Source organism: Burkholderia sp. AU30280, assembly GCF_020420125.1.
Lineage (GTDB): Bacteria > Pseudomonadota > Gammaproteobacteria > Burkholderiales > Burkholderiaceae > Burkholderia.
Map to the genome: position 1 here is coordinate 113,493 of NZ_JAIZRY010000007.1, position 57,671 is coordinate 171,163.

The following is a 57,671-nucleotide window of genomic DNA, read 5'->3' on the forward strand; positions in this document are numbered from 1 at the left end:
CGGAAGATGCTGATCCGCGTGCGCCGCAAGCAGTCGATGGCCGCGATCGCCGGCCGCTACGGCGTGTCGGTCGGCCAGCTCAAGGCGTGGAACCGCACGCACCGCGATCTCGTGATGCCGGGCCAGGCGCTCGTGCTGCACGTGCCGGTCGGCCGTTCGGTGCCGGCGGAACCCGGTCCGGAGCGGATCGCGACGTCGGCCGGCGGTGCGCACATCGAGCGCGCGAGCCTGGCGGTGGGCGGCAAGTCGCACGGCGCGAAGCGCGGCGCGGCAAAGCCGGCAGCCAGGCCGGCGAAGGCGGCGCCTGCGAAAGCGGCGCCGGCCAAGGCGGCAGCGCACAAGGGCAAGAAGAAGTAACGCACTCGCGAGCGCATCGTGCGGCCGGCCCGGTTCGCGCGATTGCGCTATCATCCGACGAAATGCGACGAAACGCCGTCACCGAGGTGACGGCGTTTTTGTTTGTGCGCGGCGCGGGGGCGCCGCCGTGAATGTCTACGTATAACAAGGGGAAGTGATGTCGTCGGTGCAGGTGAGGGTGCTCGCGCTGTTTTCGGTCGGGTATTTCGTGTCGTATGTGTTTCGCGGCGTCAATCTGGGCTTCGCGCCGTTCGTCACGCACGAGCTCGGGTTGTCGGCCGCCGATCTCGGTCTGCTCACCAGTCTTTATTTCCTCGGCTTCGCAGGCGCGCAGATCCCGGCCGGCGTGATGCTCGACCACTTCGGCCCGCGGCGTGTGACGGCCGGCATGCTGCTGTTTGCGGCCGCCGGTGCGGCCGTGTTCGGCGCCGCGCACAGTCTCGGCACCATGATGGTCGGCCGGCTGCTGATCGGTGTCGGCGTATCGGTGTGTCTCGGCGCGGCGTTCAAGGCGCTCGCGCAGCATTTCCCGGTCGGCCGGCTGCCGCTCGTCAACGGCCTCGTGATGGCCGTGGGCGGCCTCGGCGGCGTGATGGTCGGCTCGCCGCTGACCTGGCTGCTCGGCTGGACGAGCTGGCGCGCGATCTGTTTCGGCCTCGCGGTGCTGACGGTGAGCGTCGCGGCGTCGATCGGGCTGGGCGCGCCGGAAGCGAAGCAGGTGCGGCACCAGGGTGGGATCGTCAGCCAGTTCAAGGGCACGTGGCATATCCTGAGCAGCCCCGCCTTCTGGAAGATCTCGTCGTTCTCCGTCGTCACGCAGGGCGTGTTCTACGCGATGCAGTCGCTATGGGTCGGGCCGTACCTGCGCGACGTCGCGGGGTTCGATGCGCCGCATGCCGCGCGCCTCGTGTCGGTGCTCGGCTTCGCGATGATGGCCGGCTGCGTCGGCTTCGGCGCCGCCGCGCGCGTGCTCGAGCGGCGCGGCGTGTCCGTATACGCGTTCTGCGGGGTCGGCATGGCGCTGTTCGTCGCGACGCAGGCCGCGATCGTCGCGCGCGTGCCGTTGCCGCCCGCCGTGCTGTGGGCCGCATACGGGATGTTCGGCGGCGTCGGCATCCTGACCTACGCGGTGATGGCCGGGCATTTTCCCGCTCACCTGATCGGTCGCGCGAACACGACGCTCACGCTCGTGATCTTCCTGCTGATCTTTGCGTTCCAGATCGGTGTCGGCGCGGTGCTGTCGCGCTGGCCCGCGATCGACGGCCACTATCCGGCCGCCGCACACTTCACCGCATGGGGCGTGCTGCTCGCGCTGCAGCTCGCGAGTGCAGTCTGGTACGTCTGGCCTGCGCGCGGCGCTGGTCAAGCACACTGATCCGGCGGTACGCTGGGGGCAGGGCGGCCGCGTAAATGGGGCCGCAGCGCATGCGTCGCGTCGCCGGGCGCGGCATGCGCACGATCGGACGGCCATATCAATTGAAGATAGGGCCATTTTCAGGCTATAATTTGAAAGTTTGTGCTGATCAACCTCGCACCCTAGCGCCTACCTCATTCATCCCGTTCATCCGCCGCACGCCGCCTGCCGGGCGATGCCGCGAAGCCTCGTGCGCCACGCGCCGGGTTCGCGTCTCGACAGCGCAGGCCGCGTCCAGCAAGCGACCACGCGCGCTCACGCAGCGCGGCGCTCGCGCGGCAGGGTAAACAGGTCGGCAGCAGGGTGTTCCCCAAGGAGCCTCCCGTGTTGCCGTCTTTTACTCCCGCCTTGCTTGCACTCGCCGACGGCACGGTCTTTCGTGGTTATTCGATCGGGGCCGAAGGCCACACGATCGGCGAAGTCGTGTTTAATACCGCGATCACCGGCTATCAGGAAATCCTGACTGATCCGAGCTACTCGCGCCAGATCGTCACGCTCACCTATCCGCATATCGGCAACGTCGGCGTCAATGCCGAAGACGTCGAAGCCACGAAAGTCCATGCCGCCGGCCTGATCATCCGTGATCTGCCCTCGCTCGCATCGAACTTCCGCATGGACCGCACGCTCGGCGATTACCTGCGCGACGAAGGCGTCGTCGCGATCGCCGGTATCGACACCCGCAAGCTGACCCGCATCCTGCGCGACAAGGGCGCGCAGAACGGCTGCATCCTGACGGGCTCGGACGACGAAGCGAAGGCAATCGAGCTCGCGCGTTCGTTCCCGGGTCTCGCGGGCATGGATCTCGCGAAGGTCGTGTCGACCACGAAGCCGTTTGAGTGGAAGCAGACCGAATGGCGCCTCGAAGGCGGCTACGGCATGCAGGAAGCGCCGAAGTACCGCGTCGTCGCCTACGATTTCGGCGTCAAGTACAACATCCTGCGCATGCTCGCCGAGCGCGGCTGTCACGTCACGGTGCTGCCGGCCCAGGCGAGCGCGGAAGATGCGCTCGCGCTGAATCCGGATGGTGTCTTCCTGTCGAACGGCCCCGGCGATCCGGAACCGTGCGACTACGCGATCGCGGCCACGAAGCAATTCATCGAGCGCGGCGTGCCGACCTTCGGCATCTGCCTGGGTCACCAGATCATGGGCCTCGCGGTCGGCGCGAAGACGCTGAAGATGAAGACGGGCCACCACGGCGCGAACCACCCGGTGAAGGATCTCGGCGACGGCCGTGTCGTGATCACGTCGCAGAACCACGGCTTCGCGGTCGATGCGGATTCGCTGCCGGCGAATGCGCGTGTGACGCACGTGTCGCTGTTCGACGGCACGCTGCAGGGTTTCGAGCTGACCGACAAGCCGGCATTCTGCTTCCAGGGCCACCCGGAAGCGTCGCCCGGCCCGCACGACATCGGCTATCTGTTCGACCGTTTCACCGCGCTGATGGACGCGGCGAAGCAGCGCAACGCCTAACGTCAACGACGCAACTGAAGCTCGGGAGATTCGCATCATGTTCGGCCACGCACTCGGCATCACGGATATCTGGACCTACGTGTTCGGCGTGATCTTCATCATCCTGCTGCCGGGGCCGAACTCGATGTACGTGCTGTCGCTCGCGGCGCAGCGCGGCGTGAAGGCCGGCTATCGGGCGGCGTGCGGCGTGTTCGTCGGCGATACGGTGCTGATGGTGCTGTCCGCCGCCGGCGTCGCGTCGCTGCTGAAGGCGAATCCGCTGCTGTTCTCCGTCGTCAAGTACGGCGGCGCCGCGTATCTGCTGTACATCGGCACCGGGATGCTGCGCAGCGCGTGGAGCAAGCTACGCGCGCGTGGCGATGTGCCGGTCGATGCACCGCCGGCCGTCGACGGCGAGCGGCCTTTCCGCAAGGCGCTGATCGTGAGCCTGCTGAATCCGAAGGCGATCCTGTTCTTCATCTCGTTCTTCATCCAGTTCGTCGACCCGGCATTCCCGCATCCCGCGCTGTCGTTCGGCGTGCTCGGGGCGATCGCGCAATGCGCGAGCTTCCTGTACCTGAGCACGCTGATCTTCGCGGGTGCGCGGCTCGCCGAGCACTTCCGCCGCCGCCGCAAGCTTGCAGCAGGCGCGGCGAGCAGCGTGGGCGGCCTGTTCATCGGATTCTCGGTGAAGCTCGCGCTCGCCACGATGAGCTGAGCGCAGCCGGCCGACCCACGACAACGATTACTTATTGAATTCACAAGCCATGCCAAAACGCACAGACATCAAGAGCATCCTCATCATCGGCGCCGGCCCGATCATCATCGGCCAGGCGTGCGAGTTCGACTATTCGGGCGCGCAGGCTTGCAAGGCGTTGCGTGAGGAGGGCTACAAGGTCGTTCTCGTCAACAGCAACCCGGCGACGATCATGACCGACCCGAACACGGCCGACGTGACCTACATCGAGCCGATCACGTGGGAAGTCGTCGCGCGCATCATCGAGAAGGAGCGCCCGGACGCGATCCTGCCGACGATGGGCGGCCAGACCGCGCTGAACTGCGCGCTCGACCTGCACCACCACGGCGTGCTCGAGAAGTTCGGCGTCGAGCTGATCGGCGCGTCGCCAGAAGCGATCGACAAGGCGGAAGACCGCCAGAAGTTCAAAGAAGCGATGACCAAGATCGGTCTCGGTTCCGCGAAGTCGGGCATCGCGCACTCGATGGAAGAGGCGACCAAGGTGCACGCCGAGATCATGGCGGAGACGGGCGGCAGCGGCTACCCGGTCGTGATCCGTCCGTCGTTCACGCTCGGCGGTTCGGGCGGCGGCATCGCCTACAACCGCGAAGAGTTCGAGGAAATCTGCAAGCGCGGCCTGGATCTCTCGCCCACGCGCGAGCTGCTGATCGAAGAGTCGCTGCTCGGCTGGAAGGAATACGAGATGGAAGTCGTGCGCGACCGCGCCGACAACTGCATCATCGTCTGCTCGATCGAGAACCTCGACCCGATGGGCGTGCACACCGGCGACTCGATCACGGTCGCGCCGGCGCAGACGCTCACCGACAAGGAATACCAGATCCTGCGTAACGCGTCGCTCGCGGTGCTGCGCGAGATCGGCGTCGACACGGGCGGCTCGAACGTGCAGTTCTCGATCAACCCGAAGGACGGCCGCATGGTCGTCATCGAGATGAACCCGCGCGTGTCGCGTTCGTCGGCGCTCGCATCGAAGGCAACGGGCTTCCCGATCGCGAAGGTCGCGGCGAAGCTGGCGGTCGGCTACACGCTCGACGAGCTGAAGAACGAAATCACCGGCGGCCAGACCCCGGCGTCGTTCGAGCCGACGATCGACTACGTCGTCACGAAGATCCCGCGCTTCGCGTTCGAGAAATTCCGCGAAGCCGATTCGCGCCTGACGACGCAGATGAAGTCGGTCGGCGAAGTGATGGCGATCGGTCGCACGTTCCAGGAATCGTTCCAGAAGGCGCTGCGCGGCCTCGAAGTCGGTGTCGACGGTCTCGACGAGAAGTCGACCAACCGCGACGAGATCGCGATCGAGATCCACGAGCCGGGCCCGGACCGCATCTGGTACGTCGGTGATGCATTCCGCATCGGCATGACGGCCCAGGAAATCTTCGCGGAAACCGCGATCGACCCGTGGTTCCTCGAGCAGATCGAGCAGATCATCCTGAAGGAAAAGGCGCTCGGCGGCCGCACGCTCGCGTCGCTGTCGTTCGACGAACTGCGCTACCTGAAGCAGAGCGGCTTCTCCGACCGCCGCCTCGCGAAGCTGCTCGGCGCGACGCCGGAAGACGTCCGCAAGCGCCGCGTCGAACTCAACGTGCGCCCGGTCTACAAGCGCGTCGACACCTGTGCGGCCGAATTCGCGACGAAAACCGCGTACATGTACTCGACCTATGAGGAAGAGTGCGAGGCGCAGCCGACCACCAACAAGAAGATCATGGTGCTGGGCGGCGGCCCGAACCGGATCGGCCAGGGCATCGAGTTCGACTACTGCTGCGTGCACGCGGCGCTCGCGATGCGCGAGGACGGCTACGAAACGATCATGGTCAACTGCAACCCGGAAACGGTGTCGACCGACTATGACACGTCCGACCGCCTGTACTTCGAGCCGCTGACGCTCGAGGACGTGCTCGAGATCGTCGACAAGGAAAAGCCGGTCGGCGTGATCGTCCAGTACGGCGGCCAGACGCCGCTGAAGCTTGCGCTCGACCTCGAGGCGCACGGCGTGCCGATCGTCGGCACGTCGCCGGACATGATCGACGCGGCCGAAGACCGCGAACGCTTCCAGAAGCTGCTGCAGGACCTCGGCCTGCGCCAGCCGCCGAACCGCACCGCGCGCGCGGAAGACGAAGCGCTCAAGCTCGCCGAGGAAATCGGCTACCCGCTGGTCGTGCGCCCGTCTTACGTGCTCGGCGGCCGCGCGATGGAAATCGTCCACGAGCCGCGCGACCTCGAGCGCTACATGCGCGAGGCCGTGAAGGTGTCGAACGATTCGCCGGTGCTGCTCGACCGCTTCCTCAACGACGCGATCGAGTGCGACGTCGACTGCATCTGCGACGGCGAAGCCGTGTTCATCGGGGGCGTGATGGAGCACATCGAGCAGGCGGGCGTCCACTCGGGCGACTCGGCATGCTCGCTGCCGCCGTACTCGCTGTCGAAGGAAACCGTGGCCGAGCTGAAGCGCCAGACGGGCGCGATGGCAAAGGCGCTGAACGTGGTCGGCCTGATGAACGTGCAGTTCGCGATCCAGCAGGTGCCGCAGGCGGACGGTTCGAAGCTGGACATCATCTACGTGCTGGAAGTGAACCCGCGCGCATCGCGCACGGTGCCGTACGTGTCGAAGGCGACCAGCCTGCCGCTCGCGAAGATCGCGGCGCGCGCCATGGTCGGCCAGAAGCTCGCGCAGCAGGGCGTGACGAAGGAAGTCGAGCCGCCGTACTTCAGCGTGAAGGAGGCGGTGTTCCCGTTCGTCAAGTTCCCGACCGTCGATCCGGTCCTCGGGCCTGAAATGCGTTCGACCGGCGAAGTGATGGGCGTCGGCCAGACGTTCGGCGAAGCGCTGTTCAAGTCGCAGCTCGCGGCCGGCTCGCGCCTGCCGGAGTCGGGCACGGTGCTGCTGACCGTGATGGACGCCGACAAGCCGAAGGCAGTCGAAGTCGCGCGCATGCTGCACGACCTCGGCTACCCGATCGTCGCGACCAAGGGCACGGCTGCCGCGATCGAAGCGGCCGGCGTGCCGGTGAAGGTCGTGAACAAGGTGAAGGACGGCCGTCCGCACATCGTCGACATGATCAAGAACGGCGAGATCGCACTTGTGTTCACGACGGTCGACGAAACGCGCCAGGCGATCGCCGATTCGCGTTCGATCCGCATGAGCGCGCAGGCGCACAAGGTCACGTACTACACGACGATGTCGGGCGCGCGCGCGGCGGTTGAAGGCTTGCGCTACCTGAAGGATCTGGAAGTCTATGATTTACAAGGTCTTCACGCTCGCCTAAACTAAGCGGTCAGTTTCCTGTCGAAGCAATACGTGCCGCGGTTAAGCGGTGTTTCCGGTTCATCGGAAACGCGCTTAATCGCGGTGATTTTTTTTAAAGCCGTTTTTAGCGATTGAGCCGTTTATGAGCACCATTCCGTTGACAAAGCGTGGCGCGGAACTCCTGCGCGATGAATTGCAGCGCCTCAAGTCCGTCGAGCGGCCGGCCGTGATCAACGCGATCGCGGAGGCCCGCGCACAGGGCGACCTGTCCGAAAACGCCGAATACGATGCCGCGAAGGAAAAGCAGGGCTTCATCGAGGGTCGTATCGCGGAACTCGAATCGAAGCTGTCGGCCGCGCAGGTCATCGATCCCACCGTGCTCGATGCCGAAGGCCGTGTGGTCTTCGCATCGACCGTCGAACTCGAGGATCTCGAGTCGGGCGACACCGTCAAGTACCAGATCGTCGGTGACGACGAAGCCGATATCGATCACGGCCTGATCTCGGTCAGCTCGCCGATCGCGCGCGCGCTGATCGGCAAGTCCGAAGGCGACGTCGCTGCCGTGCAGGCGCCGAGCGGCGTGCGCGAGTACGAAATCATCTCGGTCAGCTACATCTGAAGCGGGGCGACGTGATGCCGCATCGCGTGTTCCGTCTGCTGTCGGCCGTGTGGGTCGGCAGCCTGCTGACGATCGGGTATGCGGTCGCGCCCGTGCTGTTCAAGACGCTGGAGCGGATGCCGGCCGGTTCGGTCGCCGCCCAGCTGTTCCGTATCGAGGCAATCCTCGGCGTCGTGTGCGGCGTGCTGCTGCTCGCATTGTCGAACCAGCAGGTGCGGCGCGGCAGCAGCGATTATCGCCGCGTGCGCTGGATCGTCGCCGCGATGGTCGTGTGCGTGCTGGTCGGGTATTTCGCGCTGCAGCCGTTCATGAACGCGCTGCGGGTGGCTGCGATGGATGCGGGCACCGATATCGCGAATTCGCCGTATGCGAGCCGCTTCGGGATGCTGCACGGCGTCTCGAGCGTGTTCTACCTCGTCGAGAGCGTGCTGGGGCTGATGCTGATCTGGCGTTTGCCGGCGCGCGACGCCTGAAGCGAGTGCCGCGCAGGCCCGGTCGATGCCGGGCCCGCGGGCAGGGTGGCGGTACGGCGTAGCCGTGCCGCCCCGGTGCTTACTTGTCCTGGAACGGACGCTTGGTGCTGGCCTGGCGCTTCTTGGCGCGCTTCACGTTACCGCCTGCCGTCACGCGCTCGTTGCCGCGCACGACGACCTTCGTCGGCTTCGGACGGCGCACGGGGCTCGCGTTCGGCGACACCTTGACGACCTTGACGGTGCGCGGTGCACGGCCTTTCTTGTCGTCGACGGCTTCAGCCGCGCTCGGCACGGTGCCGGCACGACGGCCGCGGGCCGGGGCCGCTGCGGCGGCTTCGGGCTTCCAGATCACCAGCAGCTTGCCGATGTGCTGGATCGGCGCCGCGCTCAGGCGATCGCAGATCTCGTCGTAGATTGCGATGCGCTCGTCGCGCTCGTCGCCGAACACGCGGATCTTGATCAGTTGGTGCGCGTCGAGGTGCACCTTGATTTCCTTCAGCACGGCGTCGGTCAGCCCTTCGGCGCCGATCAGCACGACGGGCTTGAGCGCATGGGCCTGGGAGCGCAGCGCGGAGCGCTCGGCGGGAGAAAGCGAAAGGGCGGGCATGGAAATGTCGAAATCTAAATAAGGGCGCGCTGACTGGAAAGCAATCGCGGGAAGTTACCGCGTCAGCCGTGCGCCGAAACCACGTAAAATCGCGGCTTGGGCCTGAAAAGGGGCCGCAGCCGCGCGAAGAAGACGCGTATTATCCGCTAAAAGCGCGGCTTCACGAAGCAATTGGCAGCAATCTCTCTCTCGAATGGCAAAAAACCGCTTCAACCAGCACTGGCTGCACGACCACATCAACGACCCCTACGTCAAAATGGCGCAGCGGGAGGGCTATCGCGCGCGCGCCGCGTACAAGCTGAAGGAAATCGACGAGCAGGACAAGCTGATCCGTCCGGGCCAGGTGATCGTCGACCTCGGCGCGACGCCGGGCAGCTGGAGCCAGTATGCCCGCAACAAGCTCGCGCAGGGCAAGAAGCGTGACGCGGAGCGCGAAGGCGGCATCGACGGCACGATCGTTGCGCTCGACATCCTGCCGATGGAGCCGATCGCCGACGTCCACTTCCTCCAGGGTGACTTCCGCGAGGATGAAGTGCTCCACCAGCTCGAGGAAGTGCTCGAAGGGCGCGCGGTGGACCTTGTTATTTCCGACATGGCCCCCAACCTCTCCGGCGTGGCCTCGGCGGACGCGGCGCGCATCGAGCATCTCTGCGATCTGGCGCTCGAATTCGCGCAGAATCATCTGAAGCCGGACGGTGCGCTGCTCGTGAAATGCTTTCACGGCAGCGGCTACAGCCAGATCGTCGAGAAATTCAAACAGCAGTTTAAGACCGTCGCGCCGCGCAAGCCGAAGGCGTCCCGCGACAAATCGTCCGAAACGTTCATTTTGGGTCGGCATCTGAAACGTCCGCGCTGATGCGCGACGGGGTGCCGCAAACGGGCTCCGGCCCTTGCCAGGCAAGCGAAGCGCTATCGCGGCGGTTGTCAATGCTTATGGCGAGGGTGGTCGGACTGGATTAGAATGACCGAGGGGCGCCGCAAGGAAAATGTAGGCGCTCGTCTACGAGTGAAGGAGTGGTGCTTTGAACAACAATATGTTTTCGAAGGCAGCGGTGTGGCTAGTGATCGCACTGGTGCTGTTTACGGTGTTCAAGCAGTTCGACAAGCCCCGCGTCCAGGAAGGCGTGTCCTATTCGCAGTTCATGGACGACGCCAAGAACGGCAAGGTCAAGAACGTCATCGTTCAGGGGCGCAACCTCACCGTCACTCCGGCTGATGGCCAGAAATACCAGATCGTGTCGCCCGGCGACATCTGGATGGTCGGCGATCTGATGAAGTACGGCGTGCAGGTCAGCGGCAAGGCCGATGACGAGCCGAACGCGCTGATGTCCGCGCTGTACTACCTCGGGCCGACGATCCTGATCATCGTGTTCTGGTTCTACATGATGAGGCAGATGCAGGGGGGCGGCAAAGGCGGTGCCTTTTCGTTCGGCAAGTCGCGAGCGCGGCTGATCGACGAGAACAACAACGCAGTGAACTTCTCCGACGTCGCGGGCTGCGACGAAGCGAAGGAAGAAGTGTCCGAGCTCGTCGACTTCCTGCGCGATCCGCAGAAATTCCAGAAGCTGGGCGGCCGCATTCCGCGCGGCGTGCTCCTCGTCGGCCCGCCGGGTACCGGCAAGACGCTGCTCGCTCGCGCGATCGCCGGTGAAGCGAAGGTGCCGTTCTTCAGCATCTCGGGTTCGGACTTCGTCGAAATGTTCGTCGGCGTCGGCGCGGCCCGCGTGCGCGACATGTTCGAGCAGGCGAAGAAGCATGCGCCGTGCATCGTGTTCATCGACGAAATCGACGCGGTCGGTCGTCATCGCGGCGCCGGCATGGGCGGCGGCAACGACGAACGCGAACAGACGCTGAACCAGATGCTGGTCGAGATGGACGGCTTCGAGGCGAACTCGGGCGTGATCGTGATCGCTGCGACCAACCGTTCCGACGTGCTCGACAAGGCGCTGCTGCGTCCGGGCCGTTTCGACCGCCAGGTCTACGTCGGCCTGCCGGACATCCGCGGCCGCGAGCAGATCATGCGTGTGCACCTGCGCAAGGTGCCGATTGCGAACGACGTCGATGCGGCAGTCATTGCACGCGGCACGCCGGGTTTCTCGGGCGCTGATCTCGCGAACCTCGTGAACGAGGCTGCGCTGTTCGCGGCACGCCGCGGCAAGCGCATCGTCGAGATGCAGGATTTCGAGGACGCGAAGGACAAGATCTTCATGGGTCCGGAGCGCAAGTCGGCCGTGATCCGCGAGGAAGCGAAGCGCGCAACCGCTTACCACGAGTCGGGCCACGCGGTGGTCGCGAAGCTGCTGCCGAAGGCAGACCCCGTGCACAAGGTCACGATCATCCCGCGCGGCCGTGCACTGGGTGTCACGTGGCAGTTGCCGGAGCATGACAACGAAACGTACTCGAAGGACTACCTGCTGGACCGCCTCGCGATCCTGTTCGGTGGCCGGGTGGCGGAAGAGCTGTTCATGAACCTCGTCAGCACCGGCGCATCGGACGACTTCAACAAGGCGACCCAGACAGCGCGTGCGATGGTGGCCCGTTTCGGCATGACCGACGCGCTCGGGCCGATGGTCTATGTCGACGACGAGAACGATGCATCGCCGTTCGGCCGCGGCTTCACGCGCACGATCTCGGAAGCGACGCAGCAGAAGGTCGACTCGGAAATCCGCCGCGTGCTCGACGAACAGTACGGCCTTGCGCGCCGCCTGCTCGAAGAGAACCGCGACAAGGTCGAGGCGATGACTGCCGCGCTGATGGAGTGGGAGACGATCGACGCCGATCAGATCAACGACATCATGGACGGCCGTCCGCCGCGTTCCCCGAAGAGCTCGCCGGCTGTCGGCGGCGATTCGTCGGGTGGTGGCAGCAGCGCCGAGGTGAAGCCCGGCACCGCGCCGGCGCCTGCTACGCCGGCGGCATAATCTCCGCTTTAGTGCCTTTCACGGGCTGGTGTGGCTTCACACCGGCCCGTTTTGCATTCATTCACGCCAGTTGCTCGTGTCCGACTCCGCTGTTTTCCCATTCATTCCCGCGCCACTCCAGTGCGGCCGCTTCGAACTGACGTTCGAACGCCCGCTCGTGATGGGCATCCTCAACGCCACGCCCGATTCGTTCTCCGACGGCGGCCGCTTCCTCGCGCGCGACGATGCGCTGCGCCAGGCGGAGCGGATGATTGCCGAAGGCGTGGACCTCCTCGATATCGGTGGCGAATCGACGCGTCCCGGCGCGCCGCCCGTGCCGCTCGACGAGGAGCTCGCGCGCGTGATCCCGCTCGTCGAAGCGCTGCGGCCGCTGAACGTGCCGCTGTCGATCGATACCTACAAGCCGGCCGTGATGCGTGCGGCGCTGGCCGCAGGCGCCGACCTGATCAACGACATCTGGGGGTTCCGCCAGCCGGGCGCGATCGACGCGGTGCGAGACGGCAATTGCGGACTGTGTGCGATGCACATGCTGGGTGAGCCGCAAACGATGCAGGTCGGCGAACCCGATTACGGCGATGTCGTGGCCGACGTGCGCGATTTTCTCGCCGAGCGCGCGCAGGCGCTGCGCGATGCCGGGATTGCACCGGAGCGGATCTGCGTCGATCCCGGCTTCGGATTCGGCAAGGCGGTCGTCGACGACAATTATGCGCTCTTGGCCGCGTTGCCGGACACGGCGCCCGCACGGCCCGACGGGCGCGCGTATCCGATACTCGCGGGCATGTCGCGCAAGTCGATGCTCGGCGCGGTGATCGGCGGCAAGCCGCCGATGGAGCGCGTCGCGGCGAGCGTGGCGGCTGCATTGTGCGCGGTCGAGCGCGGGGCGGCGATCGTGCGCGTGCACGACGTTGCGGCAACGGTCGATGCGCTGAAAATCTGGAATGCCGTGCGCGAAGCCGCGCGGCAACGATAAGTCAGAAGACGAAGGAGGAAGATTCGCTATGGGACGTCGATATTTCGGCACGGACGGCATTCGCGGCACGGTGGGCGAGGCGCCCATCACGCCGGATTTCGTGTTGCGTCTCGGCTACGCGGCCGGCAAGGTACTGGCCAGCTCGGCCGACGTCGCGGCGGGCTCGCGTCCGACCGTGCTGATCGGCAAGGACACGCGCGTGTCGGGCTATATGCTCGAAGCCGCGCTCGAGGCCGGATTCTCGGCGGCGGGCGTCGACGTGATGCTGGCCGGCCCGATGCCGACGCCGGGCGTCGCGTACCTGACGCGCGCGCTGCGCCTGTCGGCGGGCGTCGTGATCAGTGCATCGCACAACCCGTATCACGACAACGGGATCAAGTTTTTCTCGGCTGACGGCAACAAGCTGCCGGACGACACCGAAGCCGCGATCGAAGCGTGGCTCGACAAGCCGCTCGAATGCGCATCGTCCGACGGTCTCGGCAAGGCGCGTCGCCTCGACGATGCGGCCGGCCGCTACATCGAGTTCTGCAAGAGCACGTTCCCGGCCGCGTTCAACCTCCGCGGGCTGAAGCTCGTGATCGACTGTGCGCACGGTGCCGCGTACCAGATCGCGCCGCACGTGTTCCACGAACTCGGCGCGGACGTGATCCCGATCGGCGTCGCGCCGAACGGCTTCAACATCAACGACGGTGTCGGTGCGACCGCGCCCGACGCGCTGGTGCGCGCGGTGCGTGCGAACCACGCCGATCTCGGCATCGCGCTCGACGGCGATGCGGACCGCCTGCAGGTCGTCGACGCGACCGGTCGCCTGTACAACGGCGACGAGCTGCTCTACGTGCTCGTGAAGGACCGGATCGCGACCGACGGCAAGGTCGAAGGCGCGGTCGGCACGCTGATGACGAACCTCGCGGTCGAAGTCGCGCTGCAGCGCGAGGGCGTGAAATTCGTCCGGGCGGCGGTCGGCGATCGCTACGTGCTCGAACAGTTGCGCGAGCACGGCTGGCAGCTCGGCGCGGAAGGCTCGGGCCACATCCTGTCGCTCGACCGCCACTCGACCGGCGACGGCATCGTGTCGGCGCTGCTCGTGCTCGCCGCGTTGAAGCGCAGCGGCCGGACCCTTGCGCAGATGCTCGACGGCGTCACGCTGTTCCCGCAGAAGCTGATCAACGTGCGGATGAAGCCGGGCGCCGACTGGAAGGGCAGCACGTCGATCCGCGCAGCGATCGCCGCAGCCGAAGCCGCGCTCGCCGGCAGCGGCCGCGTGCTGATCCGCGCTTCGGGCACGGAGCCCGTGCTGCGCGTGATGGTCGAGGCACAGCAGGCGGCCGACGCGGTCCGCCACGCGGAGACGATTGCCGGCGCAGTGCGCGCGGCGACGACCTGATGCGCGGGCCCGGCGCGGGGCGGTCAAACGCCTGCGCGTCGGCGCGCCTGTGAACTGGCATGCGGCGCCTTCGGGCGCCGCGATTTCATCAGACGCAAAGGTTTGCGATACCGATGAGAAGGGCGCGTCGCCCACCGTATTCCACAGTTGAAAAATCGTCTGACCCCTGATGGCGGACCCGCCTCGAGCGGGGGCTTTCCGTGACGCGGGCACTGCGCTACGATCCGCTCGCACTCAGGTGAAACGGGTTAGTCTCCCGTCCCTTCCAGGCAGGCAGTTCTTGCCGCCGCCGTTCCGGCGCCGTCCGGGCGCCGCGCGCACCGCCCCCGGTACTCCCTTTCAACCAGTCATGTTACTGTCACGCCAGTTTCATCGATTGTCACATTACCGTCATGAGGAGCCCCTAACCTTCGCGGTGCCGTAGTCATCCGCTCACACACTGGAGGTCTCATGAAATTGATGCAAACCGCGATTGCCGGCCTGGCTGGCGCGCTTTTCGCCGTCGCCGCTCACGCTGCCGACATCACGGGCGCAGGCAGCACATTCGCGATGCCGATCTATACGAAATGGGCTGCTGACTACCAGCAGACCGGCGGCGCGAAGGTCAACTACCAAGGTATCGGTTCGTCGGGCGGCCTGAAGCAGATCGTCGCGAAGACGGTCGATTTTGCCGGTTCGGACGCTCCGCTGAAGGATGACGAGCTCGCGAAGGAAGGCCTGTTCCAGTTCCCGACGGTGGTCGGCGGCGTGGTGCCGGTCGTCAACGTGCCGGGCGTGAAGGCCGGTGAACTGACGCTGTCGGGCCCGGTGCTCGGCGACATCTACCTCGGCAAGATCAAGAAGTGGAACGACCCGGCAATCGCCGCGCTGAACCCGAAGGTCAAGCTGCCGGACACGGACATCGCCGTGGTTCGCCGTGCTGACGGCTCGGGCACCAGCTTCATCTGGACGAACTACCTGTCGAAGGTCAACGACGAGTGGAAGTCGAAGGTCGGCGAAGGCACGACGGTCAACTGGCCGACGGGCACGGGCGGCAAGGGCAACGACGGCGTCGCGGCCTTCGTGCAGCGCCTGCCGGGCGCAGTCGGCTACGTCGAATGGGCGTACGCGAAGAAGAACAACATGGTCTACACGGCCCTGAAGAACTCGACGGGCACCGTGGTCGAGCCGAAGACGGAAACGTTCAAGGCCGCTGCCGCCGGTGCGAACTGGTCGAAGTCGTTCTACCAGATCCTGACGAACCAGCCGGGCAAGGAAGCATGGCCGGTCGTCGGCGCGACGTTCGTGCTGCTGCACGCGAAGCAGGACAAGCCGGAGCAGGGCGCGGAAACGCTGAAGTTCTTCAGCTGGGCGTTCAAGAACGGCGAGAAGGCTGCCGACAGCCTCGACTACATCTCGCTGCCGCCGGCAGTCGAAGCGGAAATCCGCAAGCAGTGGAAGGTGAAGGTGACGGACGCTTCGGGCAAGTCGGTCGCCGCCGAGTAAGCATTGCAGCGGTTCGCTGCCCGGCCGCACCGGTCGGGCAGTGTGTGCGGTAAAGCCGGGCGTTACGGCGTCCGGCAATCAAAAGCAGGCACCCATGTCTGATATTTCCTATACGTCCTCACGGTCCGCCGACGTTGCGCAGCAACGCGCGCCGAGCCGCCTCGGGGATGTCGTATTCGGCGGCCTTGCACGGCTCGCCGCCATCGTGACCCTGCTGCTGCTCGGCGGGATCATCGTTTCCCTGATCGTTGCGTCGCTGCCGACCATCCAGAAGTTCGGCCTCGGCTTCCTGTGGCAATCCGAGTGGGATCCCAACTCGGACATCTACGGCGCGCTCGTGCCGATCTACGGCACGATCGTGACGTCGGTCATCGCGCTCGTCATCGCCGTGCCGGTCAGCTTCGGCATCGCGCTGTTCCTCACCGAGCTGTCGCCCGTGTGGCTGCGCCGCCCGCTCGGCATCGCGATCGAGCTGCTCGCCGCGATTCCGTCGATCGTGTACGGCATGTGGGGCCTGCTCGTGTTCGCCCCGATCTTCGCGGAATATTTCCAGAAGCCGCTCGGCCGCCTGTTCAAGGACGTGTGGGTGCTCGGGCCGCTGACGTCCGGCCCGCCGATCGGCATCGGCATCCTGGCAGCCGGCGTGATCCTCGCGATCATGATCATCCCGTACATCGCATCGGTGATGCGCGACGTGTTCGAAGTCACGCCCGTGCTGCTGAAGGAATCGGCGTACGGGATCGGCTGCACGACCTGGGAAGTGATGTGGAAGGTCGTGCTGCCCTATACGAAGACCGGCGTGATCGGCGGCGTGATGCTCGGCCTCGGCCGCGCGCTCGGCGAGACGATGGCCGTGACCTTCGTGATCGGCAACACGAACCTGCTCGACAGCGTGTCGCTGTTCGCACCGGGCAACAGCATCACGTCGGCGCTGGCAAACGAATTCGCGGAAGCGCAACCGGGCCTGCATACGTCCGCGCTGATGGAACTGGGCCTGATCCTGTTCGTGATCACGTTCATCGTGCTGTCCATCTCCAAACTGCTGTTGCTTCGTCTCGAGAAGGGAGAGGGCAAGAAATGAGCGAGCCCATCATGAATTTCCCGGGGCCGGACGGCGCCGTGCTCGACGCGATGCGCAATCGCCTGCAGCGCAAGCGCAAGGCCATCAACGCGATCGCGCTGGCCGCATCGCTCGGCGCGATGGCCTTCGGCCTGCTGTGGCTCGTGTGGATTCTCTACACGACGGTGCATCTCGGCATCAGCGGCCTGTCGCTGCAACTGTTCACGGAATCGACGCCGGCACCGAACACGGAAGGCGGCGGTCTCGCGAACGCGATCGTCGGCAGCTTGCTGCTGTGCGGTTTCGGCACGCTGGTCGGCACGCCGATCGGCATTCTCGCGGGCGTCTATCTTGCCGAATACGGCCAGAAGAACCTGCTGGCGGGCACGATCCGCTTCATCAACGACATCCTGCTTTCCGCGCCGTCGATCGTCATCGGCCTGTTCGTGTACGCGATCGTCGTCGCGAAGTCGGGGCGCTTCTCGGGCTGGGCCGGCGTGGTCGCGCTTGCCCTGCTGCAGATTCCGATCGTGATCCGCACGACCGAGAACATGCTGAAGCTCGTGCCGAACGCGCTGCGCGAAGCGGCTTTCGCGCTCGGCACGCCGAAGTGGCGCATGGTGATGAAGATCACGCTGCGCGCATCGGTCGGCGGGATCGTGACGGGCGTGCTGCTCGCCGTCGCGCGGATCGCCGGCGAAACGGCGCCGCTGCTGTTCACCGCGCTGTCGAACCAGTTCTTCTCGTGGGACATGAGCCAGCCGATGGCGAACCTGCCCGTCACGATCTACAAGTTCGCGATGAGCCCGTTCGCGGAATGGCAGTCGCTCGCATGGGCGGGCGTGTTCCTGATTACGCTCGGGGTGCTCGGACTCAACATCCTGGCGCGCTCGATCTTCTCGAAAAAGTAACGGCGGAGCAATCCGATGAATATGGCAGAAAGCCACCTGAATCCTGTCGAGCGCACTGCAGCGCCGGCCGGCGTGCAAGAAGCGGCGCACGGCCGTCCGCTCGAGCCGCTGAACGCGAAGATCGAGGTCAACAACCTCAACTTCTTCTACAACAAGTTCCATGCGCTGAAGAACATCAACCTGAGCATTCCCGAAGGGAAGGTGACGGCGTTCATCGGCCCGTCGGGCTGCGGCAAGTCGACGCTGCTGCGCACGTTCAACAAGATGTTCGCGCTCTATCCGGAGCAGCGCGCCGAAGGCGAAATCCTGATGGACGGCGAGAACCTGCTGACGACGAAGCGCGACATCTCGCTGCTGCGCGCGCGTATCGGCATGGTGTTCCAGAAGCCGACCCCGTTCCCGATGTCGATCTACGACAACATCGCGTTCGGCGTGAAGATGTTCGAAAAGCTCACGCGCTCGGAAATGGACGACCGCGTCGAGTGGGCGCTCACGAAGGCCGCGCTGTGGAACGAAGTGAAGGACAAGCTGAACCAGAGCGGCTACGGCCTCTCGGGCGGCCAGCAGCAGCGTCTGTGCATCGCGCGCGGCATCGCGATCCGTCCGGAAGTGCTGCTGCTCGACGAACCGTGCTCGGCGCTCGACCCGATCTCGACGGGCCGCATCGAAGAGCTGATCGCCGAGCTGAAGAGCGACTACACGGTCGTGATCGTCACGCACAACATGCAGCAGGCCGCACGCTGCTCGGATTTCACGGCCTACATGTACCTGGGCGAGCTGATCGAATTCGGCGAGACCGAAAAGATCTTCATCAAGCCGGTGCGCAAGGAAACGGAAGACTACATCACCGGCCGCTTCGGCTGATGACGGAGAACAACAGCCATGTCGGATAAACATCTGTCGAGCCAGTTCGACGCGGACCTGAATGCCGTGTCGTCGAAAGTGCTGGAAATGGGCGGACTCGTCGAGTCGCAGATCGTCGGCGCGATGCACGCGCTGAACGAATTCGATCGCGATGCGGCCGAGAAGGTCATCACGGCCGAGGAAACGCTGAACGCGATGGAAGTCGACATCGACCAGGAGTGCGGCAACATCATCGCGCGGAGGCAGCCTGCCGCGCGTGACCTGCGCCTTTTGATGTCGATTTCGAAAACGATTACGAACCTCGAGCGCGCAGGCGACGAGGCGGAGAAGATCGCGAAGCGCGTGCGCCGCCTGGTCGACGAGCCGGCCGCGCGCGCGGTCAACATCGCCGAGATCAAGGTGTCGGGCGAAATGGCCGTGACGATCCTGCGCCGCGCGCTCGACGCGTTTGCGCGTCTCGATACGGTGGCCGCCGCGCAGATCGTCAAGGACGACAAGGAGATCGACCAGGAATTCCGTGCGTTCGTGCGCAAGCTCGTGTCGTACATGCAGGAGGATCCGCGCACGATCTCGGTCGGCCTCGAATACCTGTTCATCGCGAAGGCGATCGAACGGATCGGCGATCATGCGAAGAACATCGCCGAATTCATCATCTATATCGTGAAGGGCACGGACGTGCGGCACCAGCCGCGCGACACGCTCGATCGCGAAGCCAACAGTTAATCGACTCCATACAGGAAAAAAAGAGGTGCCGATGCCCAGCAACATTCTCGTCGTTGAAGATGAGCCCGCGATTTCCGAACTGATCTCGGTGAATCTCCAGCACGCCGGTCACTGCCCGATTCGCGCGTACAACGCCGAACAGGCGCAGAACCTGATCAGCGACGTGCTGCCCGATCTCGTGCTGCTCGACTGGATGCTGCCGGGCAAGTCCGGTATCGCGTTCGCGCGCGACCTGCGCAACAACGAACGGACCAAGCACATCCCGATCATCATGCTGACTGCGCGCGGTGACGAGCAGGACAAGGTGCTCGGCCTCGAAATCGGCGCGGACGACTACGTGACGAAGCCGTTCTCGCCGAAGGAGCTGATGGCGCGGATCAAGGCCGTGCTGCGCCGCCGCGCGCCGCAGCTGACCGAGGACGTCGTGTCGATCAACGGGCTGCGCCTCGACCCGGCCACGCATCGTGTCGCAGCGCACGCGGAAGGCAGCGAGATCAAGCTCGATCTCGGCCCGACCGAGTTCCGCCTGCTGCATTTCTTCATGACGCATCCGGAGCGCGTGCACAGCCGCACGCAACTGCTCGACCAGGTGTGGGGCGACCATGTATTCGTCGAGGAGCGCACCGTCGACGTACACATCAAACGATTGCGCGCGGCCTTGAAACCGGCCGGCTGCGATGCGATGATCGAGACCGTGCGCGGCAGCGGCTACCGGCTCGCCAAGCACGCGTAACGTATTCACGCATGCCGTGTGCCGCGGCATGCCGTTCATTCTTTCGGGCGCTGAATCATGAACATCATCTGGGCGCGCTTTCTGGTGTCGCTCGTGCTGCTCGTGCTGATCGGCGTATTGGTCGGCGTCTTCGCCGGCCCGATCGCGGGCCTCGTGTTCGTGGTCGTGATGCTGGTCGCGCAGGGCTTTTTCAGCACCTTTCATACGCAGCGTCTGTGGCGGCTGCTCGATGCGCCGGTCTACGGCGAAGTGCCGAGCGCGCCGGGCATCTGGGGCGAGATCTACTATCGTCTGCACAAGCTCGCGAAGCAGTGGCATGCACAGGTGCGTCAGGTCGAGCAGCAGCACTCGCGCTTCATCCAGGCGATCCAGGCGTCGCCGAACGGCGTCGCGATGCTCGACGACCACGACCAGATCGAGTGGTGCAATGCGATCGCCGAGGTCCACTTCGGCCTCGACGCGAAGCGCGATCTGCGCCAGCACATCACCAATCTGGTTCGCCATCCCGAGTTCGTACGCTATCTGAACGCGCAGCATTACGACGAAACCCTGGTGATGCGCGGCATGGGCGACTCGCGGCAGAACGTGCTGGAAGTGCAGGTGTTTCCGTACGGCGAGAACCGCAAGCTGCTGCTCACGCAGGACATCACCGAGCTCGAGCGGACCGACGCGATGCGGCGCGACTTCGTCGCGAACGTGTCGCACGAATTGAAGACGCCGCTCACCGTGCTGTCGGGTTTCCTCGAGACGATGCGCGAGCTGCCGCTGAACGAGGAAGACCGCGCGCGCTATCTCGAGATGATGGAGCAGCAGGCCTCTCGGATGCGCCACATCGTGACCGACCTGCTGGTGCTCGCGAAGCTGGAGGGCGAGAGCAAGCCGCCGGTCGATCGTGCGATCGACATGCGTGCCGTGTTCGACCATCTGAAGGAGGACGCGCAGACACTGTCGAACGGGCATCACGACATCGCGTTCTCGATCGACGAGACGCTCGGCGTCACCGGCGCGCAGACGGAGCTGTTCAGCGCGTTTGCGAATCTCGTCACCAACGCGATCCGCTATACGCCGGAAGGCGGCAAGATCGTCGTGACGTGGCGGCGCGAAGGCGCGCAGGGCGTGTTTTCCGTCACGGACAGCGGCTTCGGCATCCCGGCCGCCGACCTGCCGCGGCTCACCGAACGCTTCTATCGCGTCGATCGCAGCCGTTCGCGCGACACGGGCGGCACGGGGCTCGGCCTTGCGATCGTCAAGCACGTGCTGCAGCGGCATGACGCGCACCTGTATGTGCAGAGCGAGGAAGGGCGCGGCAGCACGTTCACCGCGCGGTTCCCGGGCTCGCGCATCATCGCGATCCGGCCGGCCGCATACGAGGCATGATCGCGTCACCGCATCCGTCGCTCGTTCGGCGAGCGGCGGCATGCCGGATCCGCAACAAAAAAGCGCAGCCCGCGGGCTGCGCTTTTTATGGGTGGCGCGGAGCGCGATTCGCGCCGCGCCACCGGTTCAAGAACAGAACTTCGCGAGCAGCCCGAGTTGCGCGTTGCGGATCGTCTTGCCTGCGCGACGGCGGCGGTAGTGGCCGTCGCTGTGCATCTGCCATGCCGACTGGTTGTCGCCGAGGCACACCGACAGGCCTTCGGCGATCACGCGCCGCTTGAGCTTGCGATCGCGGATCGGGAACGCGACTTCGACGCGGCGGAACAGATTGCGGTCCATCCAGTCGGCGCTCGACAGATAGACGTCTTCGGCACCGTTCGCGTGGAAATAGTAGATCCGGTGGTGCTCGAGGAAGCGGCCGACGATCGAGCGCACGGTGATGTTTTCCGACAACCCCGGCACGCCGGGTTTCAGCGCGCAGACACCGCGCACGATCAGGTCGACCTTGACGCCGGCCTGCGACGCTTCGTACAGCGCGGCGATCACCGTCGGCTCCAGCAACGCATTCATCTTCGCGACGACGCGTGCGCGCTTGCCGGCACGCGCATTGTCGATCTCCGCGCGGATTGCGTCGATGATGCGCGGATGCAGCGTGAACGGCGACTGCCACAGCTCGTGCAGCGTGAGTTCGCCGCCGATGCCGGTCAGTTGCTGGAACACGTGATGGACGTCCTCGCAGATCTTCTGGTCGGCCGTCATCAGCCCGAAGTCGGTGTAGAGGCGTGCCGTGCGCGGGTGGTAGTTGCCGGTGCCGAGGTGCACATAGCGGCGCAGCGACGCCTTGCCGGCCTGCACGACGCGTCGCACGATCAGCATCATCTTCGCGTGGCACTTGTGGCCGACCACGCCGTACACGACATGCGCGCCGACGGCTTCGAGCTGCGACGCCCAGTTGATGTTGGTTTCCTCGTCGAAGCGCGCGAGCAGCTCGACGACGACGGTCACTTCCTTGCCATTGCGCGCGGCTTCCATCAGCGCGTCCATCAGCGGCGAATCGGTGCCGGTGCGGTAGATCGTCTGCTTGATCGCGACGACGCTCGGATCCTTCGCGGCCTGCTGCAGCAGTTCGAGCACCGGCTGGAAGCTCTCGTACGGGTGGTGCAGCAGGATGTCGCCGTTGTCGATCGCGTCGAACATCGTCGGCGCGTTCGTGATCACTGCCGGGGTCGACGCGGCGAACGGCGCGAACTTCAGGTCGGGACGATCGACGAGATCGGGAATCTGCATCAGCCGCACGAGGTTCACCGATCCGGTCACGCGATAGCAGTCCTTCTCGCCGAGTTCGCTTTCCTCGAGCAGGCGTCGCACGATGTGCGACGGCGTGTCGGCCGACACCTCGAGACGCACGGCATTGCCGAGGTGGCGCGCGGGCAGTTCGCCCTGCAGCGCGACGCGCAGGTTCGTGATTTCGTCCTCGTCGACGAACAGCTCGCTGTTGCGCGTGATGCGGAACTGGTTGCAGCTCTTCACGACGAGTTGCGGGAAGAGTTCGCCGACAAAGCGCTGCATGAACGAGCTCAGCAGCACGAAGCCGTGCTCGAAGCCGGACAGCGCGTGCGGCATGCGCACGACGCGCGGCAGCGCGCGCGGGGCCTGCACGATGCCCATCACGGCCTGGCGGCCGAACGCGTCGCGGCCCTCGAGCTCGACGACGAAATTCAGGCTCTTGTTCAGCACGCGCGGGAACGGGTGGGCCGGATCGAGGCCGATCGGCGTCAGCACGGGCAGCAGTTCGTCGAGGAAGTACTGTCGCGCCCATTCGAGCTGCTCGTCGTTCCACATGTCGCTCGCGTGGAAGTAGATGCCTTCCTGTTCGAGCGCGGGCAGCACGGTTTCGTGCAGCATCGTGTACTGTCGATGGACGAGCCGTTGTGCGCGTTCGACGACGAGGTCGTAAGCATGCTGTAACGACATGCCGTCGGGCGTCAGTGCGCCGGGGTTGTCGCGGATCTGCTCCTGCAGCCCGGCCATCCGGACTTCGAAGAATTCGTCGAGATTGCTGCTGGTGATGCAGATGAAGCGGAGGCGCTCGAGCAACGGCACTTGAGGGTCGGCTGCCTGAGCCAGCACGCGCTCGTTGAAACCGAGGATGCCGAGTTCACGATTGAGAAGCGGATAACGGACGGACATCGGCAGAGTAGGGGGTGATTCGGGCGATGATTCGAAAGGACGCTCGGAAACTCTCACGGTACGATGACGTGCTGATGACAATAATGTATTTATATCGGGAAATTCTACGCCGCAACCGTTTCGTCTCATAAATGTTTCGGCTATATGCAATCGAGCAGTATGCATGCCCGTGAAGCGTGGCAATGGCAAGCGTTCCACGCTTAAAATGTCGCCTTTGATTGATCGCCCAGGGTGGCCGACCGGCCGCCGCGGGCGAACGCGCACGGAGCCCCATTCGATGGTTACAACCCCCCACTTGCTGGCTGCCGTGGATCTCGGCTCGAACAGCTTCAGGCTGATCGTCGGGCGTGTCGAGGAAACGTCGGCGGGCAGCCAGATCTATCCCGTCGATGCGTTGCGCGAGCCCGTCCGGCTGGCCGCGGGCCTGTCGAGCGACAAGATGCTCGATCGCGCGTCGCAGGAGCGTGGCTGGGAGGCGCTCAAGCGGTTCGGCGAGCGCCTGCGCGATTTCCATCCCGATCATGTGCGCGCGGTGGCGACCAACACGCTGCGCGTCGCGAAGAACGCGGCCGAATTTCTCGGCGAGGCCGAAGCGGCGCTCGGTTTCCCGATCGAAGTGATCGCGGGCCGCGAAGAAGCGCGGCTGATCTATGCGGGCGCCGCGCACTCGGTGCCGGCGAGCGCCGGCAAGCGGCTCGTCGTCGACATCGGCGGCGGCTCCACCGAATTCATCATCGGCTCGCACTACACGCCGATCGTGATGGAGAGCCTCTATATCGGCTGCGTGAGCCACAGCCGCACCTTCTTCCCGGCCGGCAACGTCGACGAATACACGATGCGGCAGGCCGAACTCGCTGCCAAGCGCGAGATCCAGATCATTTCAAGCGAGTACAAGAAGGCCGGCTGGGACCAGGCGATCGGCTCGTCGGGCACCGCGCGTGCGCTTGCAGAACTTGTCGAGGCAAACGGCTTCAACGATCCGGGCATCACGCACGGCATTTCGCGCGGCGGCCTCGAGCGGCTGAAGCGTGCGCTGATCAAGTCGGAGAACGTCAACCGTCTGAAGCTGATCGCGCTGAAGCCCGATCGCGTGCCGGTGCTCGCGGGCGGCCTCGCGATCATGCTCGCGGTGTTCGAGGAACTCGGTGTCGACTACGTCGATACGACCGACGGCGCGCTGCGCCTCGGTGTGCTGTACGACCTGCTCGGCCGGACGCAGCACGAGGACATGCGCGCGGTGACCGTCGAGGGCTTCACGCGCCGCTACGGCGTCGATCGTGCGCAGGCCGAGCGGATCGGCGCGCTGGCGGGGCGCTTCTACGATGAACTCGAAGAAGCGGACGAAGAAGCGCGCGAGGAAGGGCGGATGTTCCTCGGCTGGGCGGCCGCGTTGCACGAGATCGGTTTGTCGATCTCGCACAGCGCGTATCACAAGCACTCGGCTTATATCGCGAGCAACGCGGACATGCCGGGTTTTTCGCGCACCGACCAGGCGCGCCTCGCCGCGCTCGTGCTCGGTCACGCGGGCAAGCTCGGCAAGCTGTCGCAGGCGCGCGACGTCGAGTGGCCGCTGCTGTTCTGCCTGCGGCTCGCGGCGCTGCTGTGCCGGCGCCGGACCGATGCGGGGCTACCGGACATTTCCGTCTCGCAGATGAAGAAGGGCGGGTATGAAGTGCGCCTGCCGAGCGCGTGGGTCGAGCAGAACCCGCTCACCGACTACAGCCTCAGCCAGGAAGCGGCGGAGTGGGAGAAGGTCGGTATTCCGTATCGCGTGGTGTATACCGGCGCGTAAAAGGTCGAAAGCGGGGCTGGGAGGGGCTGGCAGCAGGGTGGCCTGGCCCGCCCCCCTCATGTATGCCGCATGATCGTCCTGACGGCTGCTCAGTCCGACGAGCAGACGATCGCGGTCAGGAACGGAAACGCCTGCTTGACGGTCGCGTCGCTGCCGGCCTTGCGCACGGCTTCCTCCACCGCGCTTTTCGTGCCGCGCACCACGACGCCATAGGCCCAGTCGCCGATCGGCGTGCCGTCGCCCGTGCGGAAGATCGGGTCGTTCGCCTGGTATCCGAGTACGACATAGACGCCGAAGCCGTATGCCGTCAACGCGTGGCTCGTGCGGAATGCATTGACCGAGTTCGATTCGACGTGCATCGGCTCCGACTGGATGTCGCCGGCGGCGAGCAGCGGCGCGACGAACTTGTGGCCGGTCGAATGGCAGTCGAGTGCGTCGTCGAGCGCCTTGGCCGATGCGGTGCCAGAGGTCGCGAGCGCGAGCAGCGATGCGCAGAGGGCGGTGTTCAGAATGTTGTTTTTCATGCGCGGATGCGGGTTGTTCATACGTATTATCGCGTGTTCCGGCAAGTGCCGTATGCGGGCCGCGGGTGGCACGTTGGCACGTATGCTGTCGGCATTCCGACGTGCCGGCGAGGCGGGGCCTTGATCCTCTCCAGTCAGTCTTTCCTGCATCGAGAGCGAAAGGCCATGAGCCATTTGCTTCGTGTTGACTGTTGAAAAATGGCCGCCGAGGGCGGTGTGGATCGTTTGGCGTCGATGCCCCGCAATTGATCCCCCGCAATGAACCGAGGCGCTGCGAACCGGGAATCCCGGCTGACGCTCAAAGGGCCCAGAAACGGAAAAGGGGCTACGGTGTTCAACCGTAACCCCTTGATTCCTTTGGTCGGAGCGATAGGATTCGAACCTACGACCCTCTGATCCCAAATCACTTCTCGTATGGTCCGGATTGGTTCCGTAACGTCCGCAACGAACAAAAAATCCGTTTAATTTCAATGTGATGTGCGGTTTTGATGTTCGATTTGGTCCCGTTAAGCGCGATGGAATTCGAGCGAAATCCGGTAACATGGCGGTAACGCAACGACGATAGATCACCGGGGCATGGGTAAGCTTACAGTTAGGGCAATAGAGTCGGCAAAAGGAAAGGATAGGGCGTACTGTCTTTCGGACGGCGATGGTCTACGGGTTCGCGTCGCAACGGACGGTACGAAGAGTTGGCAGGTCAAGTACACGGTCGACGGCAAGGAAACAACTGTAACGCTGCCCCGTCGCTACGGGTCAAATACTGACGCCGCTTACCTGTCACTTGCTGATGCAAGGCATGAAGCCGCTGCCATTCGCGCTCTGGCGCGGAGTGGCGTCGATCATCAGCAGAAAGTTAGAGACGATCTCGAAGCGCACCGCCTCCAACGCGAGCAAGAGCAGTCGGAAGCCAAAACCGTGCAAGATTTGTACGACGCATGGTTTCCAACAATCGCCACGAAACGCGGCAAGCGCGGACGAAAAGACGGTGGCAGTGAGATTGTCCGAACGTTCGAAAAATTCGTCCTCGGCGAAATTGGCGGTAGACCACTAGCCCAGTTGTACGCGACAGACGTGCGGCCGATCCTTACGCGAATCTCGGATCGCGGCGCGAACAGACAGGCCACGGCTTTACTTGTTGACCTGAAGCAGATGTTTCGCTGGGGCGATCAGAATCAGCCGTGGAAGCGCCTCCTTGCAAGTAGCGACATTTTGGCTATCCGCGCCGAAAACATCGTGAGCGGTGGCTACGACCCGGTGCGCGACAACGAGCGTGACCGAGTGTTGAGCGAGGCCGAAATCCGTAAGCTCGCCCAGATCATTCCGAACGCCGAACTATCGCTCGTGATCCGGGCAGCGATCTGGATAATGTTGTCTACAGGGACACGTGTGGGAGAAACCGTTGCCGCCTGCTGGAAGCACGTCGACCTCGATAACAAATCGTGGTTCATCCCTGCCGAAAACGCGAAGTCTGGCGTTGCGCACAATGTGCGAATGTCCGACTTCACGCATTCACATTTTGCTGCGTTGTGGAATTGGCGGGGAAGGCTTTCGGAAGAACTGCGCAGCGAATTTGTATTTCCGTCCAGCCGGAACCACTGTGCTGCACTGAACAACCAGACTGTCGGGAAAGCGTTAGCAGATCGGCAGCGCCCGAATCGTAAGCCGTTGCCTGGCCGAACCGAGCAGACGAATGCATTGCTGCTTGAAGGCGGGCAATGGAAGTGCCACGATTTGCGGCGAACCTGCGGAACGTTGATGCAGAGTCTCGGCATCGCGGAGAGCATCGTGCATCGATGCCTCAACCACGCCCGGGCGGACAAACTTGATCGTGTCTACCTGCAGCACGACTATGCCGATGAAATGGCGCACGCGTGGGACGTCTTGGGACAGCACCTTCAAGCGCTAACTGAGCGCGCCACGGCTTCGGCATAGTGCCCCAATTCTAATTCGAATCCTGATCAACACAACATATGGCGGTCGGGTTCTGGCAGGATTGCCCGTACCCGAAAAATGATACAGTCTTAACTCTGCCTAACGCGGTCGTCCGTGGATACGACCGATGTTGAGAACCCTGCAGTTTGGGAATCGGGTCGGGCAAAGTATTCCAGGCCTCGGAAGCCCTTTATCACCACCTGTCTTTGCGAAGTCACGCTCGCAGGTGTGCAGCACCATAAGCGCCCAGACGCGCTCACATGTCAGCCTTGTATTTGCGCGGCTTGGTGTGTGATGGTCGATAAAGGACTTCTCCGCGTCTGGAGTATTTTCGAGCCGAACCTCCAACTCAGACTGTTTGCCATGGGTTCCAAACACACTATCGAAGGGCCGCCGGCCAGTGCGGCGCCTCTTTACCTTGATTCTTCCTGCTCCGCAGATGACGCGCTGTCGTCTGACGGTGAGGCGACCAAGCGTGAAGTAATGCTTAGCGACTTCTCGCGCAACGTGCGCCGTCAGCTTGACGTAAGTACGTTGCCTCCTGCTTGCGCGATTGAAACTATGTCGGTTAATCGGACTCGCGAGCCGACGACATCCGACCGTATCGTTCGGCTCCCCGAACTGCTCGTCATCCTCCAGATCAGCCGCACGACAGCATATGCATGGCAAAAGGCAGGTCTCTTGCCGCATTCCGTTGCGCTCGGCCCGCGAGCGCGCGGCTGGAAGCTGTCGGACATCGAGCGTTTCCTTGCGTCGCTCGGCACGGAGGCGAAATGAGCGAACAGGTGAAAACCGACGCGCTCGAGGCAGCATTGCCGAGCGATCTCGATTCGGCACTGGAGCCGCGCACCGGCGATTACTCGGAACAGCCGGAAAGCGCTGGTGTAGCTCAAGTTGCCCAGGCGCCTGCTTTCGCAGTGATCGCGACTGCGTACGATCTGCACGGCCGCGAACCGCGCCGTGTGATTGAGTTCGAGCACGCGGCCGGCCGCCGCGTCCGCCGCTTGCTGCCGGAAGGCGTTTTCACGTCGGCAACCCGGGCACGAACGGCACTAATCAAGGCCGGTGTGTCGCTCGGCAGCGCTACCTCCGATTCGTCAACAGTCTTTGATGTTGCTATGACGCGCCCGGACGGGATTGGAATGTACGGGATTCCGTACGGCTGGTCGCACGGTCAGGATGCCGGGCCGATCTGTCGCTTCGGTGATATAGCCTACTCGTCGTCTGGCCCGATCCCCGTTTACGTCGAAGGACCCGTACCTGTCGGTATGCAAACCGACGATCTTGCGTTGCTGAAGGAGGTGTTGACGACCGATCTTTCGTCGTGCTCGGTCATTCTTGTGGCTGCACACCTCGCAAGTCCGCTTGTGCCGCTACTCGGTTGTGATCCGATTGCGATTGTTGCGTCGGGCGTCTCCGAGTCGGACGAGGCGCATATCCGTTCGCTCGCGGATTCCGCGTTCGGTACAAAAATGGCCACTTGGCCTGCGCGCTTGCATGCGAGTGATAGCACGCTTGTTCAGCTCTCTACAGCCAAGTCGCGCAAGCAGGCGTTCCAACAGGTCTGCCAGTTTTCCGATGTGGCCTCGCGCACTGAGCGTCGCATCGAGAAATTCGAATTGACGCCGGCACCGGTCACTCTCGTTGTGACTGGCGAACTGGATATTCCGCGGAGTCTCGCCTTGCCTTCTCCGCCGACCGGCAGTATTGAGATTCCCTTTGATAAACCGCAGATAACTGTCATCGAGCGTGTGACGCAATCGGCTCCGGTCGCGATCCAACACTTCGGCGCCGTTGTTGCCAAGACGTTCATCGATGCAGTTCTGCGCGATCCGGGGACAGTTATTCGTCACGCCGACAGTAAGATGCCGAAATTCGCTAGCCGCTATCTCGGGACGATGAAGGGCGACCCCAGTGAAGACGCCGTTCGTATTGCTGCGTCTACCTTCGCCTTGCTTCGTTACGCGCTTACGTGCGGGCGTCAGTTCGGCGTCGTTCCGTGGGAGGGCGAAGCGGTCGATGCGGTGATGGACGCCTGTGTGACGCGTTGGTCTGAACGTCATCGTGATCGAAAGCTGGCGTTCGAACGTCACGTGATCAATGCTGTAAAGAAGCTGACCGATACGGGCATGGAGAATCGGCGCGCCAAGCCGATCGATCGCGAGGTCACTTTCGAGACCGTGAAGGGGCGAGAGCTGATGCTGATCGAGTCCCGAACGTTCGACACGCATATCGTCTCGCGTTTCGACAAAACCCGTGTCCTCGATGCGCTTCGTAAGCGTCATCTGCTCGTGACCAACGGCGACGGCGCGCAGTACCAAAAGCGCATCGACGGAGGGCGAGCGCGCTTCTACGCCATCGACTTCGCCCGCCTGCGAACGTTGTAGGAGAAGTCGCGAGCGGCTTTGCGGCCGCGCGTGCTTCTTGGTCGATCTTAAATCCATACCGCAACAGCGCTGCGCATTCGACGCGATGCTGCCTCGATTCTTCTTGCATCATGAAATCTACGTATACGAAGCAGCCAGTCGAGGTGCAACGCGCACGAGACGCTATCACGAGAACAGTGGAAGGATTCGACCGGTTGACGTTCTGGATAGACCATCCCGCGCCTGACATTCCGGTCTCGCTCGTGCGGCGGCACTGCGAAAAGGTGACGATCACGAACTGCTATTCGTTGCCGTTTCATCCGGTCTGGCAAGCGCAGGTCATGCTTTTCCAGCCGGGCCGCCAGGCACTGATCGAGTTGCAACGTGCGTTTAAGTCGCGTCACCGTATCCGTATGGGCTACGCCGAGCTGGCGCTCGATTGGTTGGTTGCTGATCGCAAGGCCGGCAACATGCTCTATCGCTTCATTTTGAAGCATATGCGCGTGCCATACCTCCGTCACGCAGTCACGTTCGAAGACGGGACTGCCTATTTCGCGCCGCGCGCTGCGGATGACTTGTCGAAGAATTTGCGTAACGTCGTGCTATATGCCGATCGCCCCAGCAAGTTGTGGGCTGCGCGTCAGGACCGCTCCCCGTGCTGCCATCTTGAGCATCGCTTTCAAGGTGTCGATGCGCTGGCGCAGCGCGGGCTGCTGAGCCTGGAAGACTGCATCCGTTTCGACCATCGGGCGTATTGGACCGAACATTTGAGGCTGTTCCGGCTGCCGTCGAAAGTCGAGCTCGGCCGCTGGCTCAACCCGGACAGCATCGACGTGTCGGGCACGGCACTCGCAAACCGCGCAGATCGGTTCCTCGATCGCTATCGCCACGGCGATACCTTCGTGCTGCAGGATTGCTGGCGTGGCAATCCGAGCATCGCGAGTGTGTTGACGCCGATCGACAATGCGCCGTTTCTCGTAGCGTGACGCCATGACTGTGTGACGGGAAGAAGGGGGGGGGGAGGCAATGATACATATCCCCAATCTTCATCCCCTTATCCTTCCCTCGCTTCCGTATTCCAATCCATCTCTATGGATACGTCATGGCGTTTTTCGCATCTGCGTGCCTGCTTTCCCGTGGTTTTCGAAGAGAAAATTCACAACCTCCGGACCAAAATCAGCGTACCGATGCATGTCACGCTGTCACGTGTCACAGGTAAATGATCGTGAAAAATTTCCAATTCACTGCCGAGCAACTTGCGATCATCAATACGACGATTCCGCGCGTGTACGTGTCTGCCTGCGCCGGTAGCGGCAAAACGCACACGTTGAATGCGCGCGTGCGTCGTCAGCTTGATCGTGGCGTGCTCGCCAAGAAAATTCTCGTGCTGTGCTTCTCGAACACGGCTGTCAACGAGTTGAAGAAGCGCCTGCCTGATGCCATTACGGTGCGGACGTTCCACTCGTTTTCGTTGGACCTCGTGCGCCGAACTGGCGGCAGTAACGCCAAGCGCTCCGTGCTGCTGTCGCCGCAACGTAGCATAGCGTTGCTTGAGAAAACGCTGTTGACCTGCCCGAATGCATGCCGTGCGGTGCGGGAACGAACCGGCGTTGCGCTGCGTACGGATATTGAAATAAGGCGTCTGGCCGAGTTCTTCAAACGATGCAACGGAAGCGATGACGTGACGCGACGCCTCGTGCACGACGTGGAATCAGGTTTCTCGGATTATGGGGATGTGCTTGCGGAGTTGCGCCTGATCCGGATCGCGTATGAGAAGCGTGTCGAGCTTGCTGGCGGGATTGACTATCCAGCCATGCTGCGGCGTGCTTGTTCGGTCATCGAGAGCACGCCGCTTCCGTACACACATATTCTCGTCGATGAGGCGCAGGACATGGACGCTGCTCAAACGCAGCTTCTCGTTGGTCTGGCAAGACGTGTACGAAACCTGATGGTCTTTGGCGACCCGAATCAGGCCGTGTTTGGCTTCATCGGTGGTCAAGCGAGAGATTTGCGCGAAGTGATGCGTGACGTTGTGACACTGCCGCTCTCTCGCTCATTCCGGCTCACGCATGAAAATGCTGCGCTGGCAAACGCGATACTGAGTAACGGCAAGGATCGTACCGTTGGCAACCGTCACGGTGTCACGCCGTCGCTGACGCAGTGCGGCTCTGTGATCGAGCAGGAAGACGAAGTGGTCGAATTGATCAGAAGGCTGAAGGAAGATGGTGTGCCTGGTAATCAGGTTGCCATCCTCAGTCGAACAAAAGCGCCGCTGCGAGCGGTCGAGCAGGCACTGCTTGCCGCTGGTTACGAAACGGATTCGACGTATAGCCCGCGGTTACCCGAGCACGTCGATCGTGCTCTGGATATGCTGTCGTTGGTTCAGGCATGCGTTGGTACGGCGAAGGTTGGTCGTAAACCACAACGGCTTTGGAGAGCTCGCCGTCTTCGCGAAATCAGCGGGAGGGACGTACGGCAGGCCCTTATCAACGACTGCCTGCGCATGTTGATAAAGGCAGCGCGCATCCCATCGTTCGAAGGCCGCTACGTCATGGCGACGCGAATTTATCTGCGTCTCGCGAGAGCCGCAGGCGACATGCCGAAAAATCTCGCGAGTGAACTAGGGCGCTGGCAAGCCACCAGCCGGAAGTTCAGGACGGTCCGAGCGTTTCGTGAGCATATCGCGACACTTCGCATGCAGGCGCCAGTCGTTACGTCGTCTATTCACGGAGCAAAGGGGGGCGAATGGGACTACGTCATCGTGCTCGGCGTGAATGATGGTTCGATTCCGTTCTATCGGGAGATCAAGAGGGGCGAAATCGAGGAGGAGCGTAGGCTGTTCTACGTCGCGGTTACTCGGGCGCGCAAGCAGTTGCATTTGCTCCACGCGCCTTTCTATCATGCGCCGTCGCGACAGAAATTTGTCGAGCCGTCTCGTTTTCTCGATAGCCGTGTAAGAGCGACGTTGTCTTGCAGTGAGACGTTGGTTGCGACTGCAACGGGCGGTAGCCGCCTGGTTCGGGCTTGATTCGGTTTTCGCCTGGGCGTGCCCACTCGATGTTCGTGAGCACGTCCAAGCTAAGCGATCGGCATTGAACTGGCTGATCTGTTCAAGCCTTCAGGCGGTCTGATGAAGCAATTGATAGACATCCCCGTGCGCGAGAAAAACGCCGAATATGAACAGGAAGGCTACGAAAAACGCGCTGCCGATTCCACCGAATTTTTCCGTCCGCAGAGCCAGCCACACCCAGACACCGCGGTTACTTTCTCTAGCATTTGAAAGTGAAACGTAAAAAACGAATCGCAGGAAGGCGAAGATCGCGCAGGTGATGACGCATACAAATGCAAGCATATCGAACAACATCCACTGGACATAATCGTTGCGCAGCGAAGTAAAGAACTTCACCGCGGCATTCAAGACCGTGCCGACATTCAATGGCTTATCTGCAAGAAGGCTCTGCGCATACACGATTACATCCGGGCTAATTGCTGCCCGCGCCTTAATCGTAAGCCAGAAGCACCCAGTCGAAACGACCGCCGGAAAAACGGCCTGCAACCACCAGTCGCTCGTGTTGAATCTTCCAGTCAAGCATGCCAGCAGCGCGGCGGTGATGCAGCACATTGCAACTGTCGTATTAAAGAAATACAACGTTCCCGCGATCTGAGGAAGGAAGGCCGCAAACAGAAACAGCACGACCACCATTGCGAGACCGGCAAGAAATATCACCGCACCTCCGTCATCGCTCGACGATGAGCGAGCTCCGTGATAATGGTGATGGTGGTGAACGCTTTGCTTTTCGGACGAGCGTTGGCGAAATTCATCGATCTCGCGCTTGACATCTCGAGGCGTACTGTCGGCGTTATCCGGTCCCGGACGTTTCCCGAGCGCATTGAAAATCACGCCGAAGAGCACGCCAAGCAAGGGGCCAACTAAATAGGCCTCGAAATGAGAATTCCCCAAGACTTCCAGCAGTTTGTCGAGCATGCAGTGGTTCCTTGTGTCGAGATGCGTCATCGCTAGGCCAGAGAGAAAGCCCAGTTCAAATCCGTATGTCGGCATTCATCAGAGGAAACTTTAGCCGGAGCTCGAGATATCGGTTGCAGGTAGCGAAGCGCAACCTGGCTTCGCTACCTTCGGTCCGTGTGAGCGCCCCGTAGACTCGTCTGACTGGCTCAGCTAATCCAGCCAGCCAAGATGCTGGTGCCAGTAACTGCGCCCAAGAACAGTCCGACGCATTGTGGGCCAATCGCCCAGCACATCCTCGCCCAAATCGCATCGGAGATTCCACCGGTCGTGACAATGATGTCCGGCCGGAAGATTTTCCGTACGCCGTCGCCCAGCCTCACGCCGATGTAGCCAAGCCATGCACCACCGAACCAAAGAAAGAGAAACTTGAGAGCGGGGTGGCTTGGATGCTGAGGCATGTACACACCCGTCGCCAAGAGCGCGACGAACAGAGCAACGATGATCCATGCCGCTGTTCCCAATTTGCTTCTTCGAGTCGGTGTGGCGGTTTGGGCTTGAGTGGTCGTGGCGCTGCCCGTCTGGTCTCCAGAAGTATTCATTGAAAGCCCCTTTGCAGTTTTGGATTGATGCCCGCAGTCAACGCGACGCAGGGCGACTGTTTCGTGAAGTTCCACTTCGTTTATGCTGGTCTACCGTCAGCCAGCGGCCGGAAGTGTATCGTAAACATGTTGCTTATAAGATTCATTTAATAGTGGTTTGTAAGACGTGGTTCTAAAGGCGTCAGAGCAGCATGCTGAACGCCATGAGTACGAAACCGAGAACCCGTGATCGGCGTAACGCCGTGGCGACTGCTATCGGCAAGCGAGTGAAGGCGTGCCGGATCGAGGCCGAGAAGTCTCAAGAAGAGTTGGCATACGAGGCATGTCTCGATCGGACCCGCGTCAGTGCCATCGAACGTGGTATTGGTAATCCCACTGTGGAGACGTTGGCGACCATCTGCTACGTGCTTGGGATTACCCTCGCAGACCTATTCGAGCCGCTGAAAATGGCGCTTAAACCGACAGGCGAACACCGTGGCGAAGCACCGCAGCCGAGACGCCGGCCTCTGCGGTAATGGCTGCGGTTTTTTCCGTCGCCTCTGTTGATCGAGGCTCGTCATGACGCACCATCGCATTCGTCTCGTTCGGCCGCGATCACGGTGACGCGTACCGTCTCTCCGAGTCGATCGTCGTAATGCGCGGCAAGAACGGAAGCGGCATCGCCCGTGGTCATCTCGCAAACGGCGTAGGCAGCCGCCGCGACTTCCCGCAATCGAAGGGTTGCCGCACCTGAAACCATCAAGAGCAACCCAGCCGCCATTGAGAGTTGGGCAGAGCCGATGTCGTCTATCGCCTGTTGCGCTGCGCCCTTGATGCGATCGGGGCCACTTCCTTCGCCGACACCGATCACTGCGCCGGTCGCGCCACTGAACGCTTCGCGCACGTCGAGAAAATCGCTGCCTGTCGGCATCTTCCATTTCTGCGACGGCGACCGTGCCCCATGCATCGCCATCAGGTAGACGTCGACCAGACAATGCAGAACGGAAGGGTGAGGAGATTCGGGAACAAACACGACAGCGTCGGCGTAGCGCGTGAGTTCAGTCGTGACGGTTCGAACGAGATTTCCCGGAGGCATTGGCGGTTGAGCCAGCAGCGCAACGGCGAGTGCACCGGCCGCTCTTGCGGCTGCGCTGACGACCGCCGAGACCCGCAGCGCATCCGGTTCGCCGGTGGCTGTAATGACGATTACTGCGCTTGCCCCCTCGAACGGTACGTGACCGGCAACGAGTTGCCCGTCGTCGGACAAAACCCCGTTCGTTGCTGCGACCTGCTGGAATGTGATGCCGTCATCGACGCCGAGTCGGTAGTAGAGGCCGGCGGCCAATCCGCCCCCAACTTCTCCTACACCAACAATATGGACCGGCGAATGACCGTGCCCGTGGTCGATTGAACGCCGCGCCGGCCATCTCTCGAATTGGATTCCGTCCGTTGTAATGCACTTCTGTATGGTGGTTGCAGACATTTTTCTGTTTCCCCGGATGGCCGCAGGCACGTGCCCTTGGTCTGTTTGTACGGTTAACATATCAAATAATGAATGGTTTGAGCGATGGTATTTGCTGCGTTGAGGCGGCATCCTCTTGGTCATGAAAGCACCCGCCCCGCCCACTGAAGAACGCAACCCCATCACCGTCGCCGTCGGAAAGAGGCTCAAGGAAGTCCGTCGCCAGGCTGGGAAGAGCCAGGAAGACCTTGCCCATGAGGCGTCGGTCGGCCGAGCCGCGATCAGTTCGATAGAGTCGGGTGTGACGAACCCGACAGTGCTGACTCTCGCTGCGTTGTGTGGGCCGCTCGGGATTTCGCTCGCAGAGTTGTTTGCGCCGCTGACGATGACGTTGGAAGACAAGGACACACGGCGCGTCAATGCCGCCAAGCCGCCCAAGATCGAACGCTCGCGATTGCGCTGACGCTGCACTACGGCGGCCGAGCCTTCCTCTCTGCCGCTGTTGCAGATGACCTGATCGACATTGCGCCGGTGAGCACGACTTTCCGTTGATCAAACCCGGTGACGTATTGGGCATTTCCACTCAACCTGCCGCGGTCGGCTGCTGTCCGTGTCAACCGCGCGTTGTAGGCCGCGAGTACAGGCTCGGCTTCGGCAGAATCGACTACCAGCAACGTATGTCCGTCGAAGGTCGCCCCGATCTTTCGCCCCTCAATACCGACGGCCAACACTGCATGCAGGGTCGCGCGGCGTGATTGTCGAAATGTCAGGATCACCGGCCGACCGCGCATCACTTCTCGTTTGCTGAACCGGAAAACGTCTGTGTGCGTTCCCTCGAAGCAGGCTGGGCGTAATCCCCAGTCGAGTTCTCGAATCAGCGCTTGCAACTCTTCGAGCGACACGCCGGAGAGATAGAGCGGCTGTGCACGACGCCAGAATTCCGCTTCCGGGAAGCTACGACGCGACGACACATGCAAGGGATCGGACAAGAACCCAAGCATGGCAAGCGCCATTGCTGCCGCATGCCACGCGCAGCCGCCGTCCCAGCAACCCTGAAACGAAAATGCTGGAGCATTCGAATTCGCGAGAGTGAGACGTCGGCCGGACTGAAGAGCCGGATGGAGTTGCTGCACGGTGGTCTCCATCGGGTCAGTATTCGAACGGCAACAAGAGGGTTGTCGCCCGCCGATCGGCTTCCGTGATGACCCACAGCCGTTCGCGACGATCGCCCAGCTCATACGCAGACAGCAGACGTGTTCCATGTGTCACCGCGAGATCGTTCGAGCAAGCATCGGCCGCGCAGACGACACCCCAATCACCTCTGCTGTGCCGCCGAAGTAGGCCATTGGCGTTGGTGCCGGTTCGATCGAGAAGATCGAGCGCACCCGGTGTGGCAACAATCAAGCCAAGAGGGAACAAAGGTTCACGACGATGCGCATCCATAATTAGGTATCCATAATAATTAAGGCGAGCGAAGGCACCGAACTGATGTTCGGAAACAATCTCAAGGGTGGAAAAGACTGAAACGCGAGGCGATATAGGGGCGTTTCAGGAAAGCGAGGTGCGATGAATGGGACCGCGAGAGCCGTTGAAGACGCGATGCCCAGGCGGAGCCGTAAAACGTGCAGGCAACCACGAGGCAGAGAGGTAGAACTAGGGATTTTCGCTAAAAATCGACCAAAAACACCCAAGAACGACTCTTCGGCACGGAAAATGTAGCACAACCCGACCAAAATAGATAAAGGGGATCGATCAATCACCCTCAAATCGGTAATTTTTACTTTTTAGTGTTTTCTGGCCGGTCTCGAACACTCCGGTGGTACCGGAAATGACCCTCTGACTTATTTTCCGGCCCGTCAGGGGCTCCGATTCACCCCAGATAGGGCCAAATATGGGCGCAGCCATGCGGCGGCCCTATGGGCCGAATTTTCTCGGCGAAAGAATTTTGTAATGTTTGCGCGGTGCGGCAACCGCCAGATGGGACCGTTGCGGGGTGAAAAACGGGTGACGGTGCTCATTTTTTGAGCAAAACAGGATGCCTCGTGTATTTGGTGGTCCGAAATATTGGCTAACGCCTTTATTACCTGCCCGAATCAGACGCTGGAATGCCAAAACGAGGCTCGACATTGTTTTCCAGCTCCATCAGATTCATTCATGCGACGCCAAATCAACGTTCCGACGACGTAACTGCCTCATAACGACGCTTTCGCCTCGTTTTTTCGAGGGTAATCTGCGACAGGTACTGACATTGAGCGCACCAGTTGCCCGCTGACGAAACCTGCCGAGGTCTCGCCCACCATCGATGGCCACGCGCACACTCCCATTGGAGCTTCGTGTTGTTGTCGACATAGTGCTCAGATACGCACATGCCGCCCCGGTCCGCAGCAATCGATCGCATCAATTCCATACCCAGCCGCTGTCTGTCTTCAGTGCGACATGTCGGACACCAGTGCCCCTTTAGGATTTCCGTACCCCATGCCATCCACTCGTGCCCCCGTTCGCACTGAAATGGGTAACGAGCCTGAATACGTTGATACAGGGATGCAAGACATCTGCCACCATGCTCTGCCGCCTTCTCTTGTAACTTCGCAAGTCCGTCCGGCATCCGCTTACGATCTGAAGAGCATTCTTGGCACCACGCCTTACGCAAGACGTCGTAGCCCGCAGCCTCCCATTCGTGCCCCGAAGCGCATCTGAATCGATATTTCGCCATCCGGCCATCGTAGACGGTCGACAAGCACTCGCCACCACGCGATCCTGTATTGGCTTCAGCCCAGCTTGATATCGACGACGCTCAGCTCGTCGTTCGGTTGAACACTTTGCACACCAATGATCGGCCAAGACCGAAGCGGCAGTGGCCTCCAACTTATGGCCGGCAGCACAGACGAAGCGGTGGCGCGCGTTTTTTCCACGATATCGCTTACTCAGGCATTGGCCTCCAGCCGAGCCAGTAGTCTCATGGATTCGAGTCAGCGTCCGCTCAACCCAACATTGATGACATACCAGCGGGCCGCGCGCTCCACGGATGAGGCGCCCAAGGCTTGCTCCCGACTGGGAGGAAACATGACCGATCTCGCAACGAAACCGATACCGACTCGATACACCGCGCCACTCGCGGGCCATCAGCGCGAATCCTGTCGCCGCGAGGTAGGCACGAATTCTTGCGAGACGATCATCACCGGTTGCCATAAAGACTGCACCCGTTACCAATAACAAACCACGTGCCACCCCACAACCCGGCCCGGCAAAGGTGTCAGGCGCGGGGCGCTAAACATCTGCGAGCGCTGATTTCGATACACAACCAACGACATTTGTCGACACGTTGGCACCTTGTTTGATCTCAGGATCAAACGAGACTCGAGATCAGGTGACAGCCGCACGTGGCGCGATGGCCGTGCCGTGCGATCGGAATGCCGTCGTCCGTCATTGACGGATCGCCTTCGACGATGATGTTGGACGACACTTCGGGATGCTGTGGGCACGACACGCGATCGCCCTTACGGGCGACATAGCGGCCAGCGAAACGCATGGTCGTGGAGCCGGTTTCAACCTTGCCACCGTGATCTGTCGCGTCACCGATACGAATCAAATTGATCATCTGCCGTCTGTTCAGCGGAAGTAAAAATCGAGGTCACCAATTTTTAAAGAAATTAAGCCTGGCCGTACAAGCGTTGTGGTCCTCCTGTAACTTTGCAGCAGTCATCTTGCAATTCAGATCCACATATTTAATCCAGCTCGGATTGTTTCCGTCGGGGGTGTTTTTTATTAGCTTCGATATTACCTTGGTGGCATCCCCGTTTTCGTAAAGATTTGCCATCACGGTCAACGACCGCCTGTAATCATCCATGCCGATCGATGATCCTAAGTAGCGAATCTCGTTCGTGCGCGCCTCCGTAACAGACGCCAAGCAAGCCCATTTATCGATAGACGCTTCTGCCCCAGGCGCAGTAGCATCAAAAGCAGCGTTGCAATATTTTTCCTTATATGCAACCCAAGCCCTTTGGGTTGCAATAAGATTTTGCTTCTCTGGTGCAGTAATTTTCCCAAGAAGTTCGCTGTAGCTTTTGTTTAATATTTTGTCTTCGGCATCGTAATTTGCTTGTGCGCAACTGGCCAGCTCCACATTATTTTGGCCATTGCAGGCCACCTTCGAGAAGGCGGCACTCGAAACAAGCATCAGCATACAAGCAGCAACATTCTTCATCACACTCTATCTCCAACAATCACAAACCATACCTTTTTCGAACAGAACCGCCTCCTTCTCTCGTCGTTTGAGTAGGCCGTCGTTCCCGGTTCCTTCCCACAGTACTTTCATGGCACGTAATTGTGCCGCGACTTCTGGAAGGTTGTTGTTCTGAATAGCCGCCCTAATGTTTCTCATGTGGACTCGTGTCTTCTGTCCAGGTTTGTCTTCAAGCTGAGACCCACGATTATAGACCAAGCTGAGCAGCGCTCCCTGACAATGCGGGTGTAGCTTTGTAACGCCTGGGAATGCATCAACGGTAAACTGAGCGTAACGACGCTTAACCCTCTTCGACATCTCGAGGGCTTTGGGTTCGGAGATTTTTATATCATGAAGAGATGGAATAAATGCGCGCGCTGCATCCCCTCGCTTTCCGAGCGCAGTTAATAGCCGAGAAATCTCTGCCTCCGTAAAAAAGCCGTTAAAATCGCTTCGGACCATTGCTTCAGTTTGTTGCCCCAAATCATAGCCATAACCAATCGTCACGCCACTAGATTGACTATTTTTTGGAACGTACGGAATTTCACCAAACCCCTCCGTGTCGAGAATAAGATGAAATCCCTCTATAGAAGCATAGTACATTCCCTCCGTCGTAGGAAAATCCAGTACGTCAGTTTTGCATTTTTCGCTGCAACTAGCCATGAAATTCCCAATCAACCCAATCGGATGAAAATGCCATGGCTTCGGCTCTTTCGGAAGAATCTTCGAATCAATACACTGAACATCCTCCCACCACTGAAGCTTCTTGATCCGCTCCATCTCGTTCTGCCATTTCCATGGCACGAGCTTCATATGAGGCGTGATGTCCTCCCACTTCCCCATATTGCCGCCCCATTCGCTTTCACTTTTCACGACCATGTGCGAAATCGCTTCGGCTAACCATGGCGTCTTCTGCGCATCCGCCAATTCCGCGGCAGTAACTTTGCCATCGTGATTGACATCAATGGCTTTTTCGAGCCTCTGGATGAGCTCACTGGTGGCCAATGCATCAGCGCTCGGCTTGAAGTTATCCTGATCCTCTCCCATGGCCAGTTCAGCGACGAACAGGTAACGCTTGAACATATCAACCATCGTGGTCGAACTGTTGTCGACGAGCTCGAACCCCGGCCAGTCCCACTGGCTACACAGCTGCACTTTGGGATGGTCCCGTTCACGCACCCAGCCTTGACGGGTCCCACCGTCTTTCGTGCCGACCGTCACGTTCCACCAGCGTTTCGTTTTTCCGCTCGCGTCCTTGTCTTCTCGTGCCAAGCTTTGTGGTCCCTGCTTGTCAAGATCGGCCACCCGAAACATGACCCGGAAGTCCGTTGGGGGCCCGTCTGCTTGGCTAACCTTTAGCGGAAAGTCTTTCCAGCCCTTGACAGGCGCCTTCGTCATTTGATTGACAAGACCTAGGGCGCTGTCGATCCAGAACGGGATACCGGTCGGCGTCTCGATCGGATCAGGCTTTTTCGCTGGCTTTGCCTTGTGCTTCTTCCCCTTGTCAGCCGGAGCAGCAGGCTCCGGTTGCACGGCAGGAATTTTTACGGTCTTGGGCTGTACCTTGACCCATCGCGATTTCGGATCGCTGACGGGTACGAGCTTCAAATCCGTCTGCTCAAGGGTGTAATCTGGATCAGGCGCTTTCGTTACGAGTTTTGCACCTGCCAGAACTTCCAGAAAAGGCTTCTCCATATTCGGATCCGCCGCCGACAATTCCTTCGCGCGCGCCTGACTCTTTGCGATGAACGCGGGAAGATCGGGGCCCGCAAAAACTTCGAGGTGCAGCAACGGTCGGGTGGGCAACGGCGGTGTGGGCTTTGCTTCCCTGTATCGCTGGTATTGTCCAATATGTGCAACAACGTCCCCCGCGTTGACGGGGTACGGCTCCTTGAGCACGACCACCTTATCGACGGGGCCGGACTGGGGAATCGGCTCGAGCTCCGAAACAAAAACGTAACCCCACTTCAGTTGCACGTCGGGCGGCTGACCAACGACTGGGCCCACCGGATCACCTTTAATGATCTGCGTGATTTTTGCCCAGCCCTTGCGCCCACCGTTATCGGCCTCATTCACAGTGAGTTCCGTGCCCTCGGGTAGCAAACCGAGGAGCTTGGCGTTCGGAGTAATGCGAACCCGCACACCCGATACAGGCTCCGGCAGCGCATCATCTGGGCCTCGTTGCTGCGGCGACGAATCGTCATCGGGCGCACTCGGATCGATCGGCTTCGGTTTCGGAAGGTCCTGTTTGTTCGGTTTCAATGCTCGATACGAGCGGTCAGCTTCCCAGTACGGAAGAGGCTTGAGTTGCGGCGCCTTGGTGTCCGCACTCTCCGTTTTGGGCTGATCGAGCGCGGCTTTATACGTTTTCCAGTCGAGCGTATGCATGTACAGACTGAAGAACGTCAGCGTTTCACCGGGGGGCGGACCGGAGGACGCGGGAGCCGGTGTCGGGGTCGGCGCCGGAGGCGTTGCATTGCCTCCTGAGGCGGGCGATCCGGCTGGCGCATTTGAGGGGGCGGGCGCTGGTTCCGTCTTTTTCGGCGCGGGTGGCAATTGCAGGGTATGGCGGATCAGCACAAAACCCCGCGAGTACAACGCATGACGCTGGTCCTGGTAGGTCAGCGTGGGGTATTCGTTGTCGAGTCGGTAAGCGACAACCTCGCCCGTGGCGATCGCGCGTACGCCTTCGTCCTGTTTCAGGGCCTCACCTGTTTTCTGCCCGAAGTGAATGCCGCCGTGCCAGATGCCGCTAGCTCCCAGTGGATAAAATCCATCCTCCGCAGTCGCAAGCACCTTCATGTAGGTCAAGGGGTCTGCGGCATCGGACGCTGCACCTTCCTTGGCAGCAGGCGAAAATGGATAGCTCCATGCAAGAGGCGTGTACGCGGGCTTGGCGTCCGGCTCAGGCGTCTTGGGAGGTTGTTTTTTAGGAGGGTGCTTATCCGTCATGGCAATTGAAATCGTAAGTCGTTATCGTGATTCAGGAACGGGGCATCTCGATCAACCAGAGAAATCGTCGGCGTAACCACCATGCTTCGAAATCGGCGTGCCGTTCAGCGGATCACGCAACGTCATGGTCGACGCACCGGGCTTGTCCCACGACGCGCATTTTTCGAGAATCTGGCCCGACGTCCCGTTCTCGATCATGTCAGGCGTGATCTTGATATACGATCCACCGACATTAAGAATCAGCTCCTTCTCTGCGCGCAGAATCATCCGTCCCGATGCACTCTCGATCTTGACGTCCTGCTGCGCCAGCATCGTCAACGCATCGTTCTGAGCCTGAATTTCGATAGGGCCTTTGGTCGCGAAGATTTTGATCCCAAGGTTTTGAGCGTATAGACTGATCCTATCCATCACGCTCGCAAGCAACGACTTCCCGGCTGCGAGATTGACATTTTTCCCCGCCACCAAGTTGACCTGTTGATTCGCCGACGCGTGAAGTGATTGCTGGCTTGAAATCCCGACACCGGCTGGACTTGATAGCAGCATGGCCGGCTTCGCAAAGCCGTTGGTATTTCCCGTCCCACCGCCAGCCGTTCGCCCCCCTTTGGTGACGCCCGGAACGTTGCCCTGCGTCATCTCAGTAAAGGCCTTCAGCGCATCGCTGCCGTCCTGCAGACTCTCGGCCCGGTTCGTCTCACTCGCTTGCGAGACTGTCTCGAGCACAGCTTCCGCGGCCGCAAGTTGATCAGTTGCGGCCGACACGTTCATCGGTTGCACTGCAGCGGGGTGGGTCGAGATCGACAGGCCTTGCACCGCACGGATCGCGCCGTGTGCCTCCGACTTGAGATCGAAGCCACTGCCAACGAACGAGCCTCGCGTGTTATCGGACTGTTCGATCAGGTAACCCAAATGCAGGTGAGAACTGTAGCTCGACGAGTAAAGGTGGACCCGGTTCTGCCCGGTAGCGTCGTCCATGACGAGCTGGTTGAAGCCGTCGCCGCCGTATTCGCGAGAACGGAAGCCGGACAGCAGGCCGTGCGTGTGCCACACCGGCATCGTTGCGCCACCGTGCAGTCGCGAGATGATTACAGGCCGGTCGCAGTCGCCATTGACGAACCCGAGGAGCACCTGATCGTCTTTGCGCAACGGAAAGTAACCGCCGCGCTTCGAGCCTGCGTCTGGCATCGCCGCGCGAATCCACGACGTGGACTTCGTATTGCGATCCTTTCGACTGTTCGACGTCCGGACCCGCACGCGATTGCCGTCGTCCGTGTGGACTTCCTCGTCACTGTCCGTCACGACGATCGCCGTCTGCAAGTGCATCTCGGGCTTCTCGTGCTCGAACGGGCTGCGGAACGGCGTCTTGCGGCGTTGCGCTTCGATCTCGACGTGAAAAAATCCGATACCGCCATCGCGGTGGCTCACGGTCGTACCGGTGCCGGCCGCCTTGACCTGTTCGATCTCGCTGCGCAGACTGCGCGGGAATCGTGTGAGCGCGTCTATGCCGGGCAAGTTATTTTGGATCAACCAGTCGCTCGCGATGATTGACAGTTCGCGCTCCTCCTCCGGCAACGCATCGAAGAGGGGATGTCCCGACACCTTGAACCAGTAGCCGGGCAATGCATAGCGGGGACTGCCGATCGCGAAATAGCGCTTTGCTCGCGAAGCCCATTCCTCGGTGCGGATGCGGGCCTGTTGTTGTCCAGCATCGGACTCGGCCCATGTCTGCGAGCCGGTATAGAGATAGTCTTCACCTTGACCGGGTAACTCATCCAGGTCAGCCGCTGGCGTGCTCGCCTGTTTATCGAGGTCAGGTCGCTTATAGTCGGCGGTGCCGAGCGTCAGCGTCGCACTTTGGGCGTCCTGCTGTTCGCTCAACTGAGTAAGCCCGTCGAAATCCTCGTCGGTACCCGCGTGACTGAACTTCATCTCCGAATTCGGTAGCGACGGCCCGAAATACAGATCGTCCATCATGACGACCTTGTGCGACTTGCCGTCCTTCGCGAAATCGAAGCGTGGAAACACGCCGACTTCCTCCAGACTCCGGTGCACGAAATTCCAGTCGGTTTCCCACTGCACGCGGTGCGAATACGAGCGCATCGCCGCGCGCAATTCCTGTCCATAATTGCCGGAAGCCTGCGGATGTTTGTCGAATATGTCGGTGAGAATCTGCCAGCCGCTGGCTTCCTGCCAATCGCGCCGATCGCTGCTGAGCTTGAGGAAGCTTAGCCATGAAGAGAACTGGAGTTGAAAATACGAAACGGTTCCATCATTTCCAAGGCGGCGAGCCCGCTGCACATAGCCATGGATCGGCAGATAGCCGCCATCGGTCTGCCGAATCCAGAGCGTGACGGGTTGCAGCATCAGGGCGTTGAGCTTGATCTTGTCGCCCATGACGGACGAAGCGTCGACAGTCACCTCGAAATTGCGCCCAAGCCGCGCGTTGATCTTGACGTACAGTGGCGTGAGCCAGTCGTCGCCGAGCGGCGTGTCAAGTTTCACGATGCGATCGAACTGCGCGTAGCCACCGCGCAAAACCTTCAGCAAAACTTCCCCGCTCATGCAGTCACCCCGTTTCGTGCAGGACGCGTCCGATCGTTAGCTAGACATCTAAACGCCGGGACTGCGTATGTGGCACGACACAAAATTACAAATAAATAACAAATATATTAAATTAAGCCTTCGATCAGATGCCGCAGCCGATTAAAGAGGCAGGTCGCGGAATGTAGTTCGATAGCGCAAAGATCATACCAAAGTAAGTTTGGCACAATAACGGATCGGTGACGATTTTTGACCTTCTTCTCGATGCTATCGGTTGGACCGCTCTTTCTCAGATTTTTTTGTGTGTTTCCAATGTCATGTGGCCCCAAATATAGAGTGATTAACTCGCTCGATAAAGGTGGAGCACATCATTGATGTGGATGTTTTCGCTCAGGCACGATCGGCGACAGCGAGTCATTGGCCACAAATTCACTGAGCCGCGCTTGGGCGTCGGCAATGACGTAGGCGGGGAGGTTCAGCAATTGTTCATCGCGGAAGATGAGCACCTTCTGGATCGCGGCCATGCCATCGGCCGTAGTCGTGAATTTGCCTTCAGCCTTGCCGCGGACGGCGCAATCATGGAGTGCCGCTTCAGCAAGCCGAAAAACATCCAGGTCGGTTCGCCCCACGGTCGCTTCGTGAACGTAGTACGCACCATAGACAGCGCCGAACAACTGGGCCACGGCCGAACCGTTGCCCTCGCCGGTCACGAGGGTATGGAATGCCATGTGATGTTCGATGGATTTCCGGCGAGCGACTGATGCCGCGAGAGGTAACAACATCTCTTTCGCCATCGGCCGCCGGGAGCGTGGTGGTCGCCGTTTAATCATACAGAGCAGATGAAACGTTATGGGGGCAACGGTCGCGCAGGCACTCCTACCGCACCGAGGGCGAGCGTGACTCCGACAGCCGACCCGGCGACCCATTGTCGGATTCTTCGTCGTCACACCGCAAATTTGTACCAGCATCCCTTGTGGGTAGACTCTCCAAGCAGAACCATGGGACTCGGTCAGGGTATAAAAATGAAGCCAAGATCGTAGCTGCGGCTATAGTGTCTGTTGACGGTGTTAGAGCAGATCGTGGCCAGAATCGGCTCAAATCGGCCACACGGAAAATGTCGTAGCCTATCGACCACACCAAGTTTTGCCCGCTGCTCATCATATCTTGACCATACTCGGAAAATATAGGGTTGATATACGCAGTGAGAGGCACGCCATCCAGTTTCCATAAGTCGTGGTCGAAAACGTCATTGAGGCAAAGCGTTGGAGCGATCCTCATCAGTACCGTCAACGTTTTATTGGGGCGCTCGATAAGATCGGAGAATTGGGAATACTCGTTTTCGCGTCGTGCAAGCAAGTAATCGAGCGTCGACTCTGGTGGAATATCGCAGCGCGCTAGACGGCCTCGGCAGTTGACAATTGAATTGAACAACAGGCCCGCCAGTTTGTCGGCTTGCTCGTCCAAGCGAAGATGCGCGGCACGGGATAGCGCAACGGCCCAATATGGCGCTTGAGCGTCGCTCATCGTGACTATCGAACCTGTGTAATGTTCAAGTAGAAACTGCAAGAGTTCCGAGAAGAGTGTTTCGGCAGTCGTTCGTCGAGGGTCATCGATCTTGTATAGTCCCGGTGACGCCGCCGTCCAACCCAGCACCTTTGCCACTCGCAATGGCAGATAGAAAAGTTCAGAAAGACCTCCTCCTCGTTTAGCCAGAAGCGCATAGCGATCACTGGTCAAATCGTCCAACAATTTCGAACCGGCAGCAATCAACTTGTCTCCAGTCGTCTCCAAGAAACGTGTTATCGCCCGCTCTGGTAGTTCAGACTGGAGATGCGGCAGCAGACAGACTGCAAGCGTTGCGCTCACTTGCGCCTTCCTGAACACGTCGTCGGAATATTCAGCGCGCTCAAGTACAGCGTCACCAAAACGCTCCAGAAACCCAGCAAGCAAGTCCGGAGTTGAGGTGAGCGGCGATAAGGCTCGCGTCACCACATCGGCGAATGACCTCGGGTGCCACTCGCCACTCACCGACGCATATGCACGCCAAAGATCGTCGTAGCGCTCCCTAGCCGCGCCCATGTCGTTGCCCGGCCATGATTGTACGATCTCACGCAGTGGTTTTGCGGGGTCTTTCCCATAGCGTGGATTACGGCAAAATCTCGGAGGTCCGTAAAGATTCAATCCCCATACGACTGGGGATTGGTCCGTTTCCCTGAGTCGATTTGAAACGCATCTTCCTATTTCAACAAGGTCTAGGACGCTTGCCGTGTCTTGCACGAAATCCCGACCCTCTATGCAGTCTAAAATCGCGTTTGTACCGAAGCCGCCCAAATCAGTTTCCCCCGAAAACTGATTCTGTGCGGACGTTGCCACCAGCGTAATGCCGGGTGTACCAGCGTCGCCAAGCATGTCGGCCTTGAGCAGGACCCCAAGATCGGCAATCAATCCACCACTCTCACATGCATCGATGATGATATTGCTTTGCGTCGGCGCAGCCTCATTAATGCTTCGAAATACGTCAGAAAGAGAAAGGGCAGTTATGGATTGTGCGTCCGACTGAGTATCCCGAATCCACATGTAGAAGCTTCCGGCTCGCACCCCACCATGTCCGGCGAAGAAAAACGTGAATGTATCAACTTTACCGTTCGAGAAGAGAATTTCACGTAGAGCCTGACGGACAGCATCCACCGATGGCGAAAGTAACAGCTTGGAACGCGTTTCGTCGTAATCGCCGACATCAGGGCGAACGAGTACGTCGTACATCCTCCGGGCGTCTGCCTCGGCACCGCTGAGGTGAGTAGCGTGATCGTATTCGTTACATCCAATCGAAAGCAAAATTCTCACGTATCGTCCCCATAGCGGACAAATTTGGCCTTACGTTCTATTTCCCGGGCGACTGCCTCTTCTCTCTTTCGAAGCAAAATATCGTCGACGCGCTGCTTGAATTCGGGCGAGGCGGCGCTCAAAGCGTTCGTCATACGAGAAACAGCTTCCGGCCCCGCGTGAATTTGAGGGAGCGCCACCTCTCCGTTTCGATTCGCAATCAATTCAATTTTTTCTATCATTTCAAGGAATGCGTTTTCTATCGAACCCGCAGCTTGCGCATCGATTGCGTTGCCTGTCTGTTCACAAGCAGACGATACTGTCGAATAGAGCATGGTGGCAAACTGACGATGCATTGAGTCAAGAAGGCTTTGGATATTGCGATGAATAGCATCAAGGTCGTTATCCACCAAATCTTGAAACTGCGTCTCGACCATCGAAGAGTGTTGCCGAGGTTGCCCGACAACCGCTTCCGGGGCGCCGGGGTGTACCCAGCCACCGCGGTGGAGAAAACGGAGCGAATTCTCAGCGGACATGTATTGACCAACGGTTCTCTTATGCTGCTCAGATACTAGTCGCAGAAAGGCTTCGTCGAAGGCTTCAGCCCCCGCTTCATCAACAAAATAGTCGTGATCGCTTGCTGGCTTATCTTCCATATATGGGTGCCTCCGTGCATTCCATTGCGGAAATCGGTATGTCGCAAACTATACAACTCCAACTAGCCGCGCTGTGCCACTTTCAGTATGGTTGGGTGCGACACCGCATATTCCTTTGCGAGTCCTCGGGCGGTGGCACCTGTCGACAGTTTCTGCAGAATCTCGGTCTTTTGCTCCGTCGTTAGAGCGTCTCTGCGGCCCAGTTTCTTGCCCTCGGCTTTCGCGCGCGCCAGTCCCGCATGTGTGCGCTCGATGAGCAGGTCGCGCTCGAACTGAGAAACAGCCGCGAGCACCGTCATGTGTAGCTTTCCGGATGCGCTGGTCAGATCGACACCCTTGAGCGCAAGACAATGGACGTGAACGCCCATCTCGGCCAGCCGCTCGACTGTCGCGAGCACGTCGGTTGTGTTGCGGCCGAGTCGGTCTAGCTTGGTAACGACGAGCGTATCGCCATCGTCCAACCGTTCCAATAACTTTGAAAAGCCGGGGCGCTCGGAAGTCGGCACGCTGCCGGAAATGGTCTCCGTGACCGTGTGGCGGGGCTGAATGGCGAAACCCGCGCTACTGGCTTCCAGCAGTTGATTGTCGGTAGTCTGCTCGGCCGTGGACACGCGAGCGTAGAGGAACGTGCGGGACATGATTTCACCGGTAAACAAACGTGGAAATCATATTATACGGTAATAAATTGTCCTGGCTGGGATTGATTACCGCCGCCGGGGTGGTTCTCACATCGGTCAGAAACCGGACGATTGATTTCCGCGTTGCTCCGTCAGCTGTGGTTCGGCGTCGCTTCGCAATGCGCTGGTATCATTGGCAACCTAATTTTCTCGAGATATTGGACGCATGGAACTCGTGTACATCGATGCGAAGGGTGAGCAGATTCGTTGGGCGGTTGAAGAACGGCAGGCCGGTGTCAGTTACCGGCTGGTTGATCAAGCTGGAGGGCCGACTTCGATTACCGTCAAAGCATCCGAGAATCGGTCGGTTTCATTTCACTCCTTCGATGGCTTTGTAATCGAAGGCGACGACGTGTACTGCGTTGCGTTGCTCACCCCTGACCACAAGGTTAAGGTTGGTAGCGCACCGCAGGTCGTTTGATTCGTTTCCGCACGCCAGCGACGGGGTTACCCTTGGACTTATTTGATCTTGATCACACGCTAATTGGCACTGGCACTATTTTCCCAAACAGCATCGAGGGCCGGGATTGGATCGCCTTTCACTGCACCTCAACGTACTACGCCCCTGCCATCGAAGCGAACGGTTTCTCGTCCACAAAACCGATTGATCCGAACGATCTCGCTCTTCTTCAAACTCTGTCTAAGCGTTGTGGCGTGGATACGAGTGGGGTGGATGGTTTTCTCGCCCTGAGGACAATCAGCTTCTCGCCCGTCGCAGAGCTTGCACTTTGCTATTCTGATCCGGCTACACGGGGAGGGCAGGGTCTTAAATTTGTGAATGCCGTCGCGAACGAACTCCTGACGAACCATGCACCCGCGCTGGATAACCAGGAAAGAGCAAGACTCAATGACATCCTTGGCCTCATCGCAACGATACAAAATAGCGATGCGGTAATATACGCGGTCGATTTTCAGGGTCTCGACAAATCGATGGCCCATTACGACTCCGTACTGAAAACAATCAAGGCGACAGCAGCTCTACCGCCGGACCGTATCGTTGCCAGGCTTCTAATCCCGGGGGTCGTGAATTGTGCTTCAATCAATCAAACCGCGCATAGAGAAAGACTGCAACGAATCTTCTGGTCACCTCAGCGGCACTTCCTGAAAGAGATGAAGGCTTAATTGCTCTCGAACGCAAGCCGAGGCAATAATCGATCTCGCCGAAGTTCCCCTCATCCTCGCCGCCTTGCAGTTTGAAGTGCTCGTCGGTTAGCTACGCTTCGAGTCAGCGTCGTCTTTCAACGGATAGATCATGACCACAGTTGCTATCTGGTACCAGGAAGGCTACCCGACGCATCCCATATGGGTCTGCTCAGACTCTCGAATATCGGACAGCCATACGGGCGAGACGGCTGGAGAACCGATGCCTCTGCTTCGGCACAGCCCGAAGATCTTCCCGCTTCCAATCAAGTGTATGGAGCACGGCACGGTACCCGGCGCAGTTGCTTTTCAGCACACAATCGGTCTCGCCTACGCCGGGAGCAGCTTGTTTGCTGTCAATCTATACGCTGCCCTTGTCCCTATCCTCACAAACTTGAGGGGCAGCCAAGGTGCCAAGGCATCGATCCGAAACGTGGCGGAGTTGGCCCGGACGTTTCTGTTGGAGTTTGTACGGGCGTACGGAGAGGGACGCTGCGCCATTGGTCACGTCGAAATAGCACTGTTTGGCTTCTGCAAGGCAGACGATACTCGTCGCGTTTTCGTTTTAACACCAATGCTAGAAGCCGGTCCCGGCGGGCCAACCCCCGTGGTGAGGCTCGACGAAATAGACTTTGCCTCGACCGAGCACGTGTTTCTTATGGGGAGCCACAAGTCGGCAATACTTGAAAGCATTCACTCGCTGCGACGGGATCGGCCAGCCGGATCTTCGTTTCGCCAGCTCGGGCCTCGCGACGCGATCCGAGAAGCCATAAAGGAACGTCGCTTCGCTGACATCGGAGGAACAGTGCAACTGGCTCAAGCAAACACACATGGTGTCTTGCAGTTCATGGACCTCGAAAGACCCACCGAAGACGGAGTCGCGACGAACTTTAAGTATCTCGGATTTGATCTTGACGAAGTCGGGAACGTTGGGCCGTGCTGGTTTGCGCTGCCCGCTGTAATGTAATGCCGCTGGCTACGGACGCTACGCAGCGGCGTTTGGGTTCGGTGTGGCTGTGCCAGATGCAACCGGAGACAAAGCGCATGTCCGACAGCGTTCGGTGCAGTTCGGCCACTTTTCCGGTAACACATCGGTAACCGGCCAAGGAAATGAAAAAAGGACTTACGGCTCAACACCGTAAGTCCTTGATTCCTTTGGTCGGAGCGATAGGATTCGAACCTACGACCCTCTGATCCCAAATCAGATGCGCTACCAGGCTGCGCTACGCTCCGACGAGCCAAAGATTGTATCGTCGAATGTCCGATCCGGTCAATCCCTATATGCGGGTAAATGCCGCGGCGGCGAACCTTCCGCAATTTGCGACAATTCGGACGGTAATCGGCGCGCCCGGACGCATAGGCGCGGGGCCGCTCGCCGAAGCAAGGAGAACACCATGATGAACCTGATCCTGTGGCGCCACGCCGAAGCCGAAGACTACGCGACGAGCGATCTCGCACGCCAGTTGACCGTCAGGGGGCGCAAGGATGCGCAGGCGATGGCCAAATGGCTGCGTGGCCGGCTCGAGACGAACGCCGTGATCCTCGCGAGCCCGGCGGCTCGCACCGTGCAGACCGTCGAGGCGCTGACCGACCAGTACCGGACAGTCGACTCCCTCGCGCCGGGCGGTAGCGTCGACGACGTGCTGGCGGCGGCCGGCTGGCCGGAAGGCATCGCGCCGACGGTCGTGATCGTCGGGCACCAGCCGACGCTCGGCAGCGTTGCCGCGCAACTGATCGCCGGCGGCGACGACAGCTGGAGCGTCAAGAAGGGCGGAATCGTGTGGCTGGCGAGCCGCACGCGTGACGGCAGCCGGCAGGCCGTGCTGCGCGCGATATTGACGCCCGACCTGCTGTGAAGCCGGCCTGACGGGCTTTGAAGGGATTCATCATACGGTTTCGCAAGCTTTCTGCTAAAGTCAATTCGGCGACACGTCATTGAAAGGACACGGTCGTGCCACATAACGGTCACGGCCGATTACTACATTGGCGGGCATGTCGTCCTATTCCTTACGATCAGGAAAGCCTAATGCGAGAACTGCCGACGCCTACGCTCCCTTTTGCCTCGCTGCCCCTCGACACGTCGCGGCGCCACCTGCCGCGCGCTGCTGAAACCGTCACATCGGAGTATCGCCTGCGTGCCGCGTGGGCGCGTACGGAAGACGAATTGCGCGAAGCCCAGCGCCTGCGTTACAGCGTGTTCGCCGAAGAGATGGGCGCGCAGGTCAGCGGCCCCTCCGGTCTCGACGTCGATCCGTTCGATGCGTATTGCGACCACCTGCTGGTTCGCGATCTCGACACCCTGAAGGTCGTCGGCACGTACCGCGTGCTGCCCCCGCACCAGGCGGCGCGTGTCGGCCGCCTGTACGCGGAAGGCGAATTCGACCTGTCGCGCCTCACGCATCTGCGCGGCAAGATGGTCGAGGTCGGCCGCTCGTGCGTGCACAGCGACTACCGCAGCGGCGCCGTCATCATGGCGCTGTGGGGCGGCCTTGGCGCATACATGATGCAGAACGGCTACGAGACGATGCTCGGTTGCGCGAGCGTGTCGATGGCCGACGGCGGCCACTATGCGGCGAACCTGTACCAGTCGCTGTCGGCAGGCTCGCTGACGGCGCCCGAATATCGCGCATTCCCGCACACGGCCCTGCCGGTCGACGAACTGCAGACAGGCACCGTCGTGGCGCCGCCGCCGCTGATCAAGGGTTACCTGCGTCTCGGCGCGAAGATCTGCGGTGCACCGGCCTGGGATCCCGACTTCAACTGCGCGGATTTCCTGACGCTGTTCCGCCTGTCCGACATCAACGCGCGCTACGCCCGTCACTTCCTGGGCTGAGCCGCCGGAATCGCGTTGTGCCCGTCCGGGCGCGCGCAAGCGAACGCCGTCGCGTGGTACGAGCCGCGCGACGGCGTTCGTCCATCTGACCAACGCGTGTGAATCGGACCCTGTTAATTTCGGCGCTACGCAGTTTCCGGCGTACCGCGGGACGGTACGTTCGAGAACGGCCCGGAGAAGGGCCGGGTGGCAGCGGCGCGCTTAGTGCTTGCGCCGCCAGTCGAGCAGGTGGTGTTCGGCCATCCAGTGATGGATCATCCCTTCGCCGTGATGGCTGCGCTTGTATTCGCGCGACTCGAAGAACGACAGGGCGACGAGCACCATCAGACCGACGAACAGGCCAATCAGGCCGGCAATTTCTTCAGACGACATGGCAGCCTCCTTTCCTCGGCTGAGTGCCATGCGTACATAGTAGGACATGCGCGGCCCGACTCCGAAACGGGAATTCCGCTAGACTCGGCGCGGTCCCGGCGTGCGATGGGCGCGCCGATTTCCGGAGCCATACCCGATGACCCGTTTCATGCTGGCCGTGCTGGCCGCATCTTTCCTCGCCGGCTGTACCAGCGATCCGCATCAGGCCCATCGCGGCCATCCGCCGGAAGATCCGGCCGACTATCATGGCGTGCCGACCGACATGACGCCGCCGTCGATGCTCGACGCGCCGCCGCCGAAACCCACGCAGTAATGGCCGGTTCGGCCCGCCGTCAGGCGCGGGCTGCGGGCGCGTCGGCGCCGATGTGCCGCAACAGCGCCGGCAGGTAGCGCGCCAGCGTCGCGCCGCGTGCGGCCATGAACAGCAGGAGCGCGAACCAGAGGCCGTGATTGCCGAACGTGCCGACCGCGGCGAGCGTGGCCACGACGAAGATCGAGAGCGACGCGACCATTGCACGCATCAGCGATTGCGTCTGCGTGGCGCCGATGAAGACGCCGTCGAGCAGGAAGCCCCAGACCGACACGATCGGCGAAATCGCGGCCCACGGCAGGTAGCGCAGCGCCACTTCGCGGATCTCGGCCTGGTCGGTCAGGCGTGCGACGATCCAGCCCCCAGCGGCCCAGTACACGAGCGCAAACAGCAGCGCGCCGAGCGCTGACCAGAACAGCGTGACGCGCACGGCCTGCCGGAACGCGCGGCGGTCGCGCGCACCGGCGGCCGCGCCGACGAGTGCCTCGGCCGCATGCGCGAAGCCGTCGAGGCCGTACGCCATGAACGTCTGGAAATTCAGCAGCAGCGCGTTTGCCGCGAGCGTCGCATCGCCCTGCTTCGCACCGAGGTGCGCGAACCAGCCGAATGCGCCGAGCAGGCACAGCGTGCGCAGGAAGATATCGCGATTGAGCGCGATCAGCCGCTTGAGCGCGACGCGGTCGGCAAGCGCACGTACCGCGATCGGGCCAAGGCCGCGCGGCCGCAGCCGCCACAGCATCCATGCGCCGAGCGCGAAGCCGCATGCGTCTGCGGTGGCCGTCGCGGCGCCGATGCCGGCAATGCCCCAGCCAAAGCCATACACGTAGAGCAGCACGGCGCCGATGTTCACCGCATTGATGAACACCTGCGCGACGAGCGCGAGCCGCACGCGCTGCGTGCCGAGCAGGTAGCCGAGCACGACATAGTTCGCGAGCGCGAACGGTGCGGCCCAGATGCGCGCATGGCTATACGCAAGCGCCGTTGCACGGACGGCATCGCTGCCGCCGAGCGCGGACAGCGCAAACGACAGCAGCGGCACCTGCAGCGCCAGCACCGCGGCGCCGAGTGCGAATGCGACGATCAACGCACGCAGCAGGTTCAGGCGGATCCCGGCGGCGTCGCCGGCACCATGGGCCTGCGCGACGAGGCCGGTGGTCCCCATCCGCAGGAAACCGAACCCCCAGAACACGAAACTGAAGAACAGCCCGCCGAGCGCGACACCACCGAGGTACTGCGCGCCGTCGAGGTGGCCGGCGACGGCCGTGTCGACCGCACCGAGGATCGGCTGCGTCAGGTTCGCGAGGACGATCGGGAACGCGAGCGCGAGGACACGCCGATGCGTGACGGCGGCCGAGCCGGCCCCGTGCGGTAACGCGGATTCGGACATGGGACGCGTCAGGCGCGTTCCTGCACGCAGACCCACGGCGATACGACGACCGCCCACAGCTCCGGGTTGCGCGCCGCGTAGTCGGCGGCGGTTTCGGCCGGCATGCGCGCGACGAGGCCTGCCGACAGCCAGCGCGTGACCTGCTCGGCATCGTCGGCAGCAACGGCTTCCGCGACGCTGACGAGATCGAGGTCGCGTGCGACGGACAGCAGCTTGCCCTGCGCGAAGAAGCGTTCGAGATCGCACCAGTCGATCTTGGCGGTTTCGCCGAGGAGTTTGGCGTAGAGCGGGCTGTGCGACGCGCTCGCGTCGGAGTGGTGATCAGAGGAAGAGGACATCGTTTTCTTGGAATGACTGCGTAGTGGCGCCACTATAAACCATCCGGCCGGGCGGGCGGCGCGGGTGGCGGCCGGCCTACGCGTCGCGCAGCGCGCGGCGCACGATCTTGCCGGTCGCGGTCATCGGCAGGCTGTCGACGAATGCGATCGCGCGCGGATACTCGTGCGCGGCAAGACGTGTGCGCACATGTGCCTGCAGCGCCTGCGCGAGCGCGTCGTCGCCGGTGTGGCCAGGATTCAGCACCACGAACGCCTTGACGATCTCGGTGCGCGTTGCGTCGGGCACGCCGACGACGGCCGCCATCCGCACCGCAGGATGCGTGAGCAGGCAGTCCTCGATCGGGCCCGGGCCGATCCGGTAGCCGGCGCTCGTGATCACGTCGTCGTCGCGGCCGACGAAGCGCACGAAGCCGTCAGCGTCGATCATGCCCGTGTCGCCAGTGAGCAGGTAGTCGCCGGCGAACTTGTCGCGCGTTGCGTCGGCGTTACGCCAGTATTCGAGGAACATCACCGGGTCGGGGCGGCGCACCGCGATGCGCCCTTCGACGCCGGGCGGCAGCGGCGTGCCGTCCGCGTCGACGATTGCGACCGCATGGCCGGGCACCGCCTTGCCGATCGCGCCTGGCTGCGCATCGAACAGCGCCGCGCACGACGACAGCACCATGTTGCACTCGGTTTGCCCGTAGAACTCGTTGATCGTCACGCCGAGCGCGTCGCGCCCCCAGGCCGTCAGTTCGGTGCCGAGCGATTCCCCGCCGCTCGCGACGGATTTCAGCGACAGCGCGTAGCGTTCGCGCGGTGCCGGGACGGAGCGCATCAGCTTCAACGCGGTGGGCGGCAGGAATGCATGGGTGACGCCGTGCCGTGCCATCAGCGCGAATGCCGCGTCGCCGTCGAATTTTTCGAAGCGGCGCGCAAGCACGGGCACGCCGTGATGCCATGACGGCAGCAGCACGTCGAGCAGGCCGCCGATCCATGCCCAGTCGGCCGGCGTCCAGAACAGGCGCGCGTCGCGCGGGAAGCACTGCTGCGACATCTCGACGCCCGGCAGGTGGCCCAGCAGCACGCGATGTGCGTGCAGCGCGCCTTTCGGTTTGCCCGTCGTGCCGGACGTATAGATGATGACCGCCGGATCGTCGGCGGCCGTATCGACCGGTATGAAATCGGGCGTTTCGGCGGCGAGCGCCGCATCGTAACGCAGCACGCCCGGATGATCGGGCGCATCGTCGCCGATGCAGTAGACGGTATGCAGTGCCGGCAACCGGGC

At 61.4% G+C, this 57,671-nt stretch carries 52 protein-coding genes and 1 tRNA gene (2 of these 53 cut by a window edge); 32 read left to right on the plus strand and 21 right to left on the minus strand.

Annotated elements, in window-relative coordinates:
* The 7 genes from LGN17_RS17645 to LGN17_RS17675 all read left to right on the plus strand — a co-directional run.
* Positions 1-357, plus strand: the end of a protein-coding gene (locus tag LGN17_RS17645) for a transglycosylase SLT domain-containing protein (protein ID WP_226197933.1). The gene continues 1,218 nt to the left of window position 1, outside the view; only the last 357 of its 1,575 coding nucleotides appear in the window; the start codon falls outside the window, past its left edge; its stop codon occupies positions 355-357.
* 157 nt (positions 358-514) lie between these two features.
* Positions 515-1,732, plus strand: coding sequence for an MFS transporter (locus tag LGN17_RS17650; RefSeq protein ID WP_226197934.1), 1,218 nt, complete (start codon positions 515-517; stop codon positions 1,730-1,732).
* A gap of 363 nt (positions 1,733-2,095) precedes the next feature.
* Complete coding sequence (gene carA / locus LGN17_RS17655) at positions 2,096-3,241, plus strand: glutamine-hydrolyzing carbamoyl-phosphate synthase small subunit (RefSeq protein ID WP_041492797.1); 1,146 nt, start codon at positions 2,096-2,098, stop codon at positions 3,239-3,241.
* Between the two features lie 37 nt (positions 3,242-3,278).
* Positions 3,279-3,938, plus strand: coding sequence for a leucine efflux protein LeuE (gene leuE, locus LGN17_RS17660; protein WP_175958096.1), 660 nt, complete (start codon positions 3,279-3,281; stop codon positions 3,936-3,938).
* A 49-nt stretch (positions 3,939-3,987) separates the two neighbouring features.
* Positions 3,988-7,242, plus strand: a complete 3,255-nt coding sequence (carB, locus tag LGN17_RS17665) for a carbamoyl-phosphate synthase large subunit (RefSeq protein WP_226197935.1) — start codon at positions 3,988-3,990, stop codon at positions 7,240-7,242.
* Between the two features lie 118 nt (positions 7,243-7,360).
* Entirely contained in the window at positions 7,361-7,837 is a 477-nt protein-coding gene (gene greA, locus LGN17_RS17670) for a transcription elongation factor GreA (RefSeq protein WP_057927897.1), read from the plus strand.
* Between the two features lie 14 nt (positions 7,838-7,851).
* A complete protein-coding gene (locus tag LGN17_RS17675) occupies positions 7,852-8,310 on the plus strand; it encodes a DUF4149 domain-containing protein (protein ID WP_226198149.1) in 459 nt (152 codons plus the stop codon).
* Positions 8,311-8,389: 79 nt separating this feature from the next.
* Here LGN17_RS17675 and LGN17_RS17680 read toward each other — a convergent pair whose 3' ends face one another.
* Positions 8,390-8,917: a YhbY family RNA-binding protein gene (locus tag LGN17_RS17680; protein WP_175967562.1), complete on the minus strand. Its 528-nt coding sequence runs from the start codon at positions 8,915-8,917 to the stop codon at positions 8,390-8,392.
* Positions 8,918-9,110: 193 nt separating this feature from the next.
* On the opposite strand from LGN17_RS17680, the gene LGN17_RS17685 reads away from it, so the two are divergent.
* The 11 genes from LGN17_RS17685 (at position 9,111) to phoR (ending at position 21,345) form a co-directional block, all read left to right on the plus strand.
* Positions 9,111-9,773, plus strand: coding sequence for an RlmE family RNA methyltransferase (locus tag LGN17_RS17685; protein ID WP_046545366.1), 663 nt, complete (start codon positions 9,111-9,113; stop codon positions 9,771-9,773).
* Between the two features lie 166 nt (positions 9,774-9,939).
* Positions 9,940-11,838, plus strand: a complete 1,899-nt coding sequence (gene ftsH, locus LGN17_RS17690; RefSeq protein WP_226197936.1) for an ATP-dependent zinc metalloprotease FtsH — start codon at positions 9,940-9,942, stop codon at positions 11,836-11,838.
* 28 nt (positions 11,839-11,866) lie between these two features.
* A complete protein-coding gene (gene folP / locus LGN17_RS17695) occupies positions 11,867-12,808 on the plus strand; it encodes a dihydropteroate synthase (protein WP_226197937.1) in 942 nt (313 codons plus the stop codon).
* Between the two features lie 28 nt (positions 12,809-12,836).
* Positions 12,837-14,192 (plus strand): phosphoglucosamine mutase, encoded by a 1,356-nt coding sequence (gene glmM / locus LGN17_RS17700; protein ID WP_226197938.1) that lies wholly within the window; start codon positions 12,837-12,839, stop codon positions 14,190-14,192.
* A 450-nt stretch (positions 14,193-14,642) separates the two neighbouring features.
* Complete coding sequence (gene pstS, locus LGN17_RS17705) at positions 14,643-15,677, plus strand: phosphate ABC transporter substrate-binding protein PstS (RefSeq protein ID WP_175967570.1); 1,035 nt, start codon at positions 14,643-14,645, stop codon at positions 15,675-15,677.
* A 94-nt stretch (positions 15,678-15,771) separates the two neighbouring features.
* Positions 15,772-16,758, plus strand: coding sequence for a phosphate ABC transporter permease PstC (gene pstC / locus LGN17_RS17710; RefSeq protein WP_226197939.1), 987 nt, complete (start codon positions 15,772-15,774; stop codon positions 16,756-16,758).
* The gene (gene pstA, locus LGN17_RS17715; protein ID WP_226197940.1) at positions 16,755-17,648 is read left to right on the plus strand and encodes a phosphate ABC transporter permease PstA; all 894 of its coding nucleotides are present in this window, start codon (positions 16,755-16,757) and stop codon (positions 17,646-17,648) included. The genes pstC and pstA overlap by 4 nt, the downstream gene beginning before the upstream one ends.
* Before the next feature lie 15 nt (positions 17,649-17,663).
* Positions 17,664-18,512, plus strand: coding sequence for a phosphate ABC transporter ATP-binding protein PstB (gene pstB / locus LGN17_RS17720; protein WP_226197941.1), 849 nt, complete (start codon positions 17,664-17,666; stop codon positions 18,510-18,512).
* A gap of 18 nt (positions 18,513-18,530) precedes the next feature.
* The gene (gene phoU / locus LGN17_RS17725) at positions 18,531-19,235 is read left to right on the plus strand and encodes a phosphate signaling complex protein PhoU (RefSeq protein WP_175958086.1); all 705 of its coding nucleotides are present in this window, start codon (positions 18,531-18,533) and stop codon (positions 19,233-19,235) included.
* 31 nt (positions 19,236-19,266) lie between these two features.
* A complete protein-coding gene (phoB, locus tag LGN17_RS17730) occupies positions 19,267-19,968 on the plus strand; it encodes a phosphate regulon transcriptional regulator PhoB (protein WP_027787869.1) in 702 nt (233 codons plus the stop codon).
* Between the two features lie 57 nt (positions 19,969-20,025).
* Positions 20,026-21,345 (plus strand): phosphate regulon sensor histidine kinase PhoR, encoded by a 1,320-nt coding sequence (gene phoR / locus LGN17_RS17735; protein WP_175958085.1) that lies wholly within the window; start codon positions 20,026-20,028, stop codon positions 21,343-21,345.
* A 126-nt stretch (positions 21,346-21,471) separates the two neighbouring features.
* On the opposite strand, the gene ppk1 is transcribed toward phoR, so the two are convergent.
* A complete protein-coding gene (gene ppk1 / locus LGN17_RS17740; RefSeq protein ID WP_226197942.1) occupies positions 21,472-23,535 on the minus strand; it encodes a polyphosphate kinase 1 in 2,064 nt (687 codons plus the stop codon).
* Positions 23,536-23,812: 277 nt separating this feature from the next.
* Between ppk1 and ppx the strand changes: the two genes are divergently transcribed.
* Positions 23,813-25,327, plus strand: coding sequence for an exopolyphosphatase (gene ppx, locus LGN17_RS17745; RefSeq protein WP_175958083.1), 1,515 nt, complete (start codon positions 23,813-23,815; stop codon positions 25,325-25,327).
* Between the two features lie 89 nt (positions 25,328-25,416).
* On the opposite strand, the gene LGN17_RS17750 is transcribed toward ppx, so the two are convergent.
* Positions 25,417-25,851, minus strand: coding sequence for a hypothetical protein (locus LGN17_RS17750; protein ID WP_226197943.1), 435 nt, complete (start codon positions 25,849-25,851; stop codon positions 25,417-25,419).
* A gap of 576 nt (positions 25,852-26,427) precedes the next feature.
* On the opposite strand from LGN17_RS17750, the gene LGN17_RS17755 reads away from it, so the two are divergent.
* From LGN17_RS17755 to LGN17_RS17775, 5 genes are all read left to right on the plus strand, one after another.
* Entirely contained in the window at positions 26,428-27,783 is a 1,356-nt protein-coding gene (locus tag LGN17_RS17755) for a tyrosine-type recombinase/integrase (protein ID WP_226197944.1), read from the plus strand.
* A gap of 294 nt (positions 27,784-28,077) precedes the next feature.
* Positions 28,078-28,560, plus strand: a complete 483-nt coding sequence (locus LGN17_RS17760) for a helix-turn-helix transcriptional regulator (RefSeq protein ID WP_226197945.1) — start codon at positions 28,078-28,080, stop codon at positions 28,558-28,560.
* Positions 28,557-30,170, plus strand: a complete 1,614-nt coding sequence (locus LGN17_RS17765) for a hypothetical protein (RefSeq protein ID WP_226197946.1) — start codon at positions 28,557-28,559, stop codon at positions 30,168-30,170. Before LGN17_RS17760 ends, LGN17_RS17765 begins: the two co-directional genes overlap by 4 nt.
* Positions 30,171-30,346: 176 nt before the next feature.
* Positions 30,347-31,135: a hypothetical protein gene (locus LGN17_RS17770; protein ID WP_226197947.1), complete on the plus strand. Its 789-nt coding sequence runs from the start codon at positions 30,347-30,349 to the stop codon at positions 31,133-31,135.
* 239 nt (positions 31,136-31,374) lie between these two features.
* Entirely contained in the window at positions 31,375-33,177 is a 1,803-nt protein-coding gene (locus tag LGN17_RS17775) for a UvrD-helicase domain-containing protein (RefSeq protein ID WP_226197948.1), read from the plus strand.
* Positions 33,178-33,267: 90 nt separating this feature from the next.
* On the opposite strand, the gene LGN17_RS17780 is transcribed toward LGN17_RS17775, so the two are convergent.
* The gene (locus tag LGN17_RS17780) at positions 33,268-34,134 is read right to left on the minus strand and encodes a hypothetical protein (RefSeq protein WP_226197949.1); all 867 of its coding nucleotides are present in this window, start codon (positions 34,132-34,134) and stop codon (positions 33,268-33,270) included.
* 188 nt (positions 34,135-34,322) lie between these two features.
* Positions 34,323-34,790 (minus strand): hypothetical protein, encoded by a 468-nt coding sequence (locus tag LGN17_RS17785; protein WP_226197950.1) that lies wholly within the window; start codon positions 34,788-34,790, stop codon positions 34,323-34,325.
* 116 nt (positions 34,791-34,906) lie between these two features.
* On the opposite strand from LGN17_RS17785, the gene LGN17_RS17790 reads away from it, so the two are divergent.
* Complete coding sequence (locus LGN17_RS17790; RefSeq protein ID WP_226197951.1) at positions 34,907-35,230, plus strand: helix-turn-helix transcriptional regulator; 324 nt, start codon at positions 34,907-34,909, stop codon at positions 35,228-35,230.
* 41 nt (positions 35,231-35,271) lie between these two features.
* Here the strand turns inward: LGN17_RS17790 and LGN17_RS17795 are convergent, their stop codons facing one another.
* Positions 35,272-36,300, minus strand: a complete 1,029-nt coding sequence (locus LGN17_RS17795) for a cell division protein FtsZ (protein ID WP_226197952.1) — start codon at positions 36,298-36,300, stop codon at positions 35,272-35,274.
* Here LGN17_RS17795 and LGN17_RS17800 point away from each other — a divergent pair.
* Entirely contained in the window at positions 36,299-36,619 is a 321-nt protein-coding gene (locus LGN17_RS17800) for a helix-turn-helix domain-containing protein (RefSeq protein WP_146978792.1), read from the plus strand. The two genes, LGN17_RS17795 and LGN17_RS17800, sit on opposite strands and share 2 nt — an antisense overlap.
* A 7-nt stretch (positions 36,620-36,626) precedes the next feature.
* On the opposite strand, the gene LGN17_RS17805 is transcribed toward LGN17_RS17800, so the two are convergent.
* The 10 genes from LGN17_RS17805 to LGN17_RS17850 form a co-directional block, all read right to left on the minus strand.
* Positions 36,627-37,301, minus strand: a complete 675-nt coding sequence (locus LGN17_RS17805) for a hypothetical protein (protein ID WP_226197953.1) — start codon at positions 37,299-37,301, stop codon at positions 36,627-36,629.
* A gap of 4 nt (positions 37,302-37,305) precedes the next feature.
* Positions 37,306-37,599: a hypothetical protein gene (locus LGN17_RS17810; protein ID WP_226197954.1), complete on the minus strand. Its 294-nt coding sequence runs from the start codon at positions 37,597-37,599 to the stop codon at positions 37,306-37,308.
* A 1,903-nt stretch (positions 37,600-39,502) separates the two neighbouring features.
* Complete coding sequence (locus tag LGN17_RS17815; RefSeq protein WP_226197955.1) at positions 39,503-39,754, minus strand: PAAR domain-containing protein; 252 nt, start codon at positions 39,752-39,754, stop codon at positions 39,503-39,505.
* Between the two features lie 33 nt (positions 39,755-39,787).
* On the minus strand, positions 39,788-40,360 hold the full coding sequence (locus LGN17_RS17820) for a lysozyme inhibitor LprI family protein (RefSeq protein WP_226197956.1): 573 nt from the start codon (positions 40,358-40,360) through the stop codon (positions 39,788-39,790).
* Between the two features lie 6 nt (positions 40,361-40,366).
* On the minus strand, positions 40,367-43,330 hold the full coding sequence (locus tag LGN17_RS17825) for a pesticin C-terminus-like muramidase (RefSeq protein WP_226197957.1): 2,964 nt from the start codon (positions 43,328-43,330) through the stop codon (positions 40,367-40,369).
* 51 nt (positions 43,331-43,381) lie between these two features.
* The gene (locus tag LGN17_RS17830) at positions 43,382-45,889 is read right to left on the minus strand and encodes a type VI secretion system Vgr family protein (protein ID WP_226197958.1); all 2,508 of its coding nucleotides are present in this window, start codon (positions 45,887-45,889) and stop codon (positions 43,382-43,384) included.
* Positions 45,890-46,236: 347 nt separating this feature from the next.
* A complete protein-coding gene (locus LGN17_RS17835; RefSeq protein WP_226197959.1) occupies positions 46,237-46,596 on the minus strand; it encodes a hypothetical protein in 360 nt (119 codons plus the stop codon).
* 148 nt (positions 46,597-46,744) lie between these two features.
* A complete protein-coding gene (locus tag LGN17_RS17840) occupies positions 46,745-48,712 on the minus strand; it encodes a caspase family protein (protein WP_226197960.1) in 1,968 nt (655 codons plus the stop codon).
* A complete protein-coding gene (locus LGN17_RS17845; RefSeq protein ID WP_226197961.1) occupies positions 48,709-49,347 on the minus strand; it encodes a hypothetical protein in 639 nt (212 codons plus the stop codon). Before LGN17_RS17845 ends, LGN17_RS17840 begins: the two co-directional genes overlap by 4 nt.
* 62 nt (positions 49,348-49,409) lie before the next feature.
* Positions 49,410-49,985, minus strand: coding sequence for a recombinase family protein (locus LGN17_RS17850; protein WP_226197962.1), 576 nt, complete (start codon positions 49,983-49,985; stop codon positions 49,410-49,412).
* A 205-nt stretch (positions 49,986-50,190) separates the two neighbouring features.
* Here LGN17_RS17850 and LGN17_RS17855 point away from each other — a divergent pair, with 205 nt between their 5' ends.
* From LGN17_RS17855 to LGN17_RS17865, 3 genes are all read left to right on the plus strand, one after another.
* Positions 50,191-50,445, plus strand: a complete 255-nt coding sequence (locus tag LGN17_RS17855) for a hypothetical protein (RefSeq protein WP_226197963.1) — start codon at positions 50,191-50,193, stop codon at positions 50,443-50,445.
* 32 nt (positions 50,446-50,477) lie between these two features.
* Positions 50,478-51,146 (plus strand): hypothetical protein, encoded by a 669-nt coding sequence (locus tag LGN17_RS17860; RefSeq protein ID WP_226197964.1) that lies wholly within the window; start codon positions 50,478-50,480, stop codon positions 51,144-51,146.
* Between the two features lie 130 nt (positions 51,147-51,276).
* Entirely contained in the window at positions 51,277-52,131 is an 855-nt protein-coding gene (locus LGN17_RS17865; protein WP_226197965.1) for a hypothetical protein, read from the plus strand.
* Positions 52,132-52,320: 189 nt separating this feature from the next.
* Here LGN17_RS17865 and LGN17_RS17870 read toward each other — a convergent pair.
* Positions 52,321-52,397: transfer RNA gene (locus LGN17_RS17870), tRNA-Pro, on the minus strand.
* 161 nt (positions 52,398-52,558) lie between these two features.
* Between LGN17_RS17870 and sixA the strand changes: the two genes are divergently transcribed.
* Both sixA and LGN17_RS17880 read left to right on the plus strand, forming a co-directional pair.
* On the plus strand, positions 52,559-53,020 hold the full coding sequence (gene sixA, locus LGN17_RS17875; protein WP_226197966.1) for a phosphohistidine phosphatase SixA: 462 nt from the start codon (positions 52,559-52,561) through the stop codon (positions 53,018-53,020).
* 170 nt (positions 53,021-53,190) lie between these two features.
* Positions 53,191-53,997 carry a GNAT family N-acetyltransferase gene (locus LGN17_RS17880; RefSeq protein WP_011351620.1) on the plus strand — a complete coding sequence of 269 codons (807 nt, stop codon included), beginning with the start codon at positions 53,191-53,193 and terminating at the stop codon, positions 53,995-53,997.
* A gap of 201 nt (positions 53,998-54,198) precedes the next feature.
* On the opposite strand, the gene LGN17_RS17885 is transcribed toward LGN17_RS17880, so the two are convergent.
* Positions 54,199-54,369, minus strand: a complete 171-nt coding sequence (locus tag LGN17_RS17885; RefSeq protein WP_175967592.1) for a hypothetical protein — start codon at positions 54,367-54,369, stop codon at positions 54,199-54,201.
* A 136-nt stretch (positions 54,370-54,505) separates the two neighbouring features.
* Here LGN17_RS17885 and LGN17_RS17890 point away from each other — a divergent pair, with 136 nt between their 5' ends.
* Positions 54,506-54,682: a hypothetical protein gene (locus LGN17_RS17890; protein ID WP_226197967.1), complete on the plus strand. Its 177-nt coding sequence runs from the start codon at positions 54,506-54,508 to the stop codon at positions 54,680-54,682.
* A gap of 19 nt (positions 54,683-54,701) precedes the next feature.
* On the opposite strand, the gene LGN17_RS17895 is transcribed toward LGN17_RS17890, so the two are convergent.
* The 3 genes from LGN17_RS17895 to LGN17_RS17905 form a co-directional block, all read right to left on the minus strand.
* On the minus strand, positions 54,702-56,066 hold the full coding sequence (locus tag LGN17_RS17895) for an MATE family efflux transporter (RefSeq protein ID WP_226197968.1): 1,365 nt from the start codon (positions 56,064-56,066) through the stop codon (positions 54,702-54,704).
* 8 nt (positions 56,067-56,074) lie between these two features.
* Positions 56,075-56,404: a DUF2288 domain-containing protein gene (locus tag LGN17_RS17900; protein ID WP_175958504.1), complete on the minus strand. Its 330-nt coding sequence runs from the start codon at positions 56,402-56,404 to the stop codon at positions 56,075-56,077.
* Positions 56,405-56,480: 76 nt separating this feature from the next.
* Positions 56,481-57,671: the 3' portion of an acyl-CoA synthetase gene (locus LGN17_RS17905; RefSeq protein WP_226197969.1), read on the minus strand. It continues 429 nt past the right edge of the window; 1,191 of the gene's 1,620 nt are visible here — the last part of the coding sequence; its start codon lies beyond the right edge, outside the window; it ends in the stop codon at positions 56,481-56,483.

Coding starts and splice junctions, on each gene's coding strand:
- LGN17_RS17650 (WP_226197934.1), top strand. CDS start 515: ATGTCGTCGGTGCAGGTGAGGGTGCTCGCGCTGTTTTCGGTCGGGTAT.
- leuE (WP_175958096.1), top strand. CDS start 3,279: ATGTTCGGCCACGCACTCGGCATCACGGATATCTGGACCTACGTGTTC.
- carB (WP_226197935.1), top strand. CDS start 3,988: ATGCCAAAACGCACAGACATCAAGAGCATCCTCATCATCGGCGCCGGC.
- greA (WP_057927897.1), top strand. CDS start 7,361: ATGAGCACCATTCCGTTGACAAAGCGTGGCGCGGAACTCCTGCGCGAT.
- LGN17_RS17675 (WP_226198149.1), top strand. CDS start 7,852: ATGCCGCATCGCGTGTTCCGTCTGCTGTCGGCCGTGTGGGTCGGCAGC.
- LGN17_RS17680 (WP_175967562.1), bottom strand. CDS start 8,917: ATGCCCGCCCTTTCGCTTTCTCCCGCCGAGCGCTCCGCGCTGCGCTCC.
- LGN17_RS17685 (WP_046545366.1), top strand. CDS start 9,111: ATGGCAAAAAACCGCTTCAACCAGCACTGGCTGCACGACCACATCAAC.
- glmM (WP_226197938.1), top strand. CDS start 12,837: ATGGGACGTCGATATTTCGGCACGGACGGCATTCGCGGCACGGTGGGC.
- pstS (WP_175967570.1), top strand. CDS start 14,643: ATGAAATTGATGCAAACCGCGATTGCCGGCCTGGCTGGCGCGCTTTTC.
- pstC (WP_226197939.1), top strand. CDS start 15,772: ATGTCTGATATTTCCTATACGTCCTCACGGTCCGCCGACGTTGCGCAG.
- pstA (WP_226197940.1), top strand. CDS start 16,755: ATGAGCGAGCCCATCATGAATTTCCCGGGGCCGGACGGCGCCGTGCTC.
- pstB (WP_226197941.1), top strand. CDS start 17,664: ATGAATATGGCAGAAAGCCACCTGAATCCTGTCGAGCGCACTGCAGCG.
- phoU (WP_175958086.1), top strand. CDS start 18,531: ATGTCGGATAAACATCTGTCGAGCCAGTTCGACGCGGACCTGAATGCC.
- phoB (WP_027787869.1), top strand. CDS start 19,267: ATGCCCAGCAACATTCTCGTCGTTGAAGATGAGCCCGCGATTTCCGAA.
- phoR (WP_175958085.1), top strand. CDS start 20,026: ATGAACATCATCTGGGCGCGCTTTCTGGTGTCGCTCGTGCTGCTCGTG.
- ppk1 (WP_226197942.1), bottom strand. CDS start 23,535: ATGTCCGTCCGTTATCCGCTTCTCAATCGTGAACTCGGCATCCTCGGT.
- ppx (WP_175958083.1), top strand. CDS start 23,813: ATGGTTACAACCCCCCACTTGCTGGCTGCCGTGGATCTCGGCTCGAAC.
- LGN17_RS17750 (WP_226197943.1), bottom strand. CDS start 25,851: ATGAAAAACAACATTCTGAACACCGCCCTCTGCGCATCGCTGCTCGCG.
- LGN17_RS17755 (WP_226197944.1), top strand. CDS start 26,428: ATGGGTAAGCTTACAGTTAGGGCAATAGAGTCGGCAAAAGGAAAGGAT.
- LGN17_RS17760 (WP_226197945.1), top strand. CDS start 28,078: ATGGTCGATAAAGGACTTCTCCGCGTCTGGAGTATTTTCGAGCCGAAC.
- LGN17_RS17765 (WP_226197946.1), top strand. CDS start 28,557: ATGAGCGAACAGGTGAAAACCGACGCGCTCGAGGCAGCATTGCCGAGC.
- LGN17_RS17780 (WP_226197949.1), bottom strand. CDS start 34,134: ATGCTCGACAAACTGCTGGAAGTCTTGGGGAATTCTCATTTCGAGGCC.
- LGN17_RS17790 (WP_226197951.1), top strand. CDS start 34,907: ATGCTGAACGCCATGAGTACGAAACCGAGAACCCGTGATCGGCGTAAC.
- LGN17_RS17800 (WP_146978792.1), top strand. CDS start 36,299: ATGAAAGCACCCGCCCCGCCCACTGAAGAACGCAACCCCATCACCGTC.
- LGN17_RS17795 (WP_226197952.1), bottom strand. CDS start 36,300: ATGACCAAGAGGATGCCGCCTCAACGCAGCAAATACCATCGCTCAAAC.
- LGN17_RS17805 (WP_226197953.1), bottom strand. CDS start 37,301: ATGGAGACCACCGTGCAGCAACTCCATCCGGCTCTTCAGTCCGGCCGA.
- LGN17_RS17810 (WP_226197954.1), bottom strand. CDS start 37,599: ATGGATGCGCATCGTCGTGAACCTTTGTTCCCTCTTGGCTTGATTGTT.
- LGN17_RS17815 (WP_226197955.1), bottom strand. CDS start 39,754: ATGATCAATTTGATTCGTATCGGTGACGCGACAGATCACGGTGGCAAG.
- LGN17_RS17820 (WP_226197956.1), bottom strand. CDS start 40,360: ATGAAGAATGTTGCTGCTTGTATGCTGATGCTTGTTTCGAGTGCCGCC.
- LGN17_RS17825 (WP_226197957.1), bottom strand. CDS start 43,330: ATGACGGATAAGCACCCTCCTAAAAAACAACCTCCCAAGACGCCTGAG.
- LGN17_RS17830 (WP_226197958.1), bottom strand. CDS start 45,889: ATGAGCGGGGAAGTTTTGCTGAAGGTTTTGCGCGGTGGCTACGCGCAG.
- LGN17_RS17835 (WP_226197959.1), bottom strand. CDS start 46,596: ATGGCATTCCATACCCTCGTGACCGGCGAGGGCAACGGTTCGGCCGTG.
- LGN17_RS17845 (WP_226197961.1), bottom strand. CDS start 49,347: ATGGAAGATAAGCCAGCAAGCGATCACGACTATTTTGTTGATGAAGCG.
- LGN17_RS17850 (WP_226197962.1), bottom strand. CDS start 49,985: ATGTCCCGCACGTTCCTCTACGCTCGCGTGTCCACGGCCGAGCAGACT.
- LGN17_RS17855 (WP_226197963.1), top strand. CDS start 50,191: ATGGAACTCGTGTACATCGATGCGAAGGGTGAGCAGATTCGTTGGGCG.
- LGN17_RS17865 (WP_226197965.1), top strand. CDS start 51,277: ATGACCACAGTTGCTATCTGGTACCAGGAAGGCTACCCGACGCATCCC.
- sixA (WP_226197966.1), top strand. CDS start 52,559: ATGATGAACCTGATCCTGTGGCGCCACGCCGAAGCCGAAGACTACGCG.
- LGN17_RS17880 (WP_011351620.1), top strand. CDS start 53,191: ATGCGAGAACTGCCGACGCCTACGCTCCCTTTTGCCTCGCTGCCCCTC.
- LGN17_RS17885 (WP_175967592.1), bottom strand. CDS start 54,369: ATGTCGTCTGAAGAAATTGCCGGCCTGATTGGCCTGTTCGTCGGTCTG.
- LGN17_RS17890 (WP_226197967.1), top strand. CDS start 54,506: ATGACCCGTTTCATGCTGGCCGTGCTGGCCGCATCTTTCCTCGCCGGC.
- LGN17_RS17895 (WP_226197968.1), bottom strand. CDS start 56,066: ATGTCCGAATCCGCGTTACCGCACGGGGCCGGCTCGGCCGCCGTCACG.
- LGN17_RS17900 (WP_175958504.1), bottom strand. CDS start 56,404: ATGTCCTCTTCCTCTGATCACCACTCCGACGCGAGCGCGTCGCACAGC.